This window comes from Paracoccus sp. (in: a-proteobacteria), from assembly GCF_035556475.1.
GTDB lineage: Bacteria > Pseudomonadota > Alphaproteobacteria > Rhodobacterales > Rhodobacteraceae > Paracoccus.
On sequence record NZ_DATMFA010000137.1, the window covers coordinates 1 to 55815 of the forward strand.

Genomic DNA, 55815 nt, shown 5'->3' on the forward strand with positions numbered 1-55815 from the left:
CTTGCCGTGGCTCTTGGGAAAGAAGGGCCTTAGCCGCTCCATCTGCGCCTCGCTCAGCCAGAAAAAATTGCCCATCGGTCAGTTCTCCTTGCGGAGCCTGAAACACGCCAAAGGCACGAAATCAATGGGTCTGGAGCCTAAGACCGAGCTTCTGAACGAGGAGATCTTCGATACCCTGGACGACGCCCGCCGGAAGCTGGCGCTCTGGCGCTACGATTACAACACCGTCAGGCCTCATTCATCGCTCGGGAACCAAACGCCGCTCGTGCGCGCCAGACGATTGAGCAATTTGAGAGCTCCGCTCCCGGCGCGCTTGCCCAAACCGACCAACCCAACTACCAATCCCAAACCCGCAGACTCTCGTTATGAACGAGGGACCACCGGGGGGAGGTCACGAAACCGCCCACGATCACTACCTGGAGATGAAGAGAAGCTGTCGCCCCCTTTGCCGGGGCGTAGATCGCCTTCAGCCGGTAGTCGGCCAACCCTACGTAAAAAAGGATCCGGTTCCATTCCTGGTTCTGAAGCCGCCTGTAAATCCGCCTGTCTTTATGGACAGATGAGTCTGATTTGAATCAGAGCCCTGCTTGAAAACAAAAACGACTTGGATGAAGACTTCCATACCGGCCCGATTCTACGACCGCAATGCAAGTTAAGCCATTGTGTGGAAACCCGTTGGCTGCCGAAAAACGATTGCGGGCCGGGAAGTGTTTTCAATGATTGAGCGATTTGCAGGGGCCGATGAGTTTTCAAAATCTCGAAGCGACCGCGGTGATCCGTCGGAACTCGATTGCCTATATCGAGGAGATATTCACCCTCAACCAAGCGCGCCGGCCATTGGTCATGGTCAATGACGAGGCCGAGGCCCGAAACCTCGCCGGTATCACCATCGACCGCTGCATCACCCCTGCCGACCGGTCGGGCTGGTTCGGTGCCCGCCATCCGCTGATGGATGACGATCTGCCCGCGCAGGTCAGCTATACCTCGGGGACCGAAGGGAAACCCAAGGGCATCCTTCTGACCCATGCCAACATGGCCGACGCAGCCCGGCGGATCATCGACGCGATGCAGATGACGGCCGAGATCCGCGAATATGTCGGTGTCCCGGCGACGTTCAGCTTTGGCATGGGCCGTTACCGCGCGATCAGCGCCGTGGGCGGGCAGGCTTATCTGCCGCCGCGCGGCTTCGACCCGCTGGAGCTTGCCCGGATGCTGGCCGAAGGGCAGGTCAATGCATTTTCCGCGGTGCCGACCCTGTTGCGCATCCTCCTCGACCAGCCGGAGCTGATCGGCGAGGCGGGCAGGAAGCTGCGCTGGATGGAAATCGGCTCGCAGCACATGACCGCAGAGGAAAAGCTGCGCATCCGCGCCATGTTCCCCTATGCGCTGATCGTGCAGCATTACGGCCTGACGGAAGCCTCGCGCAGCACGTTCCTGCAGATCTCGGGCACGCCGGAGAGGTTGCTGCAATCCGTGGGCCGGCCCATCGGGCAAAGCGAAATCCAGATCGGCGCCGACAATCGCATCCGCATCCGCGGGCCGCATGTTGCAGGGTCGCGCATCGACGCAGCGGGGCTGCATGACCTGCAGGACGCGGATGGCTGGTTGCAGACCAATGACCTCGGGCACATGCGGGACGGCTATCTGTTCTTCGACGGTCGGGCCGATGACCTGATCAATTGCGGGGGGGTGAAGGTCTCGCCGGACCAGATCGAGGCGCGCATCCGCCCCGGTCTTGAGGCGGGGACGAGGATTGCCGTCGCGAAGGTGCCCGATGCGCAGCGTGGCGACGGCATTCTGGTCGCGGTCGAGGCAGACCCGGCGGCGGTTGGGCGGGTGAAGGAACTGGCAATCGCCGCGCTTCAGGGCATGGGGGTCGTCGCGGGACAGGCCCTGCATGTCGTTGCGGTGGAGGCCATCCCGGTCACCGGCACCGGCAAGGTTCAGCGGGGCGTTCTGGCACAGCAATTCCTGTCGCATCAGCCCTTCGAACCCGCGAGGCAGAAGGCCCCGGCGGCCGAGATCAACGGCGTGCTTGCCCTGTTCCGGCATGAGTTTCCCGGCCAGGACGTCCGGCCGGAGGATTCCTTCGAGACCCTTGGCGGGGATTCGCTGCACTACATCCAGTTCTCGCTGGCCTTCGAGCAGCGCTTTGGCCAATTGCCGGACAACTGGCCCAGCCTCAGCGCGGCCGAGTTGCAGCAGAGCATCGGCACGGTCGAGCCGACAAGCTGGCGGCGGTTGGAGACGACGACATTGACGCGGGCCTTCTTCATGACCTGCATCGTCGCCCTGCACACGAATGCCTTTGTCTATAGCAAGAATTGGGGCGCAGCCTATTTCCTGATCCTTCTGGCCGGTTATTCGGTCGCCCGCTTCCAACTGCCGGAGATCCTCCGAACCGGCAGCGTCAGGACGCTATGGGGAACCGTGAGATATGTGGCCATACCGACGCTGATCGCGGTCGCCTTCCTGCAGGTGGCAACCCAGCGGTTCGAGGTCTTGCCCCTGCTTCTGGTCTCGAACCACCTGGATCCCGTCAAGCTGAAGGGGTTCATCATGTATTTCGCGGAATTCTACCTGCAATTGCTGGTGCTGGCCGCGATCTTCTTTTCCATCCCGAAGGTGCGGGATGCGTTCAAGGCGCGTCCGATGGTCAGCGCGATCGGATTGCTGCTGACGGTGGCCGCCCTCAATCAGCTGATCGAGTATTTCTGGAACGGAGAATACAACTATCACCGCACACCCTGGAACTATGCCTGGGCCTTTGCTCTGGGCATCGTCCTGGCGACGGCGAAGGAAATGAATACGCGCGTGGCGGCGCTGGCGGTGGCGATCGGGGCGATCCTGCTGAAATGGGGGATGACTTCGGCGGCCTATTACGTCGCGGGCGGTTGCGCGATCGTGCTGTTCGTCGAGGCGATCTCTGTCCCTGTCCCGGTGAAGGTGCTGGTGGCGGAAATAGCCGGGGCGTCGCTTTTCATCTACCTGACCCACTATGTGATGATCTCGGTCGTGAGGAAGGTGTTCGGCGTCGAAAGACCCTGGGTGGCGCTGATTTCCTCGATCGTCGTCGGGGTGGTCATCGCCCGCCTCTATGCCTGGATGGCGCGGAAATTCGTCCTGACCGTCGACAAGCTGCGGCGCGGAGACGGGACGGCCAATCAGCCTTTGTCGACGTCCTGAGACGGGCTACCCCAGTGCGGGGGAGGAGGGGGCCATCGGCCCCCGGCGTCTTTCGGGTCAGCTGCCGCGATAGGTCGAATAGCCGTAAGGCGAGATCAGGAGCGGCACATGGTAGTGGTCCTGCTGGGACATGCCGAAGCGCAGCGGGATCACGTCGAGGAAGCGGGGCTTCGCCGCCCCGTGGCCCTGCATGTCAAGCCAGTCGCCGACGTGAAAGACCAGCTCATATTCTCCGGTCTCGAACTCGGCCTCGGGCAGGATCTGGCTGTCGGTGCGGCCGTCATGGTTGGTGACGGTTTCCTTCAGCAGCTTGCGCTCGGGCAGGCGGTAAAGCTCGACCCGCATGCCTTCGGCGGGTGCGCCATTGGCGGTGTCCAGAACGTGGGTGGTCAGAAAGCCGGCCATCAATGGTCCTTTCAATTGGCAAGACGGATCGTGGCCGCGCGGGCCTGTTCGTTGAGCTTGCGGGTGTCGGCGGTGGCAAGCTGGTATTCGCTGACCACGGCGCGACCCTCGACATAGACGGATTTCGCCCGCATGGGCGCGCAGAAGACAAGGGCCGCGACCGGATCCCATTCGCCGGCCGCCGCCAGCGCGGTCACGTCCCAGAGGACAAGGTCGGCGCGCTTGCCGGGCGCAAGGCTGCCCAGATCGCCGCGGCCGAGCACGCGGGCACCGCCCAGTGTTGCGATCTCCAGCGCCTCGCGCGCGCCCATGGCGGCGGGGCCGTTTTTCAGCCGCGCCATCAGCATGGCCTGCCGCGCCTCGAGGCCCAGATGGCTGCAATCATTCGAGGCCGAGCCGTCGACGCCAAGGCCGACCGGAACGCCCGCATCCCGCATCGCCCGGATCGGCGCGATGCCCGAGGCGAGCCGCGCGTTCGAGCAGGGGCAATGCGCGACCCCGGTGCCGGTGCGGGCGAAAAGGTCAATCTCCTTGTCCGACAGCTTCACGCAATGGGCGTGCCAGACATCGTCTCCGGTCCAGCCGAGGCTTTCGGCATAGTCGCCGGGCAGCATCCCGAAATTCTCCAGCGAATAGGCGATGTCCTCGTCATTCTCGGCCAGATGGGTATGCAGGCGCACGCCCTTTTCGCGGGCGAGGATCGCGGCGTCGCGCATCAGCTCGCGACTGACCGAGAAGGGCGAGCAGGGGGCGAGGCCGACCTGCACCATCGCGCCGGGATTCGGGTCGTGGAAGGCGGCGACAAGGCGCTCGCTGTCCCTGAGGATCGCGGCCTCGTCCTCGACCAGCGCATCGGGGGGCAGGCCGCCCTTGCTTTCGCCGATCGACATGGCGCCGCGCGTGGCGTGGAAACGGATGCCGATTTCCGAGGCGGCCTCGATGCTGTCATCGAGCCGCGCGCCGTTCGGGAACAGGTAAAGATGGTCCGAGGAGCAGGTGCAGCCCGAAAGCGCCAGCTCTGCCAGTCCGATCTGCGCCGAAAGCCGGATGTCGCCCGGCGTCATCCGCGCCCAGATCGGATAGAGAGTTCTGAGCCAGCCGAACAGCGCCGCGTCCTGTGCAGCGGGCACGGCGCGGGTCAAGGTCTGGAACAGGTGATGATGGGTGTTGATCAGGCCGGGGGCCACGACGCAGCCCTTGGCCTCGACGATCTCCGCCCCGTCCGAGGGTAGGTTCGTGCCGATGGCGAGGATCACCCCGCCATCGATCAGCACGTCTCCGCCCGCGATCTCGCGCCGGGTGCCGTCCATGGTGACGACCACCTCGGCCTTGCGGATCAGGGTTCGGGTCATGTTCGGTCCTCTCAGTGGGCTTCGGCGGCGTGACCGGCGGCGCGGATGTCATCCTCGGACGCATGGGGCGCACCGTTGAAATACCAGTTCAGCGCTACGGCCGAAAGCGTCGCCAGCAGGATGCCCGAATGGATCAGCGGGTGCAGCGCATGCGGCATCCACTGGTTGAAGTCGGGCGCGACCATCGGGATCATCGCAAAGCCGAGCGAGATGGCGACGATGAAGAGGTTGTGGCGGTTCCCGGCAAAATCGACATTGGCAAGGATACGGATGCCGGTCGCGGCGACCATCCCGAACATAACAAGGCCCGCGCCGCCCAGAACGGTCGTCGGCAGGCTTTCGACCAGCGCGCCCATCTTGGGGATCAGGCCGAGCACGATCATGATCACGCCCCCCGCCACGCAGACGAAGCGCGAGCGGATGCCGGTCACGCCGACAAGGCCCACGTTCTGGCTGAACGAGGTATAGGGGAAGGTGTTGAACAGCCCGCCAAGGGCGGTCCCCAGACCATCGACGCGCAGACCGGCCGAGAGGGTCTTGGGCGTGATCTTGCGGCCGCAGATCTCGCTCAGCGCAAGGAACATGCCGGTGGATTCGACCATGGTGACGAACATAACCAGCAGCATGGTCGCGATCATCACCGGATCGAACAGCGGCATTCCGAAATGGAAGGGCCGGATCGGGGCGAACCAGGCGGCCTCGGCGATCGCGTCGAAATGCATCATGCCCATCGCCGCAGCCAGAATGCCGCCGCCGATGATCCCGAGCAGCACCGCGATATTCGCGACGAAGCCCTTGCCGAAGCGCGAGAGCAGCAGGATCGCGCCAAGGACGACCAGCCCGATGATGATGTTCTGGGCCGAGGCATAGGCCGGGTTCGGCACCGTCGGCAGCAGCTTGACACCCTCGGGCGCGGTTCCCGCGGCGATGGCGGCGTTCAGCCATTCCTGCTGCGAGGGATCGACCAGCTTCGGCGCGGTCGGGCCGACGGGCAGGCCGAAGATCCAGTTGATCCCGATCGGCATCAGGCTGACGCCGATGGCGAGGATCACGGTCCCGGTGACGACGCTGGGAAAGAAGCGCAGCAACCGGCTGACATAGGGGGCAAGGAAGATCGAGATCAGGCCCGCCGCGATGATCGAGCCGAAGAGCATCCGCGCCCCCTCGGTCCCCGGATTGGCGCTGGCGATCGAGACCATCGGCCCCACGGCGGCAAAGGTCACGCCCATCATCACCGGCAGCTTGATGCCGAACCATTGCGTCGCGCCCATCGACTGGATGATCGACACGATCCCGCAGACGAACAGGTCCGCCGAAATCAGGAAGGCCACGTCCTGCGGCGACAGCTGCAAGGCGCGGCCCACGATCAGGGGAACGGCGATGGCGCCGGCATACATCACCAGCACATGCTGGAAGCCGAGGGTAAAGAGCCGCGGCGCCGGCAGGATTTCCTCGACCGGGTCATGGACCCGGCCGGCATTTTCGATGGACATGTTTCTCCTCCCTAAACTTTATCCATGCTCCGGGGTCAGATTTCGACCTTCTGAGCGAGGCCCTTCTCCTGGGCCAGTCTGACGACGGCACGGGCCACGGCGAGGTCTTGCAGACCCACGCCGGTGCCGTCGAAGATGGTCACTTCCGCATCCCCGCGTCCGGGATCGGTGCCGTTCACCACCGCGCCGATCCGGGTGATCGCCTCCTCTGCGATCAGGCCAGACGCGATGGCGTGCTGGAATTCTCCGATGGTGACGGATTGCGCCACCTCGTCGGTGAATAGGCGGGCGCGGGCGACCAGCGCCGGGTCAAGCTCCTGCTTGCCCTTGGTGTCGGTGCCCATCGCCGCGATATGGGTCGGGCCCTTGACGTGTTCGTCCATGAGCAGGGGGGCAAAGGACGAGGTGATCGAGATGATCACGTCGGCCTCGGCCCCAAGGGTGGGCAGGTCGACCGCCTCGAAGGTCAGGCCCAATTCGGCGGCGGTATCGGCAAGGCGGCCCAGCATCTCGGGATGGGGGTTCCAGCCGATGACCTTCTCGAATTGCGCGGCGCGCGCGGCGGCCCGCATCTGGAAGGCCGATTGATGCCCCGCGCCGATCATGCCCAGCACGCGGGCGCCCTTGGGCGCCAGATAGCGGATCGAAACGGCCGAGGCTGCCGCGGTCCGCAGCGCCGTCAGCAGATTGCCCCCCACCGCAGCGGCGACGCGTCCGGTGTCGGGATCGAACAGGAAAACCGTCGACTGATGGTTGATCAGCCCATGCTGCTGGTTATGCGGCCAGTATCCCCCGGCCTTCAGGCCGAGGGTCTGTGCGGCGCCGTCAAAGCCGCCCTTGAAACCATAGAGCGCGTCCTCATGGCCGATGGCCTCGCGCACCACGGGGAAGTTATAGGCCTTGTCCGAGGCCATCGAGGCAAAGACCGCCTCGATCGCGTCATAGGCCGCTTCGGGGGTCATCAGCCCCGCGATCTCGCGTTCGGGAACGACCAGCATCAGTAGCCTTTCCCGCGCGCGCTGACCGGCCAGACGGTCTCGACCTTGCCGTTCCTGACGCCGACATACCAGTCATGGACGTTGCAGGTCGGATCGCAATGGCCGGGGACGAGGCGCAGCTTCTCGTTCACCTTCAGCACGCCCTGCGGATCGGCGATGACGCCATGCTCGTCCGAGCATTTGACATATTCCACGTCGTCGCGGCCATAGATGAAGGGCAGGCCGCTATCGACCGACTGCGCCTTGAGGCCCGCGTCGCAGATCGCCTTGTCGGCTTTCGCATGGCTCATCACCGAGGTCAGGATGAAAAGCGCGTTTTCCCATTCGCCCTTGTCGATCCGGTGCCCGCCCTCGTCCTTGATGCGGCCGTAATCGGCATCCATGAAGGCATAGGAGCCGCATTGCAGCTCGTTATAGACGCCGGAATTGCTCTCGAAATAATAGCTGCCGGTGCCGCCACCCGAGACGAGTTCGGGCGAGAGGCCCGCTTCCTCCAGCGCGGCCACGGCTTCCTTCACCTGCGCGATGGCGGTGTCGAGCTTGGCCTTGCGGTCGATGAAGCTTTCCATGTGCTGCATCGCGCCCTGATAGGCCTGAATGCCGGTGAATTTCAGGTTCGGGGCGGCATCGACGGCCTTCGCGATCTCGACGACAGCCGGGGCCGTGGTCACGCCACAGCGGCCCGCGCCGCAGTCGATCTCGACAAAGACCTCAAGCTGGGTGCCGTGGCGCTGGGCGGCGGCAGAAAGATCGGCGACATTCGCGACGTCATCGACGCAGACGATGATCCGCGCGCCGTATTTTGGCAGCCTCGCCAGCCGGTCGATCTTGGCCGGGTCGCGCACCTGGTTCGAGACGAGGATGTCCTTGATCCCGCCACGGGCAAAGACCTCGGCCTCGGAGACCTTCTGGCAGCAGACGCCCGCCGCGCCGCCCAAGGATTCCTGCAGCTTCTGCACATCCACCGACTTGTGCATCTTGCCGTGGCTGCGGTGGCGCATGCCATGCGCCTTGGCGTAATCGCCCATCTTCCTGATATTCCGCTCCAGCGCGTCCAGATCGAGGATCAGGCAGGGCGTCTGGATATCCGCCTCGTCCATGCCGGGCAGGGCGGGGATGTCATAGCCGACTTCGAAACCGGCGAAATCCGTCTTGGCATTCATGGCAGGTCCTCAGTTCCAGGGCAGCTTGTCGAGGTCGACATTGCCGCCGGTGATGATGATGCCGACACGCTGGCCGGCGAAGATGTCGCGGTTCTTGATGATGGTGGCCAAGGGCACGGCGCTCGACGGCTCCATCACGATCTTCATGCGCTTCCAGATCAGCTTCATCGCGTCCACGATCTCGTCCTCGGTCGCGGTCAGGATGTCGGTGACGTGATCCTTGACGAAATGCCAGGTCAGCTCCTTCAGCGGCACCTTGAGGCCGTCGGCGACGGTTTCCGGCGCGTCATCGGCGATGATGTGCCCGGCGCGGAAGCTGCGGGCGGCGTCGTCGGCGTTCAGCGGCTCGGCCGCATAGATCCTGACGCCGGGCGCGAGGTTCGAGAGCGTGAGGCAAGTGCCCGACACCATGCCGCCGCCGCCGATGGGCGCAACCACGGCATCCAGCCCCTCGACCTGCTCGATCAGTTCGGCCGAACAGGTGGCCTGACCCGCGATCACGCGCCAGTCGTTATAGGGGTGGACGAACTCCGCCCCCGTCTCGGCCACGACCTCGGCAAAGACCGCTTCGCGAGAACTGGTCGAGGGTTCGCATTCCACCACGCGCCCGCCATAGCCGCGCACGGCGTCCTTCTTGGCCTGCGGCGCGGTCTTCGGCATGACCACGGTGCAGGGGATGCCCCGACGGCCCGCGGCATAGGACAGGCAGGTGCCGTGATTGCCGCTGGAATGGGTTGCGACGCCCTTTGCTGCCTGTTCGTCGGAAAGGCCAAAGACCGCGTTCGACGCGCCGCGCGCCTTGAAGGCGCCGGCCTTTTGCAGGTTCTCGCATTTGAAGAACAGCTCGGCCCCGGTCAGCCCGTTCAGGAAGCTGGAGGTCAGGACCGGCGTGCGGTGGACATGCGGCGCGATGCGCTCGCGCGCCGCGATCATGTCCTCGATGGTCGGGATATACATCGCGTCCTTCATCATGCGGCCTTCTTCAGCGCGGCGACGGTCGAGGCGCGATAGTGTTCCTGCGCGGCGGCGACGCCCGAGCCGAGGCGGACCGGCAGGCCCAGATCGGCCATGACCATCTCTGCGACCGCAAGGCCCGACAGCGCCATGGCGTCGGTCAGGCTGCCCAGATGGCCGATGCGGAAGACCTTGCCCGCAACCTCGCCCAGACCGGTGCCGAAGGCCATGTCATAGGTCTCCAGCGCATGGCTGACGATGCGGTTCGCATCGAAGCCTTCCGGCACGCGGATGGCGCTGACGGTGTCCGAGTAAAGCTCGGGCCGGGTGGCGCAGAGCTTCAGGCCCCAGGCGTCGACCGCGGCGCGGACGCCGCCCGCGATGCGGTGGTGGCGGGCGAAGACGTTCTCCAGCCCTTCCGACAACAGCCGCTCGCAGGAATGGTTCAGCCCGTTGATCAGCCCGACCGGCGGCGTATAGGGATAGCCGTTCCGGGCATAGCCGGTGGCCATGTCGCGGATGTCGAAGAAGGTGCGCGGCAGGGTCGCGGTCTCGACCGCCTCCATCGCGCGGGGCGAGAAGCCGACGATGGCAAGACCGGGGGGCAGCATGAAACCCTTCTGGCTGCCGGTGACGGCGATATCGACGCCCCATTCGTCCATGCGGAAATCCATCGACCCGATCGAGCTGACGCCATCGACATAAAGCAGCGCCGGGTGTCCCGCGGCGTCGAGCGCGCGGCGAATGGCGGCAATGTCGGATTTGACGCCGGTGGCCGTCTCGTTATGGGTGGCGAGGACGACGCGGATCTCGTGCCCCTTGTCGGCGGTCAGGATCTCCTCGAACCGGTCGGCGGGGATGCCTTCGCCCCAGCGCGTCTCGACGTATTGGACGTCCAGCCTGTGGCGCTGGCACATGTCGATCCAGCGATGGCTGAACATGCCGTTCCGCGCCGCCAGCACCTTGTCGCCGGGCGAGAGCGTGTTGGTGATCGCGGTTTCCCAGCCGCCGGTCCCGGTCGAGGGGAACAGGAAGACCTGCGCCCGCGTGGTCTTCAGGACCTGCTTCACACCGTCAAGCGCCGGATGCAGCATCCGGCCGAACACCGGCGAGCGGTGGTCGATGGTGGGCATGTCGACGGCCTTGCGCAATTCCTCGGGGATATTGGTCGGGCCGGGGATGAATATCGGGTTCTGGCTGGTCATGGCGTCCTCCTGCACTTGTTTCCAAGCTACGGGCCGAAGTCCATTCCGGCAATTTTTCTGAAAAACATTTCGCAATGGCGGAAAATAGGTGTATTCCCTCGCCTGATCAGTGGTTTGTGCTTTTTCACTCCGATTTTTCGTTTTTCAACGATTTCGGATAGCTGTCGAAAGGTTTCCTTGAATGTCGACCGAGCCGAGGAAGAGGGGCCGCCCGCGCGGCCGCGCGGCGGGCAGCGATGACAGCGGCGGCGTCAGGGCGCTTGACCGCGCGCTGGATATTCTGGACGCCATCGCGCAGGCCAACGGCCTGACGCTGAGCGAGATTGCGCAACGCCTTGATCTGGCGCCCTCGACCGTTCACCGGGTGCTGGTGACGCTGGCAGCGCGCGGGGTGGTCGAAAGCGACAGCCAGACGCAGGGCTGGCATATCGGCCCGACGGCCTTCCGGCACGGTTCGGCCTTCATGCGCCGCTCGGGGCTGGTCGAACGCGCGCGCCCGGTACTGCGCCGCCTGATGGAGGTTACGGGCGAGACGGCGAATCTGGGCATCCTCAACGGCGATGCGGTCCTGTTCCTGAGCCAGGCCGAGACGCATGAGACGATCCGGGCCTTCTTTCCGCCGGGCACGCGGTCGGCCCTTCATGCCTCGGGGATCGGCAAGGCGCTGCTGGCCCATGCCCGCCCGACCGAGTTGCGGCGGATGATCCACGGGATGAAGCTGGATCGCTTCACGCCCACCACGCTATGCGAGCCCGAGGAGCTGGTCGCCGACCTCTTGCGCATCCGCGCGCGCGGCTATTCCCTCGACAACGAGGAACGCTCGCCCGGGATGCGCTGCATTGCCGCCCCGATCTTTGATCTGGCGGGCGAGGCTGCGGCCGGGATCTCGGTTTCCGGGCCTCTGCACCGGATGAGCGATGCGCGTATCGAGGAAATCGCGCGTGTGGTCATCGCCGCGGGGCGCGAGCTGTCCTTCGGCATGGGGCCGGAGCGTCCGGGCGAATCGTCCTCCTGACACTGGCGTCATGCCAATTAACTGATCAGATTGTGAAAAACTTGAATCACGACTGCCGGTTTCGGGATTCACGGCGCGTTCACGGCGCTTGTCCTAGCTTCGTCCAGCGCCGCGCAGGGCCGGGGCGAAAAGGGACAGGAGCCGCAGATGCAAAGCCAGAGCAGTCACCTCGCCATGACGCATATCAGCCCTGGCGACATTCCCCTGGCCGTTCCGTCCCGCCTGTTCGAGGCCGAGGATCCAGCCGTTGAAGAGCACGAGGGACCGGAGCGGGCCGTCTATGGCGCCTGTTCGGCGGAAACCTATCGCGCCGCGGGTTCGCTTCATGCCGCGCATCGGGATGCGGGCGGGTTCCTTGATGCCGTGGACCGCTTCTCGACCCCGGAATTCTGGCGCCGCGACGCTGCGGTGAAATCATGGATCTATTCGGGCGGGGCCGAGGAGGGGGCGCAGGGGCTGGACGCGGTCCGCGTGTTCTATCATTCCGGCCATGGCTGCATGGAGGAGGACGGCCAGTTCCGCCTGCCGATGGGCGCGTTATGGAACGGGACGAATGCCCAGATCTCGTCGCGGGACATGCGGCTTGGCGCCGACCGGCTGCGCTATCTGTTCTGGTCGGCCAGCGAGTCGCTGCGCCTGCGCGAAGGCCATGCCCCCAGCCGCACATGGGCCGGTGCGAATGCCGGGCTGCGCATGATCTTCGGTTTCGACACCGTCTGCTGGGACAGCGACCGGCACGGACAGGCGTTCTGGGAACATTGGCGAATGGGCAAGAGCTTTTCGCAATCCTGGCTCGACGCGGCCTCGGATGTCTCGACCGACCAGATCGCCTCGGTCTGCGCCATGGCCGCGACCCCGGAGGAGGCGCTGGAGCGGCTCTTCGGCGAACGCCGCTTCTCGGGGGCAAAGGGCGATCCGACCTGGTGGGTCTGGCGCTGGACGCAATCGCTGGCCCAGCATCGCCGCGACCCTGTGACCGAGATCCCCAGCGCCGCCCGTGGCCTGCGCCTGATCCATTGCGACGACGATCCCGAAACCGCCGAGAGCGTGCTGCGGCAACTGGAGATCGACCCCAGGACCGTGCCGCTCGACCGTCCCGGCGGGTTTCGCATCACATCGGGCGGCGTGACCTTCACCCGCTCACCCCGGGGCGAGATCGTGCTGGAATTTGCTCCGCCCTCGCGCGGGAATCGCGGGGCCGTCTCGCTGCACCGGCGGGCGCTTGTCAGCCGCGCTCGCGCCGCGCTGCGCCGTCATGGGTTGCTGGTCAGCGGCCCGGAACTCTGCTTCGACCGGATCCTGCTTTCGATGTCCGCAGGCGTCAGCCTTGGCCGCCGGCCCGACGTCCTGCCGCAGGTCGTGGACGAGTTGACGATCCAGTTCCGCCAATGCTTCGACAGGGTGGCGGTCGTCTCTCCCGGGACGGGCTGGGTCAGGGTGGTCATGCGCGCCGACGGCACCTTGCTGCGGATCGAATCCCGTTTGCGCAGGCTTGCCGGGCGTCAGGACGAGGCCGTCCGCGAGGGTGGATCATCCGAGCAGCCGGATGTGTCGCATCTGCTGGCCCGGCAGTCCGCGCTCTTGCTGCGCGACCTTGCGGCGCGGGGCGCGGCGCCGCTGACGCTGGGGATCCTGCCCGGCCTGACCGAGATCGGCTACGGCATCCGCAGCAATACGGCGCGGCTGATCGCGCGGCAGGGCGTCGAGATCACCTGCGTGCGGGGATTTCGCAAGAGATACTGGATCCAGTCTGACCTGGGTGACTGAGTCCAGTGGCCCGGAGGTGCAAGCAGGCGCCTCCGGGCACAGGTGTGTGGAGTAAATGGTATGACGGAACATAGTCGTGACGAGATCGTCCGCCGGATCGCGGTTTCCGGGACGCTGAAGATGCCCGGAGCGGATCTTGCCGGGCTTGACCTTTCGGGCCTGACGCTGGTGGGGGCGGATCTCAGCTATGCCGACCTGACCGGAACCGACCTTTGCATGGCGCAATTGTCGGGGGCGAGCCTGTGGTCGGCCCATGCGAGCGGCGCGCGCTTTCGCGGTGCGAACATGACGGGGGCAAGCCTTGGCCTTGCCGTGCTGGTCAGCGCCGACCTGCGCGAGACGGTGCTGGACCATGCCGACCTGACCGGTGCGCAACTGACCGGCGCGGACCTGACCGGTTCGGAGATGAGCGGGACATGGCTTGACGCGATCCAGCGGGCATTGGCCATCGGCGCGCCGCCGCTGCGCTATCCCGGCGCGGCCCGTCCGCCCCGCATCCTGTCCGAGGACGGAGCGGCGGCGCCTGTCATCCTGCGCAGCGGCGACCGGATGGAGCTGCGGCTGAACCAGCCCGCGCTCGCCGTTCATATCGACCACGACGCGACCTCGGGCGAGGAGGTGCTGCGCGGCCCCGAGCCCGGCACGATCAGCAACAAGCGCGTGCTGCATTTCCGCGCCGCCGGTCCCGGCCGGGCGCGGCTGGTGATCTCACGCGCGGATGGAAAGCCGGATTTCGAACTCGATGTCAGGGTGTCTGAATGACTCTGCTAGATCCCCGATCTGGTGATCCCCATCAGCCCCGCCATGCGCAGGGTCGAGACCGGGTATTCCGGGTCGGCCATCAGGTCGAGGGTGAAATCCGGCTCGATCAGCCGCAGGCGTCGCAGCGCGTCGGCCGCGCCCGCCTCGTCGCCCCGGTGATAGCGCAGCGCGGCCAGGAAGCGCAGCGACGGGCGGTTGTCGGCGGCGAAGGCATAGGCGGCAGCCGCGCTGTTCTCGGCATCGCCGAACCGTCCCAGCCGGACCTGCACGACCGAACGCCGCATCAGCCAGCAGGCAGGCCCCAGCTCGGCCAGCGCGCCACGGGCACCGCGATCGGCAGCCTCCAGCGCCTCGATGTCGCGGCCAACATCGGTCAGGGCTTGGGACAGGGCGTGGCAGGCCATCTCATTGTCGGGATCGGCGCGGCAGGCGGCCCGCGCGATTTCGAGCGCCCCGATCGCATCCCTGCGCCACGAGGCCGACAGCGAGGCCACGGCGAGGACCACCGGATTGTTCGGGGACAGCTCCCGCGCCTGCGAGGCGAAGGCATCCGCCTCGTCCGAGCAAAGCGCCGGGTCATCGGTCAGCCGCTCGATAATCAGCGTGTTGCGCAGATACGAGCGGAGCGCGAGGCTGACCGCGTTTTCCCGCTCGGGCGGCAGCGAGGCGAGGATTCTGTCCGCCGCCTCCAGCCGGTCGCGGGAATAGCTGAACACGTCCCAGATCGGAAAGGTCATCCAGTTCGGCGAGGCGGTGCGCCGTGCCCGGTCCAGCAGTGCCACGGTGATCTGGGCGACCGAATGGCGCATGGTGGCGGTTTCATCCGCGGCGCGGATGCTGAAGCGCCGCGTCCAGCCGCGCGCCCCGGTGGGAATGTCGCGCATCACCACCATCAGCGTGCAATCCATCCCCGCGCTGTAGCACATGGCGCCGAGCCGGGTGCCAGCGATGGCATTGCCCGCGTCGATCTGGTCCGCAAGCGTCGCGGGGATCATCTCGCAGGCGCGGGAGGCGGCCTCGTTGACCACCATCTCGCCAAGGACATGGGCGCGCGCGTCATTGCTTTCGACCGGATCGAGGGCGACGACATAAAGCGGCTGCACCTGCCCGCCATGCCCCTCATGGCCGTTCATCAGCGCCCGCCTGATCGAGGTGCCGAACTGTCCCTCGCGCTTCTCCTCCGGCTTGCGGTCAAGCGCGGTGGGGCCATAGCCCTCGGGTGTCAGCCGCAGGCGCATGTCGCGCAGCCAGCTCTCGAACTCGGGATCGGCGATGTCGATATCAGCGGCGAATTCGATCGGGGTGCCGCCTGCATCATAAACGGGGGTCAGGTCGATCCTCAGACGCTCGGGGTCGAGGCCGACCCAGCCCACCCCGGTTTGCAGGATGTCCCGATCATCGTTCAGCGTGGTGCGCAATTCGCGCAGCATCTGGCGCAGGCTGTCGGAGCCTTGCTGCTTGTTCCTGTCGCTCCACAGCAGATCCTGCAAACGCGCCCGGTTCATGCGCAGATCCGGGGAGGTGCCCAGAAGCGCGAGGGCTCCACGTGCCTTCTGACTCCGCGGGGTCAGATTTTTCCCGCCGGCCCCGCGCAAGCAGACCGAACCCATGAGACTCAGTACCGTGGTCATGTCGATTCGCGAAATTTGGTCGGACCTGAGGCATATTAACCGAAATAGTGAACTCGAATCGAATAGTTGCTGAAGAGGAGGTTGCAGGCCCGTGGTTCTTATGAACGCCCACAATGCACATAACGCGCATAATGCGCATAATGCACACAACGCGCATGGCGGCGGCTCTTCCTTCTCGGACGAGAGCCTGTCGCTGGCGCTGATCATCGCGCGCGAGGGGATTGCCTTGCCCAAGGCGCCCGCCTCGGCGGTGCCGGCGCCAGAGCCCCTGGCGCCGGTCAAGCGGCTGAAGCGGATCGAGGGCGAGTTCGCCCATGCGATCCTGATGTTCGAGATGCTCGAGACGCTGACCGTGACCCCTGCGCCCGCCGATCTTGCCGACCAGAAGATCAAGCTGATCGGGCATGGCACCGCGGGCAGCAAAAGCCTGCTGACCCTGAGCCTGCCCTCGGCCGCGGATTTCGAGGAGGAGGTGAAGCTCGTCCTCGGCTATGCCGACCTGCGCAGCGAACGGCTGGCAGAGATCAATGTCCAGACCGGCGATCTGGTGTCGTTCTTCCTGGCGCTGCTGCCGCTCAGGGGCGCGCGCGCGCCGATGACCGGGCGGCTGATGTCGCTGGTCATGGACCTCTCGACCTCGGTGGTGCAGCGCATCAAGCTGGGCTTTGCCGCGCCAAGGGCCGAGATGTTCAGCGATCAGGTCCAGCCGATGATCCCTACGCCGCTGCATGGCAGCTTCCCCAGCGGTCACGCGACGCAGGCCTTCGCGCTGGCCATGCTGCTGTCGATCCTGACGCGTGAGGACAGCGCCAGCCCCGCAGCCATCCGACCGGAAAGCCAGCTTTTCCGCATGGCGGCGCGCATCGCGACCAACCGGACCGTCGCCGGCGTGCATTTCCCGGTCGATAGCGCCGCCGGGGCGCTTCTGGGCATTACGCTCGCGCGCTGGCTTGCGGGAAGGGCGGGCGTCGCCTCGGAACCCTGCCCGAAGCTGAAGTTCAAGGGCACGCGCTGGGGGCAGACCGCACCGGGGCATAGCCGCGACTTCTACCTCGCGCGGCTCTGCGAGGTGCTGGAGGGGGATCCCTGCCTCCAGATCGGCGCGCCGGTCGCGCCGCCGGTCTCAGGCCTGATCGCGGGTCTCTGGGCAGAGGCGGAAGCCGAATGGGGACAGCGATGGAGCTAGAGCGTCAGCCGCCCGTCTTCGAACTCGGCCCGGCCGAGGAACATGCAAGGCTTGCCCCCGATGGCTGCGCTATGGTCGATTACGCCCTGAACCCGCCTGAACAGGCACCAGATCACCACCAGCGCGCCCTCAAGGCCGAGCATCCCGGCGCGGCAAAGCTCCGGGCGCTGATCAGATCGGCTTTCGTGCCATGATCGCGGAGGAGACCTTCTTCACCGACCCGGCCGCGCTCGAGGAACTCTGGAGCAAGCTGCCGCTGCTCGCGCCGGGGGATAGCCCCTGCGAAACGGGGATCTGTGGTTGCGACGAGATGCTCTCGCCCGAGGCGCTGCCGGAGGATCCCGACAAGGCGGTGATCGTCGCGGTGATCGACCACGCCATCCCCTTTGCCCATCGCCTGCTGACGACCGGGGCAGGGCATAGCCGCAATGCGAGCATCTGGGTGATGGATGCCCCGCAAACCCTGCTGCGCGACGATATCCCCTTCGGGCAGGAGTTCCGGGGCGCCGAAATCGACCGGCTTCGCGGCATAGGTGGGCCGCACCCGCTGGACGAGGACGGGCTTTATCGCAGGCTTTGCCTGATCGACCCGGCCCGGCCCAGCCATTGGCTGATGCGCGCGGCAAGCCACGGGGCAGGGGTCGCGGGCACCGCTGCCGGGCATGATCCCGGCGATCCGCAGGGCAGGGCCCGGCCTCTGGTCGCGGTGGGCTTGCCGGACTGGGCGCTGGCCGATACCTCGGGCGCGGCGATGCCTCTCCTCATGCAGGCGGCGGTGATCTTCATCATCAGCCGGGCGCGGATGCTGGCGCGCCAGCTTTCGGCACATGCCGGACACGAGGTGCGGCCGCCCGTGGTGGTCAATATCTCCATGGGGATCACCGCCGGGCCGAGGGACGGACATTCCCTGATCGAGCGGATGCAGGACAGTCTCTCCAAGGGGCCGGTGCCGGACTTGGGACAAGTCCATTTCGTCCTGGCCACCGGAAACAGCCGGCAGCAGGAACTGCACGCGGTGCTGGAGCCGGGCCAGCATATCGGCTGGGAGCTTCTGCCCGACGATCTGACCCCAAGCGAGCTTCAGGTCTGGACCGGTCGCCTGCCGCCCGGTTCGCCCCCGATCCGGCTGGCATTGACCCTGCCCAGACGCGGAACGGTCGCCACCGTCTTCGACCCGCCGGTCGGTCCGGGCGCGCAGATCGCGCGGCTCCGCGACGAGAGGGGGCGCGAACTCGCGCGGCTGACATTGCAGGCGGTGGCGCGCGGCTCGACGCTGCGCCAATGCCTCAGCGTGATCGCGCCCCCGACGGTCGCGGAAAGCACCGGCGCAGTCGTCTCACATCCCGGCATCTGGCGGGTCGAGGTCATGCCGCAATCCCCCGGCCCCTGCGAGTTCGTCATCCAGCGCGACGACCGGCTGATCGGCTTTCCCCGTGCCGGGCGGCAGTCTCGGCTGGTCGAGCAGGGCTATGACCCGCGCGACTCCGACGGGCAATGGAAGGCCGCCGATGCCGTTCCTCCGAATGCGCTCATCCGCCGCAACGGTACGCTCAACGCCTATGCCTGGGGTCAGCGTCAGATCCGCTGCGGCGGCACCTTTGACGGCGCGCTGGGCGATCCGGGCTATGGCGGGCTGCTGGCAGGCGGCGCGGCCGGGGACGTGATCGCGGCCTCGGACCTGGGGCCGGGACGGGCAGGGATGCTTGCGCCCGGCAACCGGGGCAGGGCCATGCAGGAGATGGGCGGCACCAGCATCGCGGCCCCCCGGCTGACCCGCTGGCTCGCCGACCTGATGGCCGGCCCGAACCCGCCGCGCACCCGCGCCGAGGTGGTCGCGGCCGCGAGGTCCATGCAGGCGGAGCCCCGCCCCGTTCCCTATGTCGATCCCGTCCTGCCCTGGCGGTATCCGCGCTGACCGGCAAATCCCGGTCCCTGCACAGGCAATCATTGCCTGTGCGGCCCGGCTGCGCTATCGGGGCGCAAAGGAAAGGGAACCGACATGACCGAGCGCAATTCTGGCCTGTCCTATGCCGCTGCCGGAGTGGATATCGATGCGGGCAATGCGCTCGTCGAGCGGATCAAACCTGCCGCGGCGGCCACCCGTCGCTCCGGCGTGATGGAGGGGCTGGGCGGTTTCGGCGCGCTTTTCGACCCGCGCGCAGCGGGCTATCAGGATCCGGTTCTGGTCGCCGCGACCGATGGCGTCGGGACCAAGCTCCGCATCGGCATCGATACGGGCGAGCTTGACGGTCTGGGCATCGACCTCGTCGCCATGTGCGTCAACGACCTCGTCTGTCAGGGGGCCGAGCCGCTCTTCTTCCTCGACTATTTCGCGACCGGCAAACTTGCGATCGAGGAGGCCACGCGTGTCATCAACGGCATCGCCGAGGGCTGCCGCCTTTCGGGCTGCGCGCTCATCGGTGGCGAGACGGCCGAGATGCCGGGCATGTATGGCAAGGGCGATTTCGACCTCGCGGGTTTCGCCGTCGGCGCGATGGAGCGCGGCACGGCCCTGCCGGCGGGCGTCGTTGATGGCGACGTGCTGCTCGGCCTCGCCTCGAACGGCGTCCATTCGAACGGCTTCTCGCTGGTGCGCAAGGTCGCCGAACATGCCGGGCTCGACTGGAATTCCGCCTCGCCCTTCGGCACCGGTACGCTGGGCCAGGCGCTGCTGGTTCCGACCCGGCTCTATGTCAAGCCGGTCTTGGCCGCGATCCGCGCCGGAGGCGTCCATGCCGCGGCCCATATCACCGGCGGCGGCATCACCGAGAACCTGCCGCGCGTCCTCCCCGAAGGACTCGGGGCCGAGATCGACCTCGACAGCTACACCCTGCCGCCGGTCTTCGACTGGCTGGCCGAGGCGGGCGGCATCGCCGAGGCCGAGATGCTCAAGACCTTCAACTCCGGCATCGGCATGATCCTCGCGGTCGCGGCCGACCGTGCCGAGGCGCTGGAGGCCCTGCTCACCGCCGAGGGCGAGACGGTCCACCGACTGGGGCAGGTGACGCCCGGCGCCGGCGTGCGCTATTCCGGCCGGCTGCGGTGAAACGCGTCGCCATCCTGATCTCGGGCGGCGGCTCGAATATGGTGAAGCTGGTCACGTCGATGACCGGCGACCATCCCGCCCGGCCGGTGATCGTTGGCTCGAACGATCCCGAGGCGGGCGGCCTTCTCCGCGCGGCGGAAATGGGCGTCCCGACCTTCGCGGTCGACCATCGCCTCTACAAGGGCGACCGCGCCGCCTTCGAGGCCGCGCTGATCGAACCGCTCCTCGCCGCCCGGCCCGATATCCTCTGCCTCGCGGGCTTCATGCGCATCCTCACCCCGGCCTTCGTCACCCGATTCGAGGGGCGGATGCTCAATATCCATCCCTCGCTCCTGCCGAAATATCCGGGCCTCCACACCCATCAGCGCGCCATCGAGGCCGGAGATGCCGAGGCCGGGGCAAGTGTCCATCTGGTGACGCCCGAACTCGATGCCGGGCCGATCCTCGGTCAGGTCCGCGTCCCGGTGCTGCCGGGCGATGACGCCGAAAGCCTCGCCGCCCGCGTGCTGGCGCAGGAACATCGCCTCTATCCCAAGGTGCTGCGCCGCTTCGCAACCGGCGACCAGAGCATGCTGCAGCTCCACGCGGCATGAAAAAGGGGCCCGAGGGCCCCTTCTTCGTTCCGAAAATACTCCGGGAGTGAAGGGGGCAGCGCCCCCTTCCGCCTACTTCTCCGGCACCAGCCCGCGCGGAGCAAAGCGCAGCACCAGAAGCAGCACCAGACCCATGGCGATAAAGCGCATATGCGGCGCCGATTCCAGCAGATGCTGGCGCAGCGATCCATCCGGCAGCGGCATGGTGACGAGGTTCATCAGCTCCGGCCCCCAGACCTCGGCCTTGATCCACAGGAACCAGATCAGCACCGCGCCCAGCACCGAACCCCAGTTGTTTCCCGAACCGCCGACGATCACCATGACCCAGACGAGGAAGGTATAACGCAGAGGATTGAAGCCGCCGGGGGAAAGCAGCCCGTCCAGCGTCACCATCATCGCGCCCGCAAGCCCGATCACCGCCGAGCCGATGACGAAGATCTGCAGATGCCGGCCCTTGATGTTCTTGCCCATCGCGGCGGCTGCGGTCTCATTGTCGCGGATCGCGCGCATCATCCGGCCCCAGGGCGATTTCAGTGCCATTTCGGCCAGCAGGATCAGGGCCAGCAGCACCAGCCCGAAGAGGCCGGCATACATCAGCTTGACCCAGATCCCCGAGGCGGTCGAGACATCCATGCCCCAGCTTGCGGCCTTGGCGATGAAGCCCGGATCGTTCTGCAAGTCCAGCTCATAGGGGACGGGGCGCGGGATGCCCGACATGTTCTTGACCCCGCGCGCCAGCCATTCCTCGTTGCGCAGGACCGCGACGATGATCTCGCCGATGCCCAGCGTGGCAATGGCGAGATAGTCGGACCTGAGACCCAGCGCGACCTTGCCGATCCCCCATGCGGCGGCGGCGGCAAAAAGCGCGCCGACCGGCCAGGACAGCAGGACCGGCAGGCCCAGCCCGCCGATATTCCCGGCCGAGGCCGAATTGTTGGCCTCGATCGCCATGACTGCCGGGTCGAAGATCATGCGGTAAAGCACGAAACCCAAAATCAGGACCGCGGGCATGGCGATGAAGTTGAAGGGCTCCCTCACACGCTTCCAGACCTGCGTGGCAACGGCCAGCGTGCCAAGGCCGACGACCAGCGCCAACAGCACGCGCGGCCCGCCCGCGGCCCATGCCCCCTGCACCGGCGCGGTCGAGATCACCACCGGACCCAGCGCACCAAGGGCCAGAAAGCCCACGACGCCCGCGTTGAACAGCCCGGCATAGCCCCATTGCATGTTCACCCCAAGCGCCATGACGGCCGAGATCAGCCCCATGTTCAGGATGGCCAGCGCCGAGTTCCAGCTGCCCGAGAACAAGGCGTTCCGCGTCGTGCCCTCCAGCACGAAAAGCGCCACGATCAGCAGGAAGATGACCGGCGCGCGCCAGCGGCTCGAGGCTTCGGCTTGACGAGTATTCGACATGTTCAGCCCCTCCGCTCAGTAGGCTTTGCCGCGGAACAGGCCGGTGGGCCGGAACAGCAGGACAACGATCAGGATGACGAAGCTGACCGCGAACTTGTATTCGGTGGACAGCAATTGCAGCAAACCCTCGGGCTGGAAGCCCAGATAGGTCGCGATCTTCTTCCAGGGATAGGTCACGGCAACCTCCGAGAAGGCGACGATGAACCCGCCCGCGACCGCGCCCAGCGGGCTGCCGAGGCCGCCGACGATGGCCGCCGCAAAGATCGGCAGCAGGATCTGGAAATAGTTGAAGGCCTTGAAGCTCTTGTCCAGGCCGTAAAGCGTCCCCGCCGTGACTGCGAGCGCGGTGGCGATGATCCAGGTCAGGCGCACGATCCGCTCGGGGTCGATGCCGGAGAGCAGCGCCAGATCCTCGTTATCGGCATAGGCGCGCATCGCCTTTCCCGACCGCGAGCGGTTCAGGAAGCGGAAGAGCGCCCAGCAGCAAAGCGCGGTGACGACAAGGGTGATGGCCTGGCTGACGCGGAAGGCAAGCCCTTCGGCCAGCCCGGTCCACGCCTTGAAATCCTGCACATTGATCAGGAACCGCGCGCCATCGTCGAACCGGATCTCGTCGACGCCGACGATCAGACGGGTCAGGCCGTTCATGATGAACATGACCCCGACCGAGGCCATGACGAAGATGATCGGTTCGGACTTCTTCTTGCGATAGAAGCGATAGACCGTGCGATCCGTCCCCAGCACGAAAACCGAAGTCAGCGCGATCCCGATCGGCAGCGCAAGAAGCGCGGTCGGCAGCGGACCGAGGCTGATGCCCAAAGCCTGCAACCCCCAGGTCACGAGGATCACGAGGCCGGTCCCGAAGGCCATCGTGTCGCCATGGGCGAAGTTCGAGAAGCGCAGGATGCCATAGATCAGCGTCACCCCCAGCGCGCCAAGCGCAAGCTGCGCGCCATAGGCGGCGGCGGGGATCACCACGAAGTTGAGGATGGCCACAATGGCGTTCAGAATATCCATCTCAGCCCCCAAGGAACGTGCGGCGAACCTCGGGATCGGCCATCAGGGCCTTGCCAGAGTCGGTATAGCGGTTCGCGCCCTGCACCAGCACATAGCCGATATCGGCGATCTCGAGCGCTTGTCGGGCGTTCTGCTCGACCATCAGGATCGAGATGCCGGTGCGCGCCACCTCGATGATGCGGTCGAAAAGCTCGTCCATGACGATGGGGCTGACGCCCGCCGTGGGTTCATCCAGCATCAGCAGTTGCGGCCGGGTCATCAGCGCGCGGCCGACGGCGACCTGCTGTCGCTGGCCGCCCGACAACTCGCCCGCATTCTGCCTGCGCTTGTCGGCGACGGCGGGGAAGAGGGTGTAGACCTGCTCTATCGTCTCGCGATAGTCGTCCTCGCGGATGAAGGCGCCCATTTCGAGGTTTTCCTCGACCGTCATGGTCGGGAAGATGTTGTGGGTCTGGGGGACAAAGCCCATCCCCTTGTGAACGCGCTCCTGCGGGGTCAGGCGGGTGATATCCTCGCCCCCCAGCGTCACCGCGCCCTCGCGCAGGTTCAGCATCCCGAAGACGGCCTTCATCGCGGTGGATTTGCCGGCGCCGTTCGGTCCGACGATCACGGCGATCTGGCCCTTGTCGACGTTCAGCGTGCAGCCGTTCAGAATGTCGGCCTTGCCATAGCCGCCGCGCATGGCGGTCGCGGAAAGATAGGGTTCGGCCATCAGAGATCCCCCGCCGGCTTGCCGTCGCCGCCCCGACCGGCCTCGGCCCCAAGGCCGGGCTGCGCGCCGTGGCTTTCGCCGAAATTCGCCTCCTCGGCCATCTCGGCCGCGACCTTGTTCTTCAGCCCGGTGCCCAGATAGGCCTCGATCACCGCCTCGTTCTGCATGATGCTGGAGGCATTGCCCTCGGCCAGCACCTTGCCCTGCGCCATGACGATGACCGGGTCGCAAAGGCGGCCGATGAAATCCATGTCATGTTCGATCACGCAGAAAGTGTAGCCGCGCTCCTTGTTGAGGCGTGTGATGGCGTCGCCGATCGTGCCCAGAAGGGTGCGGTTCACGCCAGCGCCGACCTCGTCCAGAAAGACGATCTTGGCGTCAACCATCATCGTGCGGCCCAGCTCGAGAAGCTTCTTCTGCCCGCCCGAGAGGTTCCCGGCCTTTTCATCGGCGACATGGGAAATCGTCAGGAACTCAAGAACCTCGTCCGCCTTCTTGCGAAGGGCACGTTCCTCCTCGCGGATACGGCCACGCCGCAGCCAGGCATTGACCAGCGTTTCGCCGGTCTGGGCGCCCGGAACCATCATCAGGTTCTCACGCACCGTCATCGAGGAAAACTCATGCGCAAGCTGGAAGGTCCGCAACAGGCCCTTGTGGAACAGCTGATGCGGCGCAAGCCCGCTGATATCCTCGCCATCCATGACGACACGGCCGGATGTCGGTGGAAGAACACCCGCGATGACATTGAACAGAGTGGATTTTCCCGCACCGTTCGGGCCGATCAGCCCGGTAATCGAACCGGTCTCGATCGTCAGGCTGGCGCCGTCCACGGCACGAAACCCTCCAAAATGTCGGTGCAGGTCATGGACCTGAATCATGTATACTCCCCAGACTTCGCGCTTTTGCGAAGAACACCCGTTAATGGGTTGTTATATTTAGGAAAAGGCCCGGAAAAATCCGGGCCCCCGAAGCGTTCTGCCGATCCCTCAGCGATAGCCGATGACGTTCAGCTTGCCGCCCTTGAAATCGACCTCGCGGTAGACGCCGGCGCTTTCGCCGGGTTCGACCAGTTCGACCGAGGTTGCGCCGACATAATCGACATCTTGCCCGGCGGCAATCAATTCCAGCCCCTTCGCCAGTTCGCCGGGGAGGATCTTCTCGCCCGGAGCATTGGCGACTTCCATCACCTTGTCCTTATAGACCTTGGGATCCGAGGATTTGGCCGCCTGCATGGCCAGCAGGATCAGCGCCACGGAATCATAGGATTCGCCCGCATAGGCCGAGGTGCCGTCAAAGCCTGCGGCCGTTGCCAGCGCGGCGAACTTGTCATGGCCCTCGCCCTCGGCCGAGGGGTTCTGGCCGAACGAGGTCTCAAGCTGGGAGCCGAATTTCTCGACCAGCGTGTTGTTGACCATGCCGTCGGGCAGCACGAAGGTCGAGAAGGCCCCGGTGTCGAGCGACCCCTGGATCACGCCCGAGCCGCCCTGATCGGCATAGCCCGCGACGACCAGCGCGTCGCCACCGGCTGCGGCCAGCGCCGCGACCTCGGCCGAATAGTCGGCCTTGCCGTCGTCATGCGCGGCGACGATGGTGACGGTGCCACCCTTTTCCTTGTAGGAATTGGCGAAGCTGTCCGCGAGGCCCTTGCCATAGTCGTTGTTGGTATAGGTGATCGCGACGCTCTTGATGCCTTTTTCCAGCACGATGCCGGCCATGACTTCGCCCTGACGCGCATCCGAGGGCGCGGTGCGGAAGAAGAAGCCCTTGTCGTCGATCGTCGACAGCGCCGGCGAGGTCGCCGAGGGAGAGATCATCACCACGCCATTCGGCACGCCGACCTTTTCGAGCGAGGCGATGGTCTCGCCCGAGCACATGCCGCCCATGATGCCCTTGACGCCCTCGGCCGTGACCAGACGCTCGACCGCGGCGACCGAGGCGGCGGCATCGACGCAGGTATTGTCGGCGACGACGGGGGTGATTTTCGAGCCGTCCAGCAGTTTCCCGCTGTCCGTGACCTCTTTCATGGCAAGCTCGGCGCCCTTCTGCATGGCCGGGGAAATGGATTCCAGCGGACCGGTCAGCCCCAGCGAAATCCCCAGCTTGATATCCTCGGCACCCGCCGCGCCGGCGAACATTGCGCCGGCCACGCTGGCCAGAAGAAGTTTTTTCATTGTCAGTCTCCCTGAGTGGAACATTGTCCTGCCCGGCAGGCTATAAGCGCCCCGGTGAAAAAGAAAGTGGCTGAAAGGGCAATTCAGGGGCTGTCCGACCCCGCGTCACGACGCCGCCGCGCCGCGCTGGCGATAGGGGGTGCCGCCATAGACCGCGCGGTAGCATTTCGAGAAATGCGAGGCCGAGCCGAAGCCGCAGGCCAGCGCGATCTCGATGACGCTCATCTCCGTTTGCATCAACAGGTTGCGCGCGCGTTCCAGCCGCAACTCCATGTAATAGCGCTTGGGCGAGCGGCCCAGATAGCGGGCAAAAAGCCGTTCAAGCTGGCGAGGCGACATGTCGGCATCCGTCGCGAGGCGCGCCGGGCTGATCGGATCCTCGATATTCGCCTCCATCCGGGCGATGACCTGCGCAAGGCGCGGGTGGCGCGCGCCGATCCGGGTCGGGATGGACAGGCGCTGGTGGTCGTCCTCGGAGCGGATCGAGGTGTGGATCATCTGGTCGGCGACACGGTTCGCAAGCTCGCTGCCATGGTCGCGCGCGATCTGGCGCAGCATCAGGTCTATGGCAGCGGTGCCGCCCGCGGCGGTCATGCGCGAGGCATCCTCGACAAAGACGGTGCGAATCAGGGTCACATCAGGAAATTCCTCGGCGAATCCGTCCTGATTTTCCCAGTGGATCGTGGCGCGCCGGCCCTCCAGCAGACCGGCCTCGGCCAGAACCCAGGCGCCGGTGCAAAGCGCGCCCATCCGCGCGCCGCGCCGCGCCTCGCGCCTGAGCCAGCCAAGGACCGGCCGGGTCGCGGCGCGGGCGATATCGACCCCGCCGCAGACGAGAATCGTGTCGCTGCGCAGCGTTTCGCAAAGCCCGCCGTCCAGCTTGACGCGCGTTCCGTTCGAACATGCGGCGAATTCGCCATTCTCGCCGATCACCCGCCATTCATAGAGCGGACGGCCCGACAGCCGGTTCGCAAGCCGCAACGGCTCGATCGCGGCTGCGAAGGAAATCAGGGTAAAACGCTCAAGAAGCAGGAAAAAATACCGCTGAGGGCGGGCAACTTCCTGACCGCGGGCGAGAGGGAGGGCTGGAACGGGTTCTGGCATGGTCGCGCGCGATGAAGTTCCCTGCAGATCATCAGTCCCCGCAGGCGCGCGCAAGGCTTTTCCTTGATCCGGCGAAGCTCTATATCGCAGTCACCGTTTCCAGGAGGACAGGTCAATGGCATATGAGAAATCCAGTTCCGCAACCCAGGCTTGGGACAAGCGCGGCTGGCGCGCCTATCCGCGCATCCAGATGCCCGACTATCCTGACACCGGCGCATTGCAGGCGGTCGAGGCGCAGCTTGCGAAATTTCCGCCTCTGGTCTTTGCCGGAGAGGCGCGACGGCTGAAATCGGCGCTGGCCGAAGTGGGCGCGGGACAGGCCTTCCTGCTGCAAGGTGGCGATTGCGCCGAGAGCTTCTCGGAATTTTCGGCCGACAATATTCGCGACACGTTCAAGGTCATGCTGCAAATGGCGATCGTGCTGACCTGGGGGGCACAGCTTCCCGTGGTCAAGGTCGGCCGCATGGCGGGCCAGTTCGCGAAACCGCGTTCGGCCCCGACCGAGGTGGTGGCGGGGACCGAGCTGCCCAGCTATCGCGGCGATATCATCAACGGCTTCGACTTCACGACCGAGGCGCGCATTCCCGATCCGCAGCGGATGCTGGCCGCCTATACCCAGGCGGCCGCGTCCCTGAACCTGCTGCGCGCCTTCTCGACCGGCGGCTATGCCGACATGCATCGCGTGCAAAGCTGGATCAGCGACTTCACGGGTGGCGAGGAAGCCGCGCGCTATCGCGACATCGCCGACCGGATCAGCGACGCCATGGCCTTCATGGCAGCGGCGGGCGTGACCTCGGAAACCGCGCATGGCCTCGGCACGGTCGATTTCTACACCAGCCACGAAGCCTTGCTGCTGGAATATGAGGAGGCGCTGGCGCGCATCGACTCGACCACCGGGGTTCCGGTCGCGGGTTCGGGCCACATGATCTGGATCGGCGACCGCACGCGCCAGATTGACGGGGCCCATGTCGAGTTCGCGCGCGGCGTGCAGAACCCGATCGGGCTGAAATGCGGGCCGTCGATCTCGGACAGCGACCTCAAGACCCTGATCTGGAAGCTGAACCCGCAGAACGAGCCGGGCCGCCTGACCCTGATCGCGCGCTTTGGCGCCGGTGCGGTGGGCGACCATCTGCCGCGCCTGATCAAGGCGGTCGAGGCCGAGGGCGCGAATGTCGTCTGGTCCTGCGATCCGATGCATGGCAACACGATCAAGTCGGCCTCGGGCTACAAGACCCGGCCCTTCGACTCGGTCCTGCGCGAGGTGCGTGAGTTCTTTGCCGTCCACCGCGCCGAAGGCACCATCCCCGGCGGCGTGCATTTCGAGATGACCGGCCAGGACGTCACCGAATGCACCGGCGGCGTGCGCGCGGTGACGGACGAGGATCTGTCCAGCCGCTATCACACGGCCTGCGATCCGCGCCTGAACGCCAGCCAGTCGCTGGAGCTTGCCTTCCTCGTCGCCGAGGAATTGCGCAATCGCCGCGTCAATGGCGCGAAGCAGGCCAAGGCAAGCTGAGACGGAAAGGCGGGGCAACCCGCCTTTTTCATTGGGCGCCCATCCGCGCGCCTTAACGGTCGCGGGATCTGTCGCTGACGATGCGGAACAGCGCCCGCCGCTGTTCCGGCGTGTCCTCTGCCGGGGTGTCGCTCCGGCCGGTGGCTTTCCGCCAGCGCCCCGCCCGCGCCGGATCCGGCGATGCCGAGGGCTCGATGATGGGGCCGCCGGGATGGATCGGGCTGAGCCTTTCCTCGGCAAGGTCGAAGCGGCGCGGGGCTTGCCCGATCTCGCCCTCCGACACGAAGCAGCCGAGGGCGCGGGTCACGTCGCCCAGATCCGAACGCAGCGGCAGCAGCAGGAGCCGCCCTTGCAAAGCCGGACGGGCATAGCCCGCCGGCGAGGAGAGGCCGAGTTCCGCGATCTGCGGCCCGCGAAAGACGCTTTCCAGCACATCCGAAAACCGCCCGCGCGAGCTTGTGTTCAAGAGCGCGCAAATAGGCATCCCCCGCACCTCCATCCCCATCAGGTCGATGAGGTGGCGCCCCGCCAGCCGGAAGCGCGCCGCACCCGGCGCAATGCGTTCGAGGATGAAGGCATGGTCCAGCGCGGCACGGATGCCGCGCGGCTGAACATCGCTGCGGGCCGGAACATTTCCATTGATGCGAAGGCTTTCCCAATGGTCGCGCAGCGCGTGCAGGATATGCGATGGCTGGGCAGCCTCGAAATCGGTGATCTGCAACAACGTGCCCCCGCCCTTCGCAGGCAAGGGGGAAGCCTTATCCCGATCAGCATCGGGCCCGGAGTATTCGGACATATCTAACTAACCCAACATGAACTCAAACAACCATACGAGGTGAAATCTAGCCCAGCCGCCGGGTTTCTCCGAGGGGATTCTTGCCGATTGGTTAAGGCTGTGGCCCGGCGGACAGGGGCTTGACCATCCCCGCCGCCCTGCGCCATTCAGGCGCCTAAAATGACGTGCGGATGAAGACAAGGAGAACGCAGGACATGGAGCGCAGCGGACTTCTGGTCATCCTTTCCTCGCCCTCGGGCGCAGGCAAGTCGACGCTGGCCCGGCGGCTGATGGAGTGGGATCCGACCTTGCGCTTTTCGGTCTCGGCGACGACGCGAAAGCCCCGCCCCGGAGAGGTCGAGGGCGAGCATTATTATTTCCGCGAGCGCGAGGCCTTTCAGGCCATGGTGCGCGGCGGCGACATGCTGGAACATGCCGAGGTTTTCGGAAACCTCTACGGCACCCCGCGCCAGCCGGTCGAGGAGGCGATGCGCGCCGGCCGCGACACGCTTTTCGACGTGGACTGGCAGGGCGGGCAGCAGATCCGGGCTTCGGCGCTGGGGGCGCATGTCATCTCGATCTTCGTGCTGCCGCCCAGCCTTGAGGAGCTGGAGCGGCGGCTCGTCTCGCGCCAGCAGGACGCGCCCGAGGTGATTGCGGCGCGGATGCAGAAAAGCCGGGACGAGATCAGCCATTGGGCGGAATATGATTATGTCATCGTCAACGAGCATATCGAGCAGAGCACCGAGGCGCTGAAGACCATCCTGACCGCAGAGCGTCTGCGGCGGGGTCGCCAGACCGGCCTTGGCCGCTTCGTGCGCAACCTGATGGAGGAGGAAGGCCGATGATCTGGGAACTGGACGGGATCACCCCGCAACTGGCCGGGGATGCCTGGGTCGCACCGGATGCGCAGCTGATCGGCAAGGTCGTGCTGGAGGAGGGGGCGAGCGTCTGGTTCGGCGCGGTCCTGCGTGGCGACAACGAGGAGATCCGCGTCGGCCGCAACTCGAACCTGCAGGAACTGACGGTCTGTCACACCGATATCGGCTTTCCGCTGACCATCGGCGCGAATTGCACCATCGGCCACCGCGCCATGCTGCATGGCTGCACCATCGAGGATGGCGCGCTGATCGGCATGGGGGCCATTATCTTGAACGGTGCGCGGATCGGCGCGGGCTCGCTGATCGGCGCCGGCGCATTGATCGCCGAGGGCAAGGTGATCCCGCCCGGCTCGCTGGTCATGGGGGCGCCCGGCAAGATCATCCGCGAACTGGATGACGAGGCGCGCGCCGGGCTGCTGAAATCGGCCGAGGGCTATCGCCGGAACGCGGCGCGGTTTCGCGCGGGGCTGAAGCCGGTGGCGCGGGGATGACGCCCGCCTCATCGGGCGATCTGCTGGCGGCGGTTCCGGTTCCGATGCTGCTGGTCGATGCGCAGGCACGGCTGGTCGGCGCGAATGACGCGGCCGAGGCGCTGCTGGGGCCAATCCCCTCGGCGCGGCCCTTCGTCACCGTCTTGCGCCATCCCGAGATCAATACGGCGCTGGAGTCCGTCCTGGCCGGTGGCGACAAGGCCCGGCTGAACGCGACGGTCAAGACCCGCGAGGGGGCCGTCTTTTGCGAGGTGACGGTGACGCCCCTGCAACTCTCGGGCAGGCGCAGCGCCGCCATCGTGATCGAAGACCGCTCGCGCGATGAAGAGACCGAGCAGATGCGGCGCGATTTCGTCGCCAATGTCAGCCACGAGTTGCGCACGCCCCTGACCGCGCTGATGGGCTTCATCGAGACGCTGCGCGGCCCGGCCCGCAATGATCCGGGCGCCCGCGACCGCTTCCTCGACATCATGGAGCGTGAGGCGGGGCGGATGAACCGGCTGATCGGCGAGCTTTTGTCGCTGAGCCGCGTCGAGCAGGACGAGCGCCGGCGCCCGCGTGAGCGGGTGGACCTCGCGGCGCTGCTGGGATCGGTGGTGACGACGCTTTCCCCCTCGGCCGAGGCCGCCGGGGTCAGGATCGAGCAGCATGGCGTCGAAGGCCCGGCGCTGCTGCCCGGCGACCCCGACCAGCTTGTGCAGGTCTTCCACAACCTGATCGAGAATGCGGTGAAATATGGCGGCTCTGGCGGGCTGGTCAGCGTGACGCTGGAACACCTCGCGCATGAGCCGGTGCTGCGCGGCCCTGCCTGGCAGGTCACCGTCGCCGATCGCGGCGAGGGGATCGACGCCCGGCACCTGCCGCGCCTGACCGAGCGGTTTTACCGCGTCGACACCCACCGCTCGCGCGAGCAAGGGGGGACCGGGCTGGGGCTTGCCATCGTCAAGCATATCGTGAACCGGCATCGCGGCCGGTTGCGCATCGAAAGCACGCGCGGCGAGGGCAGCCGATTCATCACCATCTTGCCTGAGGATGCGGGAACGCTGTGACGGATTGCCGGGCGGGGCGGGGTGCTGCCCCGCCCGCTGCCGCGATCACTCGGCGGCGTGGCCGGTGATCGTCGAGGTTTCGGAATCGACCTTCATGCGGAAGCCGCGCTCGAGCTGGTCGAAGGGCGCGACCGGATAATCGCCCGAGAAGCAGGCGTCGCAATATTGCGGCGAGGTGCGGTTGCGTCCCTTGACCTCGCCCACGGCGCGATAAAGCCCGTCGAGCGAGACGAAGGCGAGGCTGTCGACACCGATCCATTCGCGCATTTCCTCGACCGTCATCTGGGCGGCCAGCAGCTTTTCGCGGTCCGGCGTATCGACGCCGTAGAAACAGGGCCAGGCGGTCGGCGGAGAGGCGATGCGGAAATGCACCTCGGCCGCGCCGGCATCAAGGATCATGTCCTTGATCTTGCGGGAGGTCGTCCCGCGCACCACCGAATCGTCAACCAGCACCACGCGCTTGCCCCGGACCAGCGCCCGGTTCACGTTCAGCTTCAGCCGCACGCCCATATTGCGGATCTGCTCGGTCGGCTCGATGAAGGTCCGGCCCATATACTGGTTGCGGATGATCCCCATGCCGAAGGGAATGCCGCTCTCATGGGCGAAACCGATCGCCGCGGGGGTGCCGCTGTCGGGGACGCCGCACACGAGATCGGCCTCGATCGGGGCCTCGCGGGCCAGTTCCACGCCGATCTGGCGGCGGGTCTCATAGACCGAACGCCCGCCAATGATCGAATCCGGGCGCGAGAAATAGACATGCTCGAAGATGCAGAAACGGCCGGTGGACGGGCCGAAGGGGCGCGAGCTTTCGACCTCGCCCTGCGAGATCACGACCATCTCGCCGGGATCAATCTCGCGGATGAACTCCGCCCCGATGATGTCGAGGGCGCAGGTCTCGGACGAGAGGACGAAGCCGTCATCGCCGATCTTGCCGAGGACCAGCGGGCGCACGCCCAGCGGGTCGCGGACGCCGATCAGCTTGGTGCGGGTCATGGCGATGACGCTGAACGCGCCCTCGACCCGGCGCAGCGCGTCCTTCATCCGCTCGGGGATGTTGCGCTGGATCGAACGCGCCATCAGGTGGATGATGCATTCGCTGTCGCTCGAGGACTGGAAGATCGAGCCGCGCTCGATCAACTCGCGCCGCAGGGCCATGGCGTTGGTGATGTTGCCGTTATGGGCGATGGCGCAGCCGCCCATGGCGAATTCGCCGAAGAAGGGCTGCACGTCGCGGATCGCGGTCGCGGCCTTGGTGCCGGCGGTCGAATAGCGGACGTGACCGATGGCGAGCGAGCCGGGCAGCGTCTCCATCAGGCTTTGCTTGGTGAAATTGTCGCGCACATAGCCGAAGCGATGGGCGCTGTTGAAACCTTGCTCGGCATCGTGCGAGACGATCCCGCCGGCTTCCTGGCCCCGGTGCTGCAACGCGTGCAGTCCCAGGGCGACGAAATTCGCCGCATCCGCGACGCCGATCACGCCGAAAACGCCGCATTCCTCATGCAGGCGATCGTGATCGAAGGGATGGGCGAGGAATGGCTGCATCATCACCGACTCATGTGGCTAAAGGGGAGGGCTTCCATGTGGCGCTTGGCGGCAACATAGTGATTGATACCGATGAAGTCACGCCCCGCCGGGCTGACGGGGCGCATTTATGTCATCAATTATTCATGCCCGCAGGCGTCAGTTCGCCGGGGTGGGGGTTGCGGCAGGGGCCGGAGCGGGGGTCGCGGTGTCGGGCGTTACGGTGGTCGAGGCCATGCAGCCGCGGACCAGTTGTTCATAGCGCGAGACCACCCAGCCCGGCGCGTCCTGCGGGATCTGCTCGTCCATCTGGTCGGTCATCCGCTGGAAGACCTGGGCCGATCGCGAGTTGTCGACGACCGCGACCGGCTGTGTCGACATCACCCGGTCATAGACGATGAAGGCCACCGCGACGAGGAGGATGCCGCGCGCGACGCCAAAGAGGAAGCCCATGCCCTGATCGACCCCGCCAAGCGCCGAACGCTGGACGACGGAGGAGAAGAGCGGCGTGATGATCGAGAAGAGCACCAGGGCCAGCGCGAAGACCGCGGCGAAGCCCGCGATCGTCGAAAGCTCGCAGCTGTCGGCCAGGAACTTGTTCAGCCCCGGCACCTGCGCCACCATCGGGCGCACCGTCGGCGCGAAGATGAAGGCCAGAACGGCGGCGCCGATCCAGCCGAGGATTGCCAGCGATTCGCGCACGAAACCCCGGGCATAGGCCAGGATCGCCGAGAGGATGATCACGACCGCAACGATGCCGTCGATGATGGTGAAACCGTCCATGTCACGCCCTTTTGCGGTTATCCGCGCGATTGAAAGGCAAGCTCATCCTGCACCGAATGTCTCGCCCACGAAGCCTGTCAGATCGGGAATGCGGTCGATCCGCATTCCGGCCACACCTTCGACCTTGGTGGCCGTTGGCAGGATTGCCCGTGAAAAACCAAGTTTCTGCGCCTCTTTCAACCTGTTTTCGGTTTGCGCCACGGGTCGGAGCGCGCCCGAGAGGCTGATTTCGCCGAAAACCACGGCCTCAGGCGGCAGCGCGATGTCCTCGCGCGCGCTGAGAAGCGCTGCCGCGATGGCGAGGTCGGCGGCGGGTTCGCTGACGCGCATCCCCCCGGCAACGTTGAGAAAAACGTCAAGCCCGGCAAAGGGGATGCCGCAGCGCGCCTCCAGCACCGCAAGGATGGTCGAGACCCGCCCGGAATCGAGGCCGACCACGGTGCGGCGGGGACTTGCCAGTGTCGAAGGTGCAACAAGCGCCTGAACTTCTGTCAGCACGGGACGCGTGCCCTCGATCCCGGCATAGACCGCCGATCCGGCACTGGGTTGGCCGCGCTCGGACAGGAACAGGGCCGAGGGGTTCGCGACTTCGGCGAGGCCGCCGCCGGTCATCTCGAAAACCCCGATCTCGTCCGCGGGGCCGAAGCGGTTCTTGTGGGCGCGCAGGATGCGGAACTGGTGGCCGCGCTCGCCCTCGAAATAGAGGACGGTGTCGACCATGTGCTCGACCACGCGGGGACCGGCGATCTGGCCCTCCTTGGTGACATGGCCGACAAGGATGACCGAGGTGCCGCGGCGCTTGGCGAAGGTCACCAGCTCATGCGCGCTGGCGCGGACCTGCGCGACGGAACCGGGCGCCGCCTCGATCTGATCGGACCAGAGGGTCTGGATCGAATCGAGGATCGCGACATCGGGGCGTTCGGCGTCGAGTGTGGTCAGGATGTCGCGCAGCGCGGTATCGGCGCCGAGCCGCACCGGCGCGTCGCCAAGCCCCAGTCTTTGCGCCCGCAGGCGGACCTGCGCGCTCGCCTCCTCGCCCGAGATATAGATGGCCTGCTGGCCCGAGCGCGCGAAGGCGGCGGCGGCCTGCAGGAGCAGCGTCGATTTCCCGATGCCGGGATCGCCGCCGACGAGGATGGCCGAGCCGGGCACCAGCCCGCCGCCCAGCACCCGGTCAAATTCGGCGATGCCCGAGCAGGCGCGGGGTGGAGGCGCTTCCATCGTGGCGAGGCCGGAAAGCGGGATGGCCTTGCCCTTGAGCGTGCCGAGGCCGCGACCCGGTCCCTGAGAGAGGGGGGCTTCCTCGACGATGGTGTTCCATTCGCCGCAGGCCTCGCAGCGGCCGGACCATTTCCGGTGGCTGGCGCCGCAGGCGGTGCAGGTGAATGCGGTGACGGGTTTGGCCATGTCGTCCTATCCGCAGTTTGGCCCGGACGCGCGCCGTGCCGGGGCTTGCCGCGGTTTGAAGCGTCGCATGGGTATTTGGGAAACGGTGAAACCGGGCAAGGTCAGTTGATCCCGAGGCCCGCGCGCATCAGGACGCGCCTGACAGGGCCGGCCGCATAGAGCGAGCCAAGAGCTGCCGCCCTTAGGTCGCGGAGCGGCGGTGCCGAGATCATGCTGGCCCGGTTCAGCGCGTCGATGCCGAGGAGGCGCGCCATCGCCTCGGGCCGGCGGCGGCGGTTGTAGATTTCGAGCGAGGTGCGGCTGCCCGGATCGCCTGCCGAAAGCTCGACCAGCGCGGCGAGGTCGGCGAGGCTCATGTTCAGGCCCTGCGCGCCGATCGGCGGCACGACATGCGCCGCCTCGGCGATCAAGGCGGTCCTGAGGCTGCAGAAGCTGTCGGCGATCTGGCTGATGATCGGCCATTCCGTCAGGCGCGTCTCCTGCGTCAGATGTCCCAGAACGCCTGCCGAACGCCGGTTCAGCTCGACCCCGAATTCCTCGGGCGAGAGGGCGCGCAGGCGGGCGATTTCGGGGCCGCGCTCCATCCAGACCACGGCGGAGGAGGGTTTGCCGTCGCGCGCGGGCAGCGGGACCAGCGTGAAGGGTCCGCCTGAGCGATGCACCTCGGTCGAGACATTCTCATGCGGGAGGGTGTGGGTCACCGCGAAGGCCAGCGCCTTCTGGCCATAGCGCAGCGTGCGCGTCCCGATCCCGAGGGCCTGACGCACGGGCGAGTTCCGGCCGTCCGCCCCGACCACCAGCCGCGCGCGGTGGCGGCTGCCGTCGCTGAGGCCGACCAGCGCCTCGCGGTCGCGCGCCAGCAGGTTGCGGGTTCCGGTGCCGGACAGGAAGCGGACATTCTGCAACTCGGCCAATCGGGCGGCGATCTCGCGCCGCAGCAGCCAGTTCGGGAGGTTCCAGCCGAAGGGCTGGTCGGAGAGTTCGGAGGAATCGAAATCGCGCGTGAGCCGCGCCTGCGCGGTCTTTCCGCCCGCGTCGATGATGCGCATGATCCGCAGGGGCGTCGCATGGGGGGCGAGCCGGTCCCATACGCCCGCCGCCTTCAGGACTGCGATCGACGGTTGCAGGAAGGCGGTGCTTCTGAGGTCCGAGCCTTCGGCGGATTCCTCGGTCACGGGGGGGGCGGGGTCCACGCAGGTGACGATGTGACCGGCGCTGCCGAAGGCCGCGGCCGCGATCAGGCCCGCGATGCCGCCGCCCGAGACGAGGATGTCGCAATCCTCGGTCCTCGCGCTCTGAACGATCGGCGTGGCCGAGGCGGTTTTGCGTGTTCCGGCCATTGGTCAGATCCTGTGCGGTTTCGTCGGGGTCATGCCTGATCCTTCGCGCGATACCGTCCCGCCGCAAGCCCGCGCAGAAACTCGGCCAGATCCATCGTCTGATGCTGGACATGCGGCCCGTGCGGGTGATCGGCGGCAAGCTCGTCCGGGCCGTCGCGGCCGGTCCCGACCAGCACCGTCCGCATCCCCAGCCGGTGCGGCACGGCGAGGTTTCTCGGGTCATCCTCGAACATGGCGGCCGAGGCGGGGGCGAAGCCCGAGGCCGTGATGACGGCGTCATAGGCGGCGGGATCGGGCTTTGGCAGGAAATTCGTGCTGTCGATGCCATGCACCTCGTCAAAGACCGTCAGGCCGCGATGGCCGAGGACGCGCGCGGCATATTCGGTATCGGCATTGGTATGGACGATCTTGCGGCCGGGCAGGTCGGTGATCAGCGCCGCAAGCTCCGGGTCGGGGATCAGGTGCGAGAAGTCGATGTCATGGACCTCGCGCAGATAGGGCAGGGGATCAATTGCGTGATGCGCCATCAGCCCGGCCAGCGTCGTGCCATGCTGGCGCCAATACTGGTTGCGCAGCGCATTCGCCCGGGCCTCGTCCACCCTGAGTTCGCGCATCACATAGGCCGTCATGCGCCTTTCGATCTGGTCGAACAGACGCATTTCCGGCGCGTAGAGGGTGTTATCCAGATCGAAGATCCAGGTGGTCACGTGATCAAAATCCATGACCTCTGCCTAAGCCGGTGGCAGGGCGCTTGCAATCCCGTGCAGGACGACGGATCGTGCGGCACATGAAAGACGCCTATTCCCTGATCCTCTCTGCCATCGACAACGGCATCTATCGCCCCGGCGACCGGCTGGTCGAATCGGAGCTGGCCGAGCGTTTCGGCGTCTCGCGCACCCCGGTCCGCGAGGCGCTGCAACGGCTGGAAACCCAGTCGATGCTGAAGCGTGACGGGCGCAGCCTGATCGTGGCGACACTGGACCACAACCAGCTGGCCGAGCTTTATACCGTGCGGACCGAGCTGGAGGCGCTTGCCGCGCGCCTTGCCGCGCGCCACGCCACCCCCGAGGAGATCCGCGTCCTTGCCGGCATGGTCGAGGAGGATCACCACATCCTCGGCGACCCGCGGGCGCTGTCGCGGGCGAACCGGCGTTTTCACCACCAGATCCACCTGGCCTCGCATAACCGCTATCTGGTCCAGCAGCTTGATATCGTCCATCGCAGCATGGCGCTGATGGCGCGCACGACTCTGGCCGCCAAGGGGCGCGACACCGTGACGCTGGACGAGCATCAGGAGATCGTCGACGCCATCACCGCCCGCGACGGAGAGCGGGCCGAGGCGGCCTTGCGCCGGCATATCTCGATGGCCTTCGAGACGCGGCTGAAGGAAGAGGCGCGGCTTGCCAGCGAAAGCGCGCTCGACGAATGATGCGGGTGATCCGCACCGCCTCGGATCTGGAGGACGGGGCGGCCCATCTCGCGCGGGTCTGCCCGGTCTGGGCGCGCGTCCTGCCCGAACTCGGTCCCCTGCCGTTGCGGCGTTGGGAGGAGGGCTTCGGCTCGATCCGCGACGCCATCGTCTCGCAGCAGATCTCGACGCGGGCGGCGGATGCCATCCTTCTGCGGATGGCCGCGGCAGGGCTGACGGATGAGGCGGGCATTGCCGCCGCCGATGACGAGGTGATGCGGGCGGCCGGTCTCTCGCGGCCAAAGATCCGCTATCTGCGCGGCATCGCCACGGCAGGTGTCGACTGGCAGGGTCTGCGCGATCTGTCCGACGAGGCAGCTATCGCGGCCCTGACCGCCTTGCCCGGAATCGGGCGCTGGACTGCCGAGATCTATCTGAAATTCGCCCTCGGCCGGGCGGATGTCTTTGCTGCGGGCGATCTGGCGCTGGCCGAGGCGGCACGCCTGCTTTACGCCTTGCCCGAACGGCCCGGCCCCGCCGCGCTGACCGCGCTGGCCGAGCCGTGGCGACCGTGGCGCGCGGTTGCGGCACGCGCCCTCTGGGCCTATTACCGGGTGGCCAAGGACCGCGAGGGGAACAGATGACGCGTCAGTTGAAATCGAAACGCAAGGGGCCCGCCAAGGCGGACTCGATCGTGGTGTTCCTGCACGGCTATGGCGCCGATGGCGCCGATCTGCTGGGACTTGCCGATCCGCTTGGACCGCATCTGCCGGGCACCGCCTTCTATGCCCCCGACGCCTCCGAGCGCTGCCGCAACAATCCGATGGGCTATCAGTGGTTCCCGATCCCGTGGATGGACGGATCGAGCATAGAGGAGGCGCGTGCCTCGGCCGAGCAATCCTTTGCCGACATCAATGCCTTCCTCGACCGGGTGCTGGAGGAGGAGGGTGTCCCCGCCTCGAAACTGGCTCTGGTCGGTTTCTCGCAAGGGACGATGATGGCCTTGGAGGTCGCGCCCCGGCGCGAGGAGGAGCTGGCCTGCGTGGTCGGTTTCTCGGGCCGGCTGATCAATCCCGATACCGTGGGCGAGGGGCTCAGGACCCGTCCGCCCGTCCTGCTGCTGCATGGCGATCAGGACAATGTCGTGCCGTTCGACAGCATGGCCGTCGCGGCGGATGCGCTTGGCAAGGCCGGGTTCGAGGTCGAAACCCATGTGATGAAGAACACGCCGCACGGCATTTCGCCGGACGGGCTGTCGATGGCGCTGAACTTCCTCAGGCAGCGGTTTGCCGTCAGGTCATAGCAGGGGGTGCGGAATCGCACTTGAAACCCGGAAGGCAGCAGTTACGTTGAGATCAGGTAAAGGGGAGATTTCGCAATGGACCTTATCCTGATGGCGTCGCTTGCATTGGTTCCGGCCAGCCTCTGGGCGCTGAGCCTGCGCAAGCCGGTATCGCAGAAGGTCGCGGCAAGGTCGCGTCGCTGAAAGCATTGCTGCGCTGATCCGGTCACGGTTCAGCGCCAGATCGCGGGATCCGCGATCTCGATCGAGTTGAGGGCCGGGTCGCGGAAGTAGATCGACCTGCCGCCCTGCGGCCAGATGAAGTCGGCCTCGATCTCCACCCCGGCATTTTCCAGATGCTTGCGCCACGCCTCGATCTGATCGGGGGATGCGCTCATGCAGAAATGCCCCGGACCCGTCGCACCATGCGGAGGGACCGGCAACCGCGCATCCGGGCGGGGCGGGATGCGGGTCGCCCGCGCGTCGAATATCAACAGGATCTGGGCGCCGCAGCGAAAGAAGACATGGCGACCGGGATGGCGCGCGATTTCCTCAAGCCCGATCACCTTGCCCCAGAATTCCGCCGCGCGGTCGAGGTCATCCACATAAAGCGCGGATTCCAGCGTTCCGTTGAGGGCAGGCGGTCTTGTCATGGGAAACATGCTGGCACGGGACGGGCAGCATTGCCAGCACGCCGCGCCATTGCCGGGTCGATGTCACGCCGATGTCACGCATCGCGAGTAATCCGTGCTCAGGACATATATTCAGGGGCTTGTCAGGGCGCGGTCGCGATATATAGTCGGCCTCACGACGATCCGACAAGTTTCTGGCAGGCGAGGCAAAGGGCCGATGCTGGACGACCATGGCGACTTTCGAACCCAATTCGTGCGCGAGCCTTCAAGCCTGCGCCACCACCCGGCACTGGTGCTGAACGCGGATTTCCGTCCTCTCAGCTACTACCCCCTGTCACTCTGGCCCTGGCAGGAGGCGATTAAGGCGGTTTTCCTCGATCGGGTGCAGATCATCGCGGAATATGACGAAGTCGTCCGAAGCCAACGGGAGGCGATACGCATCCCCTCGGTTGTCGTGCTGAAAGATTTCATAAAACCCCAGAAGCGCGTGGCATTCACGCGCTTCAATCTTTTTCTGCGGGACGAATTCTGCTGCCAGTATTGCGGCGCCAAGGGCGAACTGACCTTCGACCATGTCGTCCCGCGTTCACGCGGGGGGGTGACGAGCTGGGAGAATGTGGTTGCCGCCTGCTCGCCCTGCAATCTGAAGAAGGCGAACAAGTCCCTGCGGAACTCCGGCATGCGGCTGCGGCGCACCCCGGCCCGTCCCTCGCCCGAGGAGATGCATGCCGTCGGCCGCCGCTTCCCGCCGAACTACCTGCATGAGAGCTGGATGGATTTTCTCTATTGGGATGCCGAGCTGATCTCGGGCTGACCTTCTCGCAAATGTCAGATGCGCGGCATCCTTCCCCGTGATCTTCCGGTCAGGGGGTGCCAAGGGCGCGGGTGCGCCTGCCTCTAGTGGTCCTCGCGCGTCGCCAGATGTGCGATTGCGGCGGCCATCAGCGCGATCAGTGCCAGTGCGAATAGCGGCACGCCGACGGCGCTTGCGGCCCATATGGTCAGGCCCGCGGCCAGGATCACGGCAAAAATCAGGATCAGAAAATGCGGCAACGGCATGTCGTCCTCCAATATTCCCAATATGAGCGCAGGAGACCGGAAGCGAAAGCCCGTTCTGGATGAAAGATTCGACATCGACATTCTCCCACCTTTTCGATGTTCTTGAAATGTTCTCATCTATGCGATACGCTGGCCGGATGACCCTGCCACCCAGACAGCCCGAGGAAATCCTGCGCGCCCGCGGCGCCGATACAAGGCCGGACGGGCGATTCGAGCCTTATCAGCGGGTGAGGGAGGGTGACGGTTGGGATCTGCCGGTCGAGGAAGTGCTGTTGCGGACCGAGGTGGCGATGGAAAATGCGCGCTCGATCATCACCCGCAACACTTCGCCGGATATCAGCTTCGACCGCTCGGTCAATCCTTATCGCGGTTGTGAACATGGCTGCATCTATTGCTTCGCGCGGCCCAGCCACGCCTATCTGGGCCTGTCGCCCGGCCTTGATTTCGAGACCAAGATAACCGCCAAACCGAACGCGCCCGAGCTTCTCGCGGCCGAGATCGGGCGGCGCGGGTATGCGGTGGCGCCGATCGCTTTCGGCACCAATACCGACCCCTATCAACCGGCCGAGGCGAAGCTGGGCATCATGCGGCGCTGCATCGAGGTGCTGTTGGCATGGAACCACCCGATGCAGCTTGTGACGCGCGGCGCAACCGTGATGCGCGATACCGACCTGCTGGGAGAGATGGCGTCGCGGCGGCTGGTGGCGGCGGGCGTTTCGGTCACCACGCTCGACGCCCGGCTTGCGCGCGAGCTTGAGCCGCGGGCCCCGACCCCCGCCACCCGCCTCAGGATGATCGAGAGTCTTGCCCGCGCCGGCGTGCCGGTCCGCGTCATGGCCGCGCCGATGATCCCGGTCCTGAACGAGCATGAGATGGAGAAGATCCTCGAGGCTGGCCGCGATGCCGGGGCAAGTTCGGCCGCGATGATTCCCGTCCGCCTGCCGCTGGAGGTGGCGCCGCTTTTCCGCGACTGGCTGGAACGGCATCGCCCGGGGATGGCCGGGCATGTCATGTCCCGCATCCAGGCGATGCGGGGCGGGCGCGACAACGATCCGCGCTTTGGCGCACGGATGCGGGGCGAGGGGGTCGAGGCCCAGCTTCTGCATCAGCGCTACAAGCTCGCCAAGCGGCGTCTCGGGCTTGACCGGCCAAGCCCGATCCTCGATTGCAGCCAGTTCGCGCCGCCGCCCAGGGCGGGCGACCAGCTTTCGCTGTTCTAGCGGTCGGGCATCAGCGCCGCGAGGCGCGAGGAAATCGCCTCGCTGGTCGGGCGCGGTCCGCCGGGGCGCAGGGTCAGCGCGTCATGCATCGCTGCAAGATGCGCGGGCGTCGTGCCGCAACAGCCGCCGATGATCCGCACCCCCATGTCGCGGGCAAGGACGGCGAACTCGGCCATGACCTCGGGCGTCGCGTCATAGATCAGCCCGCCATCCTGATAGCGCGGCACTCCGGCATTTGGCTTGGCGATCAGCGGCCGCTCGGACCCGGCGGCGGAAAAACCCGAGATCGCGAGCAACAGCTCGGCGGGGCCGGTGCCGCAATTCGCGCCATAGGCCACGGGCGGATAGGGCAGGCGGTCGACCAGCGTGGCAAGCTGCGGCGGGCTGACGCCCATCATGCTGCGCCCGCCGGGCTCGAAACTCATCATCCCGCACCAGGGCAGGCCGACCGCTTGCGCGGCGCGGGCGGCGGCGCGCATCTCCTCGACGGCGCTCACCGTCTCGATCCAGAGGATGTCGACCCCGCCCGCCTTCAGCGCCTCGGCCTGTTCGGTAAAAAGCCGCGCCGCCTCGGCCTCGGTCAGGCGGCCGATCGGGGCCATGATTTCCCCGGTCGGGCCGATCGAACCGGCGACGATGACCGGGCGGCCGCTTTCCGCGACCGCTTCCCGCGCGAGCCGGGCGGCGGCCATGTTGATCGACGCCACGCGATCCTCGGCCCCGGCCAGCCGCAACCGGCTGGCATTGGCACCAAAGCTGTTCGTCAGGATCAGGTCCGCGCCCGCGGCGATCATCTGGCGATGCAGCTCGCGTACCTTGTCGGGCTGCGTCTCGCACCACAGGTCGGGCGCGTCGCCGGCGGCAAGGCCCATATTGTAAAGATTGGTCCCGGTCGCGCCATCGGCCAGAAGCCAGGGGCGCGCACCGAGCAGCCGGGACAAGAGGTCCGTCATTGCCCTATCCGTTCTCGCACGGGATCAATGCTAGCACGTCCCATGCGGAAATGTTTGATTTTCCTTGCGCCTCAGCGCGAGCGGATCATCCCCATGATCTCCTTGGTGCGCTCGACGATCGGCTGCGCGATGGCCGCCGCCTGATCCGAGCCGCGCCCGAGGATGCGGTCGATCTCGGCCGGGTCGGCCATGAACTGCGTCATCCGCGCGGTGATCGGGGCCATCGTCTCGACCGCGACCTCGGCGAGGGCGGGCTTGAACGTGCCGAAGCCCTGGCCTTCGAAGCGCGAGAGCACCGCCTCGCCCGTCTCGCCGGTCATCGCGGCGAAGATGTTGACGAGGTTGCGCGCCTCGGGCCGGTCCTTCAGTTCCGCCATGGTGGCGGGAAGCGGATCGGCATCGGTCCGCGCCTTGCGGATCTTCTGTGCGATGGCGTCGGCATCGTCGGTCAGGTTGATGCGGGCGGCATCCGAGGGATCGGATTTCGACATCTTCTTGGAACCGTCGCGCAAGCTCATCACGCGGGTCGCGGTGCCCTCGATCAGCGGCTCGACGATCGGGAAGAACTCGGTCTTGTAGTCATGGTTGAACTTCGCGGCGATGTCGCGGGTCAGTTCCAGATGCTGCTTCTGATCCTCGCCCACCGGAACGGCGGTGGCGTGATAGGCCATGATGTCGGCCGCCATCAGCGAGGGATAGGCGAGCAGGCCGAGGCTGGAATTCTCGCTGTTCTTGCCCGCCTTGTCCTTGAACTGGGTCATCCGATACATCCAGCCGACGCGCGCGATGGTATTGAACAACCACGCAAGTTCCGCATGCTGGGCGACCTGGCTCTGGTTGAACAGGATCGACACTTCGGGATCGACGCCCGAGGCCATGAAGGCTGCCGCGACTTCGCGGGTATTGTGTCTAAGCTTCTCGGGCTCTTGCCAGACGGTGATCGCGTGCAGGTCGACGACGCAATAGATCGTCTCGGCCCCCTTGCCCTGATAGTCGGCGAAGCGTTTCAGCGCACCCAGATAATTCCCCAGTGTCAGCCCGCCCGAGGGCTGGATGCCGGAGAAGATGCGCTTGGCGAAGCTCGTGGTCATGGCACTACCTGCTTGGAAAATCCCGGTGGCTGGCTTACCCCTTGGCCGTCCCGGGCGCAACTGCCCGGGCAAAGCGATGAGGAAGACGATGCGAGCCGGTTACGACGAATCCCCGCTGAACCCCGTTCCCGCCGTGGTCTGGGCGCTGGTCCTGCCGATGATCGCCTGCGAGGCGGTCTTCGGCCTCGGGCAGATCGGGCTTGCCGGCGGCGGCGGGCCGGGCGCGGGGCTGGCCATGCGGCAGGTCGCGGTCGAGCGGACTGCCTATATCCCCGAACTGGTCCTGCAGCTTTGGCAGATGCGGGTGTTCATCCTCGACCAGAGCTGGCGGATCCTGACCTATCCCTTCGTCCATATGTCGCTGATGCATGCGGTCTTTGTGATCGTGTTCTGCCTCGCGCTTGGCAACCTCGTCGCAAGCCAGTTTCGCGCCTGGGCGGTGGTCGCGCTGTTCTTCGGCTCGGCCGTCGGGGGGGCGCTGGTCTATACGCTGGCCGCGGGGCTTCTGCCACAGATCCGCTTTCAGCCGCTGATCGGCGGCTATCCGGCGGTCTATGGGCTGGTCGGCGCCTTCACCTTCCTGCTCTGGATCCGGCTCGGGCAGGAGAACGCGAACCGGATGCGGGCCTTCACGCTGATCGGGATGCTCCTCGCCTTCCAGCTGGTCTTTGCCATCCTGTTCCAGAGCGGCAATACCACATGGCTGGCAGAGATCGCCGGCTTCTGCACCGGCTTTCTTCTGTCATTCGTCCTGATCCCCGGCGGGATGGCGCGGGTGATGCGTCAGATCCGTCAACGCTGACGCCGGAACCCGGCGCGCAGGTCCGAGGGCCGGAATGCGCCCAGCAGCATCGCGGCGATACCGTAAGCCGCGACGCCCGAGGCGACCAGCACCAGCAGCGCCATATAGCGCGTTCCGGGTTGATAGAGCCTGTCGCCAAGGCCGGCCATGACACCCCAGGTCGCCACGCCCATCACTGCTGAGGCGAGGACGATGCGGGGCAGGCGGTGGCGCAGGCGGTCGTCGATCTCGGCCGCCTCGCCATAGGCGCGGGTGCCGCGCCAAAGCTGGGCGGCCATGATCCATCCGGCGATGGTCGTGCCCCATGCCGCCGCCGAGAAACCGATCAGCGGCGCAAGCCCCAGCGCGACGATCACGTTGACCACCATCGACCAGATCGCGAAGCGGAACGGGCTGCGCGTATCCTCGCGGGCGAAATAAAGCGGTTGCAACACCTTTTGCAGCACAAAGGCCGGCAGGCCGAGGCCGTAGATCGCAAGCGCGAGCGCCGTCGGCCCGACATCCGCCTCGAGGAAAGCGCCGCGCTTGAACAGGACCGAGATCAGCGGATAGCTGGCGATGACCAGCGCGACGGCGGCGGGCACGGTCAGGAACAGCGCGAACTCGGCCGCGCGGTTATAGGCATGGCGTCCGCCGCCGGCATCGCCCGCCTTCAGGCGGCGCGAGATGTCGGGCAGCAGCACGATGCCGATGGCGATGCCGACGACGCCCAGTGGCAGTTGATAAAGCCGGTCGGCATTGGTCAGCCATGCAATCGCGCCGTCATAGAACGACCCGACCTGACGCCCGACCAGCAGGTTGATCTGGACGACGCCGCCCGCCAGCACGGCGGGCGCGGCCACGGCCAGCAGCCGGCGCATGTCGGGCGACAGCCGCGGCCGGCGCAGGCGCAGGGGAAAGCCCATGCGCTTCGCCGCCCACCAGACGCAGAGAAGCTGCGCGATGCCCGAGATCGGCGTCGACCATGCCATCGCAAGGCCCATGTCCCAGCCGTTCCGGTCGGCAAGCAGCATGGCCGCGATCAGGATGAAGTTCATCAACACCGGCGCGGCCGCCGCCGCCATGAACCGCCCGCCCGCGTTCAGCAGCCCCGAGAGCAGCGCCGTCAGCGAGATGAACAGGATATAGGGAAAGCAGATCCGCCCATAGATCACCGCAAGGTCGAAGCGCTCGTCGCCCACAAAGCCCGCCGCCATGGCAAGGACCAGCCAGGGCATCGCCAGATGCGCGATCACCGAGACGACCAGCACGACCGAGAAGAGGCCCGAAAACGCCTCCTCCGCGAAGCCGCGCGGGTTGTCGTTGGCCTCGAGCCGCTTGGCGAACATCGGCACGAAGGCGGTGTTGAACGCGCCCTCGGCAAAGAAGCGGCGGAACATGTTGGGCAGGGTGAAAGCCACCAGATAGGCCTGCGCCACGGGGCCGGTCCCCAGATAGGCCGCGATCATCACGTCGCGGATGAAGCCCACCAGCCGGCTTGCCAGGGTCCAGGCCCCGACCGAGAGGAAGCCCCGGATAAGTCTGATCGGTTGCATATGTTCTTCCGTGATCTCAGAACGAGCCGCCAAGCGGTCGCTCGGCCTTTTCGGCGCGCTCGGCCCCGTCCTTGATCGCCTGTTGCAGCTTCTTGCTGAGGGAATCCCGCTTTGGCTGTTGGTGCAGCTTCAGCCCGAACATATCCTTGACATAGAAGGTGTCGACGACCTGCGCACCGAAGGTCGCGATCACCGCGCTGGCGATCTGGATATGGTTCTCGGCCAGCGTGCGGGTCAGGTCGTAAAGCAGGCCGGGCCGGTCGCGGGTATCGACCTCGACCACGGTGTAGACGTCCGAGGCCTCGTTGTCGAAGGTGATATGGGTCGGAAAGCGGAAGGCGCTGTCGCGCTTCCTGGGCTTGTCGCGCCCGGCAAGGGCCTCGCGCGGGACGACCTCGCCCTTCAGCGTCCGCTCGATCATCTTGCGCAGGCGGGGCAGGCGCTCGGCCGCATAGGGATGGCCGTCGCTGTCCTGCATCCAGAAGACGGCGGTGGCGAAGCCATCTTTGGTCGTATAGGTGCGCGCATCGACGATATTCGCCCCGACCAGCGCGATGGCGCCTGCCAGCCGCGAGAAGATGCCGGGGTGATCCACCAGCACGAAGGCCGCCCGCGTGGCGTCCCGGTCAACGTCCGGGTGCAGGTCGATGCGGATCTCGTCATCGCCAAGCTCTTGCAGCAACTCGGCAAAGACGAACTGCGTTTCGGTCGGAAGGCTGGGCCAGTAGTTCTCGTAATGGCGGCCAAGCTCAGACTTGATCACCCGCGGCTCCCACCCTTTGGCCGTGAGAAGGTGGCGCAGCGATTGCTTGGCCTCGCCGATGCGACGGTCGCGGTTCAGCTCCTCGAGGCCGTTCTTCAGCGCCCGCTCGGTCTCGCCGTGCAGCTTGCGCAGCAAGACGGCCTTCCAGTTGTTCCATGTGCCGGGGCCGACGCCGCGAATGTCGCAGACGGTCAGCACGGTCAGCAGATCGAGCCGCCTGACGGTCTTCACGATCTTGGCGAAGTCCCGCAGCGTGCGGGGGTCGGCGATGTCGCGCTTTTGCGCCACGTCCGACATCAGCAGGTGATTGCGGATCAGCCATTCGATCGTCTCGATCTCGTCCTGGTCGAGGCCGAAGCGCGTGCAGATGCGCCGCGCCAGCCGTGCGCCGAGGATCGAGTGGTCCTCGGCCCGGCCCTTGCCGATATCGTGCAGCAGCACGGCCAGATAGATCACGCGGCGATTGATCTTGCCCTTCATGATCCGGCTGACGGTCGGCAGGTCCGCGACCTCGTCGCCCCGCTCGATCGAGGAAAGGGCCGCAACGCATTGGATCAGATGCTCGTCCACCGTGTAATGGTGATAGACGTTGAACTGCATCATCGCGACGACCGGCGCGAATTCGGGAATGAAGGCGGCGAGGACGCCAAGCTCGTTCATTCGGCGCAGCGAGCGTTCGGGATTGCCGTGCTTCAGCAGCAGGTCAAGGAAGATGCGCACCGCCTCGGGATCCTGACGCATGCGATCGTCGATCAGGTCCAGATTGGCCGCGACGGCCCGCATCGCGTCGGGATGCAGCAGATAGCTGGTCCGCAGCGCCTCCTCGAACAGGCGCAGGATGTTCAGCGGGTCGGACAGGAACTGCTTCTCGTCGGCATAGTTCAGGCGGCCGCGATCCAGCTTGAAGCCGGGCTTCAGCCGCTTGCGGCGGGTGAAAAGCCCGTTCATCAGCGGCGCCTTGTAGAGGTGACGTGCCTCCAGCGCGACAAGGAACACCCGGGTCAGCTCGCCCACGCGGGTCGCATGGGTGAAATATTCCTGCATGAAGATCTCGACCGCGCGGCGTCCGCCCTGGTCGCGATAGCCCATGGAGCGCGCGACCTCGACCTGCATGTCGAAGGTCAGCTGGTCGCTCGGCCTGCCGGTCAGCAGATGCAGATGGCAGCGCACCGCCCAGAGGAAATCCTCGGCCTGCCAGAAGGTCAGATGCTCCTCCTTGGTGAAGAAGCCCAGATCGACCAGCTCGACCGCCCGGTCGACGCGGTGGATGTATTTCGCCATCCAGTAGAGCGTCTGCAGGTCGCGCAGCCCGCCCTTGCCCTCCTTCACATTCGGTTCGAGGACATAGCGCTGCCCGCCCTGCCGGCGATGGCGCTCGGACCGCTCGGCCAGCTTCGCCTCGATGAATTCGGGGACGGAATTGTCGAAAAGCTCGCTCCAGAGCCGGTCGCGCAGCACCTCGGCCGAGCCGGCATAGCCGCAGACCAGCCGGTGTTCGAGGAGACTGGTGCGGATGGTGATGTCACCCTGACCCAGTCGAAGGCAATCGTCGATCGAACGGGTCGACTGCCCGATCTTCAGCTTGAGATCCCAGAGCATGTAGAGCATGGATTCGACCACGCTCTCGGCCCAACCGCTGATCTTCCACGGCGTCAGGAACAGCAGGTCCACATCGGATTGCGGCGCCATCTCGGCCCGGCCATAGCCGCCGATCGCCAGCACCGAGAGGCGCTCGGCATCGGTCGGGTTTTTCTGCGGATGCAGGATCGTCGTCGCGACATGGTGGATCGCATTGACCGTCGCGTCGGTGAGGCTCGCGATGGCACGCACCGTCTCGCGCGCGGCGCGGGGATGGGACTGGAAGCCCGCGACGATGTCCGCCATGGCATCCGCCCGTGCCTTGGTCAGGACCGCGACGGTCCGGCTGCGGATCTCGCGCGGGCCTTCGGCGCCCTCGAGCGCCGCCTCCAGATAGGGCAGGAAGCTTTCAGGCGAGAACAACGAATGTGCCCCGGGCAATGCCGGGGCGCTTTGGGGCAGGGGTTGGGCCGGAAGGTTGGTCAAGTTCAGAACCCTGCTCCGCCGAAGCTGCGGGGCGCGGGATCGAGGATCTCGACCTGCCCGCCACGGATGGTGGCGACCGATAGCGCGCGCTCGTTCGTGCCGTCGCGGCGCAGGCGGAACGCCCCGGTGATGCCCTGGAAGCCCGCATTCTGGGTCAGGCCCGCAGTGGTCAGCGCATTGCGCTTGCCGGCACGGACAAGGGCCGAGATCGCGGCGACACCGTCATAGGCCAGCGAGCCAAGCTCATGCGGGGCCTCGCCATAGGCGGCGCGGTAGCGCTGGTCGAACTGGCCCTTGAGCCGGGTGTCGGGCAGCGCGAACCAGCCGCCCTGGATGCCCTTCAGCCCTAGCCGAGAGCTGGGCTGGTCCCAGCGGGTCAGCCCCATCATCTGCACGGTGGAGGAGGTGACCCCGGCATTTGCAAGCGCGTCGGTCAGGTAGGGCAGGACCGCGCCATGGTTCGCCGTCATGAAGATCGCGTCGACATTACCCGAACTTGCGGCCTGCGCGACGTTCGGCACCACGCCGTCGATGCCCTGCTGCGACACCGGATGGGTCGCTAGGCCGGCGAGCGTCCCGCGATTGCGCTGGATCGCCTGCTGGATCGCCTGCGAGCCGACCTGACCCGCGGCATCGTCCTCGGCCACGACAAGGAAGCGGCGCTTGCCATTACGGACCGAATATCTGACCAGCCGGTTGGCGACGTTCGAGAAGGTATTGCCCAGAACGAAGACGTTCCCGCCGGCAATATCGGCATTGTTCGAGAAGGAGAGGACGTTGATCCCGCGCGGCGCCATCGCCACGCCGACTGCATTGGCGGAATCGGCGAAAAGCGGGCCGAGGATGATCTTCGCCCCCTCATCCACCGCCTTGTTCGCCTGGGCCACGGATTGCGAGGGATCCGAGCCCGCCTCATAGACCCTGAGGTCGATGGTCGCGCCCTGCGCGTCGCGCGCCGCCATCGCGGCCGAGTTCCTCAGCGAACGGGCGAGCCAGTCCATGTCGGCGCTGCCGGTTCCGCCGGGCACCAGCAGGGCCACCGGCACCGGCTGCGACGGGTCGATCCCCGGCCCGGTCGAAGGCCCGGACAGCCCCATCTCGATCGGCTGGCAGGCGGCAAGCACGAGGGCCGAGGCCAGTGCGGCGATGCGGGCCAGGGGGCGGGGCAGAACGAAGCTGCCGCGGCGCATGGACGTGACGGTCATTGCTTGATTCCCTGTTGCTGCGGGCTGAGGACTTAACGAGCGCAGGTTATTGGCATATCGGGGGGTTGGCAACTTGCGCCGCCCCCGGCGGACAACCACGAAAGGAACAGCGGATGGCTGAGAGCGGACATTCGGAAGGGGCGGCGCCGCGCCCGGTCCCACTCACCGTGTCGCGTGAGGCGCCGGAGGCTGCGCTCTACCTTGTGGCGACCCCGATCGGCAATGCGCGGGACATCACCCTGCGGGCGCTCGACCTGCTGAACACCGCCGATATCCTCGCGGCAGAGGATACGCGGAACCTGCGCCATCTGATGGATATCCACGGGATCGCGCTGCGAGGAAGGCGCATGATCGCCTATCACGACCACAATGCGGACCGGGCGCGGCCCGGCATCCTCAGCGCGCTGGAGGCAGGGCAGTCGGTCGCCTATGCCTCGGATGCGGGCACGCCCTTGGTGGCGGATCCGGGCTACCGGCTGGCGCGGGATGTCGCCGAGGCCGGCTATAAGGTGCGGGCGCTGCCGGGGGCCTCTGCCGCGCTGGCCGGGCTCAGCGTCTCGGGCCTGCCGAGCGACAGGTTCCTGTTCGTGGGCTTTCCCCCGGCCGCGGCAGGCGCGCGCCGGCGCTGGATCGCAAGCTGGTCCGATATTCAGGCCACGGTCATCGCCTTCGAGAGCCCGAGGCGCGTTAAGCAATTGTTGGAAAACCTGTGCGAGATTGAGGCGAATCGTCCTACGGTGATCTGCCGGGAACTGACCAAGAGGTTCGAGGAGGTGATGCGCGGCACGGCGGCGGAACTGCTGGACAGGATCCCTGATGAGGGGTTGCGGGGCGAGGTCGTCGTCCTTTTCGGTCATCCAGAGGAAAAGCCGCTGGAGGAGGCGGATTTGCGGCGGGCATTGCAGGAGATGCTGGCCACCATGTCGGTCAAGGAAGCGGCCAGCGCGGCCGCCGCAAGGTTCGGTGTGCCGCGGCGCGAGGTCTATGCACTCGCGCTCGCATTGCAGCAGGAGGGGTGATGAGGGAACAGGTTTCGGGAAAGACAAATCGCAGCGCGAGGGGCAAGGCCGCCTTTGCTTCAGGCAGAATGGGGGAAGATTCGGTCTGCCGCGATTATCTGGAGCGCGGCTATGCGCTTGTCGCGTCGCGCTGGCGCGGCCGTCAGGGAGAGATTGATCTCATCCTGCAGCGCGAGCAGGAATTCGTGTTCGTCGAGGTGAAGACCTCCTCGCATTTCGACAGCGCGGCCGAAAGGATTGACCGGCGCCAGATGGACAGGATCTGCCGCGCCGCCATGGAGTTCTGTGGCGGTCTTGCCACCGGCCTTCTGACGCTGATGCGCTTTGACGCTGCTTTCGTGGACCGGGTCGGCCGGGTCGATATCGTGGAGAACGCCTTCGGTATGGCCTGAGCGGCGAGGCTTGCATTGGGACTGCGGGCAGGCGACAACTTCGCCCATAATTGCCGGAGTCGTAAGCATGAGCCTATATGTCGCCCTTCAGATGGACCCGATCGAGCATGTTTCGATTTCCGCCGACAGCACCTTTCGACTGGGGCTCGAGGCCGAGGCGCGGGGGCATCGCCTGTTCCAGTACACGCCCGACAAGCTGAGCTATGTCGAGGGGCGGCTTGTTGCCAAGGGGCGTCCGGTGACCTTGCGGCGCGAGCAGGGAAACCACGTGACCTTTGGCGACTGGGCAGAAGTCGATCTGAGCGATTTCGACGTCATCTGGTTGCGCCAGGATCCCCCTTTCGACATGGGCTATATCACCAATACGCATCTCCTCGACCGGGTTCATCCTGAGAGCCTTGTCGTCAATGACCCCTTCTGGGTGCGCAACTGCCCGGAGAAGCTGCTGGTCCTGGATTTCCCGGATCTGACGCCCCCGACCCTGATTACCCGCGACCTCGCCCAGATCCGCGCTTTCCGCGAAAGGCATGGCGATATCATTGTGAAGCCGCTCTATGGCAATGGCGGGGCGGGGATATTTCATCTTCATCCCAAGGATCCGAACCTCTCCTCACTGGTCGAGACTTTCTCGGGCATCAACCGCGAGCCGATCATTGCGCAGAAATACCTGCCAGCCGTGGTCAAGGGTGACAAGCGCATCATCCTTGTCGACGGCGAACCCGTGGGCGCGATCAACCGCGTTCCCGCAGCGGGCGAGGCGCGGTCGAACATGCATGTCGGCGGCCGCCCGGAAAAGATCGGCCTTACCGATCGCGAGCGTGAGATCTGCGCCGCGATCGGACCCGTCCTGCGCGAGAAGGGGTTGATCTTTACCGGCATCGACGTGATTGACGGCTGGCTGACCGAGATCAATGTGACTTCGCCTACCGGCATCCAGGAGTTGGAGCGTTTCGACGGTGTCAATGCTGCGGCCCTGATCTGGGACGCCATCGAGCGGCGGCTGGAGGTCCGGGATCGCGCCTGAGAAGCCCGGCCAGCTGCCGGTTCATCCGGCACCACGGGGCGTGGGTTGCTTAAATGAGGGCCATGTGGCCACACACTAGTGGTTCGCGCGATTCTCTGCGCCGGCGATCGTTGGATCGAGCGGGGGCTTAGGGCTTGTCGGCTAGCCGGGTATCTGCGGCGGCAAAAGCGCGCGCCAGTCATCATTGTTGGTCCGGCGACACATCCGTCTCAACGAGTTCGGAGAGGCGCCGACGCGGTGGGATCTGAACGCCCTCAGCACCTCGCCCCGATGGTCATCGCTTAATGCTCCGCGCGTCAGCTGTCAGTCTGAGCGGGCGAAGGTCACGCGGTAGGACAGCGCCTCGGCCAGATGCGGGAATCGCACCTGCGGTGAGAGGTCGAGATCGGCGATGGTGCGCGCGGCGCGCAGGATCCGGTGATAGCCGCGTGGGGTCATGCCGAAATGCTCGGCCGCGCGGGCAAGCAGGCTGCGGCATTCCTCGTCCAGCGGCGCGATCTCGTCAAGGAGGCGGCCCGAGGCATCGGCATTCACCCGGGCGCGGGGATGTTCGGCAAAGCGCCTCGCCTGGACCTCGCGTGCAGCGGCGACACGCGCGGCGACCGCCGCCGAGGATTCGCCGCCGCCCGGCAGTTGCATATCCTCGAGCGAGATCTGCGGCACCTCCATCCGCATGTCGAACCGGTCCATCATCGGACCCGACACGCGGCTCATGTAATCCGTCCCGCAGATCGGCGCGCGCGAGCAGGCCTGCGCAGCATCGGCGAGGTTGCCGCATCGGCAGGGATTGGCTGCGGCGATCAGCAGGAAGCGGGCCGGATAGCGGACATGGGCATTGGCGCGGGAGACATGGATTTCTCCGGTTTCGATCGGTTCGCGCAGCGCATCGATCACCCGGCGCTCGAACTCGGGCAGTTCATCGAGGAAGAGGACGCCGTTATGGGCAAGGCTGACCTGGCCGGGGCCGGCATTGCGACCGCCGCCCACGATCGCCGCCATCGAGGCCGTGTGATGGGGTTGGCAGAAAGGCGCATCGCGCGAGATGCCCCCCTCCCTGAGAAGGCCCGCGACGGAATGGACCGTCGAAGTCTCCAGCGCCTCCTGCGGGGTCAGGGGGGGCAGGATACCGGGGATCCGCCGGGCCAGCATCGTCTTGGTCGCGCCGGGCGGGCCGACCATCAGCAGGTGGTGACGCCCCGCTGCCGCGATCTCGATGGCGCGGCGGGCGCGTTCCTGGCCCTTCACCTCGGACAGATCCTCGGCAAACTCGCGGTTCCGCGCCTCTCCCGGCCGGGCGGGCATCAGGGGGGTGCGGTCGCTCAGATGGTCGATGGCCTCGCGCAGCGTCCGCGGACCGAAGACCGAGACCGCGCCGACCCATGCGCCCTCGGGCGCGCAGGAGGCAGGGACCATCATGTCGAACCCCTCCTCGGCCGCGGCCATGGCCGCCGGAAGCGCCCCGGCCACTGCGGACAGGCGCCCATCGAGGGCCAGTTCACCCAAGGACAGCACCCGGCCGAGCGATTCGGCCGGAACGATCTCCAGCGCGGCAAGGACGGCCAGCGCGATGGGCAGATCGAAATGCGACCCCTCCTTGGGAAGGTCGGCCGGCGACATGTTGACGGTGATCCGGCGCGAGGGCAGGGCGATCGAAAGCGCCGCAAAGGCCGCGCGAACCCTTTCGCGCGCCTCGCTGACCGATTTGTCGGGCAGGCCCACGACGCTGAAGCCGGGAAGACCGGGCGCGACGGAGCATTGAACCTCGACCAGGCGGCCCTCGACCCCCTCGAACGCCACCGTCTGGGCAATTGCGACCATGCTCGTCCCTGTCCGGCCTTCCCCGGTGACGAATAGGGGCTATGACTTAACCAAAGGTTAACGCCAGTTTCCTTGCCGCATCGGCTCTTGCGCCTTATGTCACGGGCGGGATCCATTTCTGAGGGGCAACCATGTTGGGCAGCCGCGTCTTGCTGATCGTTGGAGGTGGCATCGCCGCCTTCAAGATACCTGAACTGATCCGGCATCTGCGGCGTGAGGGCATCGCGGTGGTTCCGGTCCTGACCGAAGCCGGGGCCGAGTTCGTGACTCCGCTGACCTTGTCGGCGCTGGCCGAGTCGCCCTGTCACACCGAGCTTTTCGATCTGACCCGTGAATCCGAGATGGGACATATCCAGCTTTCCCGCAACGCCGATCTGGTCGTGGTCGCTCCGGCGACCGCCAACCTGATGGCGCGCATGGCGGGCGGGCTGGCCAATGACCTTGCCTCGACGCTGCTGCTCGCGACCGACAAGCCGGTGCTGATCGCCCCGGCGATGAATGTGCGGATGTGGGAACATGCGGCGACCCGGCGCAACCGCGACACGCTGGAGCGGGACGGCATCCGTTTCGTCGGCCCGGTCGAGGGGGACATGGCTTGCGGCGAATATGGTC

General features: G+C 66.3%; 51 protein-coding genes and 1 pseudogene (1 of these 52 only partly in view). 24 read left to right on the plus strand and 28 right to left on the minus strand.

The genetic code is table 11. The features are described 5' to 3' along the window. Positions 1 to 139: 139 nt before the first annotated feature. Both VNQ78_RS18935 and VNQ78_RS18940 read left to right on the plus strand, forming a co-directional pair. A pseudogene (locus VNQ78_RS18935) lies at positions 140 to 369 on the plus strand (integrase core domain-containing protein); the annotation flags it as partial. 372 nt (positions 370 to 741) lie between these two features. Beyond that, a complete protein-coding gene (locus tag VNQ78_RS18940) occupies positions 742 to 3186 on the plus strand; it encodes an AMP-binding protein (RefSeq protein ID WP_325692728.1) in 2445 nt (814 codons plus the stop codon). A gap of 57 nt (positions 3187 to 3243) precedes the next feature. Here VNQ78_RS18940 and uraH read toward each other — a convergent pair whose 3' ends face one another. Genes uraH through bhcA form a run of 7 tightly spaced genes read right to left on the minus strand, consistent with a single transcriptional unit; the run spans position 3244 to position 10756 of the window. Next, complete coding sequence (uraH, locus tag VNQ78_RS18945) at positions 3244 to 3591, minus strand: hydroxyisourate hydrolase (RefSeq protein ID WP_325692730.1); 348 nt, start codon at positions 3589 to 3591, stop codon at positions 3244 to 3246. A gap of 11 nt (positions 3592 to 3602) precedes the next feature. After that, positions 3603 to 4943 carry an 8-oxoguanine deaminase gene (locus VNQ78_RS18950; protein ID WP_325692732.1) on the minus strand — a complete coding sequence of 447 codons (1341 nt, stop codon included), beginning with the start codon at positions 4941 to 4943 and terminating at the stop codon, positions 3603 to 3605. An 11-nt stretch (positions 4944 to 4954) separates the two neighbouring features. Beyond that, entirely contained in the window at positions 4955 to 6436 is a 1482-nt protein-coding gene (locus tag VNQ78_RS18955) for a nucleobase:cation symporter-2 family protein (protein WP_325692734.1), read from the minus strand. A gap of 35 nt (positions 6437 to 6471) precedes the next feature. After that, complete coding sequence (bhcD, locus tag VNQ78_RS18960; RefSeq protein WP_325692736.1) at positions 6472 to 7434, minus strand: iminosuccinate reductase BhcD; 963 nt, start codon at positions 7432 to 7434, stop codon at positions 6472 to 6474. Further along, on the minus strand, positions 7434 to 8597 hold the full coding sequence (gene bhcC, locus VNQ78_RS18965) for a 3-hydroxy-D-aspartate aldolase BhcC (RefSeq protein WP_325692738.1): 1164 nt from the start codon (positions 8595 to 8597) through the stop codon (positions 7434 to 7436). The genes bhcD and bhcC overlap by 1 nt, the downstream gene beginning before the upstream one ends. 9 nt (positions 8598 to 8606) lie before the next feature. After that, positions 8607 to 9566, minus strand: coding sequence for a beta-hydroxyaspartate dehydratase BhcB (bhcB, locus tag VNQ78_RS18970; RefSeq protein WP_325692922.1), 960 nt, complete (start codon positions 9564 to 9566; stop codon positions 8607 to 8609). Beyond that, positions 9566 to 10756 carry an L-aspartate--glyoxylate aminotransferase BhcA gene (bhcA, locus tag VNQ78_RS18975; RefSeq protein WP_325692740.1) on the minus strand — a complete coding sequence of 397 codons (1191 nt, stop codon included), beginning with the start codon at positions 10754 to 10756 and terminating at the stop codon, positions 9566 to 9568. Before bhcA ends, bhcB begins: the two co-directional genes overlap by 1 nt. 181 nt (positions 10757 to 10937) lie before the next feature. On the opposite strand from bhcA, the gene bhcR reads away from it, so the two are divergent. The 3 genes from bhcR to VNQ78_RS18990 all read left to right on the plus strand — a co-directional run bounded on the left by bhcR (position 10938) and on the right by VNQ78_RS18990 (position 14300). Next, positions 10938 to 11771 (plus strand): HTH-type transcriptional regulator BhcR, encoded by an 834-nt coding sequence (gene bhcR, locus VNQ78_RS18980; protein ID WP_325692742.1) that lies wholly within the window; start codon positions 10938 to 10940, stop codon positions 11769 to 11771. A gap of 147 nt (positions 11772 to 11918) precedes the next feature. Beyond that, the gene (locus VNQ78_RS18985; protein ID WP_325692744.1) at positions 11919 to 13538 is read left to right on the plus strand and encodes a DUF6345 domain-containing protein; all 1620 of its coding nucleotides are present in this window, start codon (positions 11919 to 11921) and stop codon (positions 13536 to 13538) included. Positions 13539 to 13598: 60 nt separating this feature from the next. Further along, positions 13599 to 14300 (plus strand): pentapeptide repeat-containing protein, encoded by a 702-nt coding sequence (locus VNQ78_RS18990; RefSeq protein ID WP_325692746.1) that lies wholly within the window; start codon positions 13599 to 13601, stop codon positions 14298 to 14300. Between the two features lie 5 nt (positions 14301 to 14305). On the opposite strand, the gene VNQ78_RS18995 is transcribed toward VNQ78_RS18990, so the two are convergent. Next, positions 14306 to 15805 carry an SARP family transcriptional regulator gene (locus VNQ78_RS18995; RefSeq protein WP_325692748.1) on the minus strand — a complete coding sequence of 500 codons (1500 nt, stop codon included), beginning with the start codon at positions 15803 to 15805 and terminating at the stop codon, positions 14306 to 14308. Positions 15806 to 16031: 226 nt separating this feature from the next. On the opposite strand from VNQ78_RS18995, the gene VNQ78_RS19000 reads away from it, so the two are divergent. From VNQ78_RS19000 to purN, 5 genes are all read left to right on the plus strand, one after another. Further along, complete coding sequence (locus tag VNQ78_RS19000) at positions 16032 to 17117, plus strand: phosphatase PAP2 family protein (RefSeq protein WP_325692925.1); 1086 nt, start codon at positions 16032 to 16034, stop codon at positions 17115 to 17117. Then, positions 17096 to 17311 carry a hypothetical protein gene (locus VNQ78_RS19005; protein WP_325692750.1) on the plus strand — a complete coding sequence of 72 codons (216 nt, stop codon included), beginning with the start codon at positions 17096 to 17098 and terminating at the stop codon, positions 17309 to 17311. Before VNQ78_RS19000 ends, VNQ78_RS19005 begins: the two co-directional genes overlap by 22 nt. Further along, on the plus strand, positions 17308 to 19032 hold the full coding sequence (locus VNQ78_RS19010; RefSeq protein ID WP_325692752.1) for a hypothetical protein: 1725 nt from the start codon (positions 17308 to 17310) through the stop codon (positions 19030 to 19032). Before VNQ78_RS19005 ends, VNQ78_RS19010 begins: the two co-directional genes overlap by 4 nt. 84 nt (positions 19033 to 19116) lie before the next feature. Beyond that, the gene (gene purM, locus VNQ78_RS19015) at positions 19117 to 20163 is read left to right on the plus strand and encodes a phosphoribosylformylglycinamidine cyclo-ligase (RefSeq protein ID WP_325692754.1); all 1047 of its coding nucleotides are present in this window, start codon (positions 19117 to 19119) and stop codon (positions 20161 to 20163) included. Continuing rightward, positions 20160 to 20756, plus strand: coding sequence for a phosphoribosylglycinamide formyltransferase (purN, locus tag VNQ78_RS19020; RefSeq protein WP_325692755.1), 597 nt, complete (start codon positions 20160 to 20162; stop codon positions 20754 to 20756). Before purM ends, purN begins: the two co-directional genes overlap by 4 nt. Before the next feature lie 72 nt (positions 20757 to 20828). Here the strand turns inward: purN and VNQ78_RS19025 are convergent, their stop codons facing one another. The 6 genes from VNQ78_RS19025 to VNQ78_RS19050 all read right to left on the minus strand — a co-directional run bounded on the left by VNQ78_RS19025 (position 20829) and on the right by VNQ78_RS19050 (position 27173). Further along, positions 20829 to 22169 carry a branched-chain amino acid ABC transporter permease gene (locus VNQ78_RS19025; RefSeq protein ID WP_325692757.1) on the minus strand — a complete coding sequence of 447 codons (1341 nt, stop codon included), beginning with the start codon at positions 22167 to 22169 and terminating at the stop codon, positions 20829 to 20831. Between the two features lie 15 nt (positions 22170 to 22184). Further along, entirely contained in the window at positions 22185 to 23186 is a 1002-nt protein-coding gene (locus tag VNQ78_RS19030; protein WP_325692759.1) for a branched-chain amino acid ABC transporter permease, read from the minus strand. Position 23187: 1 nt separating this feature from the next. Next, positions 23188 to 23898, minus strand: coding sequence for an ABC transporter ATP-binding protein (locus tag VNQ78_RS19035; protein ID WP_325692762.1), 711 nt, complete (start codon positions 23896 to 23898; stop codon positions 23188 to 23190). Next, complete coding sequence (locus VNQ78_RS19040) at positions 23898 to 24776, minus strand: ABC transporter ATP-binding protein (protein ID WP_325692766.1); 879 nt, start codon at positions 24774 to 24776, stop codon at positions 23898 to 23900. Before VNQ78_RS19040 ends, VNQ78_RS19035 begins: the two co-directional genes overlap by 1 nt. A gap of 108 nt (positions 24777 to 24884) precedes the next feature. Beyond that, positions 24885 to 26069 carry an ABC transporter substrate-binding protein gene (locus VNQ78_RS19045; RefSeq protein ID WP_325692769.1) on the minus strand — a complete coding sequence of 395 codons (1185 nt, stop codon included), beginning with the start codon at positions 26067 to 26069 and terminating at the stop codon, positions 24885 to 24887. 105 nt (positions 26070 to 26174) lie between these two features. Continuing rightward, entirely contained in the window at positions 26175 to 27173 is a 999-nt protein-coding gene (locus VNQ78_RS19050; RefSeq protein WP_325692772.1) for a GlxA family transcriptional regulator, read from the minus strand. A 115-nt stretch (positions 27174 to 27288) separates the two neighbouring features. Between VNQ78_RS19050 and VNQ78_RS19055 the strand changes: the two genes are divergently transcribed. After that, complete coding sequence (locus tag VNQ78_RS19055; protein ID WP_325692775.1) at positions 27289 to 28689, plus strand: class II 3-deoxy-7-phosphoheptulonate synthase; 1401 nt, start codon at positions 27289 to 27291, stop codon at positions 28687 to 28689. A gap of 52 nt (positions 28690 to 28741) precedes the next feature. Here VNQ78_RS19055 and VNQ78_RS19060 read toward each other — a convergent pair whose 3' ends face one another. Beyond that, positions 28742 to 29410: a PAS domain-containing protein gene (locus VNQ78_RS19060; protein WP_325692778.1), complete on the minus strand. Its 669-nt coding sequence runs from the start codon at positions 29408 to 29410 to the stop codon at positions 28742 to 28744. 269 nt (positions 29411 to 29679) lie between these two features. On the opposite strand from VNQ78_RS19060, the gene gmk reads away from it, so the two are divergent. The 3 genes from gmk to VNQ78_RS19075 are packed head-to-tail and all read left to right on the plus strand — an operon-like array spanning position 29680 to position 31885. Continuing rightward, complete coding sequence (gene gmk, locus VNQ78_RS19065; protein ID WP_325692781.1) at positions 29680 to 30312, plus strand: guanylate kinase; 633 nt, start codon at positions 29680 to 29682, stop codon at positions 30310 to 30312. Further along, on the plus strand, positions 30309 to 30836 hold the full coding sequence (locus VNQ78_RS19070; protein ID WP_325692784.1) for a gamma carbonic anhydrase family protein: 528 nt from the start codon (positions 30309 to 30311) through the stop codon (positions 30834 to 30836). The genes gmk and VNQ78_RS19070 overlap by 4 nt, the downstream gene beginning before the upstream one ends. Next, a complete protein-coding gene (locus VNQ78_RS19075) occupies positions 30833 to 31885 on the plus strand; it encodes a sensor histidine kinase (RefSeq protein ID WP_325692787.1) in 1053 nt (350 codons plus the stop codon). The genes VNQ78_RS19070 and VNQ78_RS19075 overlap by 4 nt, the downstream gene beginning before the upstream one ends. A gap of 45 nt (positions 31886 to 31930) precedes the next feature. On the opposite strand, the gene purF is transcribed toward VNQ78_RS19075, so the two are convergent. The 5 genes from purF to VNQ78_RS19100 all read right to left on the minus strand — a co-directional run bounded on the left by purF (position 31931) and on the right by VNQ78_RS19100 (position 37658). Next, positions 31931 to 33427: an amidophosphoribosyltransferase gene (gene purF, locus VNQ78_RS19080; protein WP_325692927.1), complete on the minus strand. Its 1497-nt coding sequence runs from the start codon at positions 33425 to 33427 to the stop codon at positions 31931 to 31933. A 138-nt stretch (positions 33428 to 33565) separates the two neighbouring features. Beyond that, a complete protein-coding gene (locus tag VNQ78_RS19085; RefSeq protein WP_325692790.1) occupies positions 33566 to 34189 on the minus strand; it encodes a CvpA family protein in 624 nt (207 codons plus the stop codon). A gap of 42 nt (positions 34190 to 34231) precedes the next feature. Next, on the minus strand, positions 34232 to 35596 hold the full coding sequence (gene radA / locus VNQ78_RS19090) for a DNA repair protein RadA (RefSeq protein ID WP_325692793.1): 1365 nt from the start codon (positions 35594 to 35596) through the stop codon (positions 34232 to 34234). Between the two features lie 101 nt (positions 35597 to 35697). Next, on the minus strand, positions 35698 to 36936 hold the full coding sequence (locus VNQ78_RS19095; protein WP_325692796.1) for a UbiH/UbiF family hydroxylase: 1239 nt from the start codon (positions 36934 to 36936) through the stop codon (positions 35698 to 35700). Positions 36937 to 36965: 29 nt separating this feature from the next. Next, complete coding sequence (locus VNQ78_RS19100; RefSeq protein ID WP_325692799.1) at positions 36966 to 37658, minus strand: pyrimidine 5'-nucleotidase; 693 nt, start codon at positions 37656 to 37658, stop codon at positions 36966 to 36968. Positions 37659 to 37723: 65 nt separating this feature from the next. Between VNQ78_RS19100 and VNQ78_RS19105 the strand changes: the two genes are divergently transcribed. Genes VNQ78_RS19105 through VNQ78_RS19115 form a run of 3 tightly spaced genes read left to right on the plus strand, consistent with a single transcriptional unit; the run spans position 37724 to position 39647 of the window. After that, positions 37724 to 38365, plus strand: a complete 642-nt coding sequence (locus tag VNQ78_RS19105) for a GntR family transcriptional regulator (protein ID WP_325692930.1) — start codon at positions 37724 to 37726, stop codon at positions 38363 to 38365. Then, a complete protein-coding gene (locus VNQ78_RS19110; RefSeq protein WP_325692802.1) occupies positions 38365 to 38988 on the plus strand; it encodes a DNA-3-methyladenine glycosylase 2 family protein in 624 nt (207 codons plus the stop codon). The genes VNQ78_RS19105 and VNQ78_RS19110 overlap by 1 nt, the downstream gene beginning before the upstream one ends. Continuing rightward, complete coding sequence (locus tag VNQ78_RS19115; RefSeq protein ID WP_325692804.1) at positions 38985 to 39647, plus strand: alpha/beta hydrolase; 663 nt, start codon at positions 38985 to 38987, stop codon at positions 39645 to 39647. Before VNQ78_RS19110 ends, VNQ78_RS19115 begins: the two co-directional genes overlap by 4 nt. Positions 39648 to 39859: 212 nt before the next feature. Here VNQ78_RS19115 and VNQ78_RS19120 read toward each other — a convergent pair whose 3' ends face one another. Continuing rightward, positions 39860 to 40279: a VOC family protein gene (locus tag VNQ78_RS19120; RefSeq protein ID WP_325692807.1), complete on the minus strand. Its 420-nt coding sequence runs from the start codon at positions 40277 to 40279 to the stop codon at positions 39860 to 39862. Between the two features lie 196 nt (positions 40280 to 40475). Between VNQ78_RS19120 and VNQ78_RS19125 the strand changes: the two genes are divergently transcribed. After that, positions 40476 to 41072 carry an HNH endonuclease gene (locus VNQ78_RS19125; RefSeq protein WP_325692810.1) on the plus strand — a complete coding sequence of 199 codons (597 nt, stop codon included), beginning with the start codon at positions 40476 to 40478 and terminating at the stop codon, positions 41070 to 41072. Positions 41073 to 41155: 83 nt separating this feature from the next. Here the strand turns inward: VNQ78_RS19125 and VNQ78_RS19130 are convergent, their stop codons facing one another. After that, positions 41156 to 41317 (minus strand): hypothetical protein, encoded by a 162-nt coding sequence (locus VNQ78_RS19130; RefSeq protein ID WP_325692813.1) that lies wholly within the window; start codon positions 41315 to 41317, stop codon positions 41156 to 41158. Between the two features lie 137 nt (positions 41318 to 41454). On the opposite strand from VNQ78_RS19130, the gene VNQ78_RS19135 reads away from it, so the two are divergent. After that, positions 41455 to 42537, plus strand: coding sequence for a PA0069 family radical SAM protein (locus tag VNQ78_RS19135; protein ID WP_325692817.1), 1083 nt, complete (start codon positions 41455 to 41457; stop codon positions 42535 to 42537). Here VNQ78_RS19135 and bmt read toward each other — a convergent pair. Next, positions 42534 to 43490, minus strand: a complete 957-nt coding sequence (bmt, locus tag VNQ78_RS19140) for a betaine--homocysteine S-methyltransferase (protein ID WP_325692820.1) — start codon at positions 43488 to 43490, stop codon at positions 42534 to 42536. The two genes, VNQ78_RS19135 and bmt, sit on opposite strands and share 4 nt — an antisense overlap. Positions 43491 to 43561: 71 nt before the next feature. Continuing rightward, the gene (gene trpS, locus VNQ78_RS19145; protein WP_325692823.1) at positions 43562 to 44581 is read right to left on the minus strand and encodes a tryptophan--tRNA ligase; all 1020 of its coding nucleotides are present in this window, start codon (positions 44579 to 44581) and stop codon (positions 43562 to 43564) included. Positions 44582 to 44669: 88 nt separating this feature from the next. Here trpS and VNQ78_RS19150 point away from each other — a divergent pair, with 88 nt between their 5' ends. Then, positions 44670 to 45383, plus strand: coding sequence for a rhomboid family intramembrane serine protease (locus VNQ78_RS19150; RefSeq protein ID WP_325692826.1), 714 nt, complete (start codon positions 44670 to 44672; stop codon positions 45381 to 45383). Here the strand turns inward: VNQ78_RS19150 and murJ are convergent. The 3 genes from murJ to VNQ78_RS19165 are packed head-to-tail and all read right to left on the minus strand — an operon-like array spanning position 45374 to position 50950. Further along, positions 45374 to 46918, minus strand: a complete 1545-nt coding sequence (gene murJ, locus VNQ78_RS19155; RefSeq protein ID WP_325692829.1) for a murein biosynthesis integral membrane protein MurJ — start codon at positions 46916 to 46918, stop codon at positions 45374 to 45376. The genes VNQ78_RS19150 and murJ overlap by 10 nt on opposite strands. 16 nt (positions 46919 to 46934) lie before the next feature. Continuing rightward, positions 46935 to 49745 carry a [protein-PII] uridylyltransferase gene (locus tag VNQ78_RS19160; protein WP_325692832.1) on the minus strand — a complete coding sequence of 937 codons (2811 nt, stop codon included), beginning with the start codon at positions 49743 to 49745 and terminating at the stop codon, positions 46935 to 46937. A 2-nt stretch (positions 49746 to 49747) separates the two neighbouring features. After that, positions 49748 to 50950 carry a penicillin-binding protein activator gene (locus VNQ78_RS19165; protein ID WP_325692835.1) on the minus strand — a complete coding sequence of 401 codons (1203 nt, stop codon included), beginning with the start codon at positions 50948 to 50950 and terminating at the stop codon, positions 49748 to 49750. Between the two features lie 113 nt (positions 50951 to 51063). Here VNQ78_RS19165 and rsmI point away from each other — a divergent pair, with 113 nt between their 5' ends. From rsmI to gshB, 3 genes are all read left to right on the plus strand, one after another. Continuing rightward, positions 51064 to 51969, plus strand: a complete 906-nt coding sequence (gene rsmI, locus VNQ78_RS19170) for a 16S rRNA (cytidine(1402)-2'-O)-methyltransferase (RefSeq protein WP_325692837.1) — start codon at positions 51064 to 51066, stop codon at positions 51967 to 51969. Then, the gene (locus VNQ78_RS19175) at positions 51969 to 52361 is read left to right on the plus strand and encodes a YraN family protein (RefSeq protein WP_325692839.1); all 393 of its coding nucleotides are present in this window, start codon (positions 51969 to 51971) and stop codon (positions 52359 to 52361) included. The genes rsmI and VNQ78_RS19175 overlap by 1 nt, the downstream gene beginning before the upstream one ends. Positions 52362 to 52428: 67 nt before the next feature. Continuing rightward, a complete protein-coding gene (gene gshB, locus VNQ78_RS19180; protein WP_325692841.1) occupies positions 52429 to 53385 on the plus strand; it encodes a glutathione synthase in 957 nt (318 codons plus the stop codon). 303 nt (positions 53386 to 53688) lie between these two features. Here the strand turns inward: gshB and VNQ78_RS19185 are convergent, their stop codons facing one another. After that, positions 53689 to 55203 (minus strand): YifB family Mg chelatase-like AAA ATPase, encoded by a 1515-nt coding sequence (locus tag VNQ78_RS19185; protein ID WP_325692843.1) that lies wholly within the window; start codon positions 55201 to 55203, stop codon positions 53689 to 53691. A gap of 131 nt (positions 55204 to 55334) precedes the next feature. Between VNQ78_RS19185 and coaBC the strand changes: the two genes are divergently transcribed. Further along, positions 55335 to 55815 carry the beginning of a bifunctional phosphopantothenoylcysteine decarboxylase/phosphopantothenate--cysteine ligase CoaBC gene (gene coaBC / locus VNQ78_RS19190; RefSeq protein ID WP_325692846.1) on the plus strand. Its footprint extends 797 nt past the window's final position, so only the first 481 of its 1278 coding nucleotides appear in the window; the start codon lies at positions 55335 to 55337; the stop codon falls past the right edge of the window.

What these genes read in the sequence shown, in the direction of transcription:
- VNQ78_RS18940 (WP_325692728.1), top strand. Translation starts at nt 742, where the DNA reads ATGAGTTTTCAAAATCTCGAAGCGACCGCGGTGATCCGTCGGAACTCG.
- uraH (WP_325692730.1), bottom strand. Translation starts at nt 3,591, where the DNA reads ATGGCCGGCTTTCTGACCACCCACGTTCTGGACACCGCCAATGGCGCA.
- VNQ78_RS18950 (WP_325692732.1), bottom strand. Translation starts at nt 4,943, where the DNA reads ATGACCCGAACCCTGATCCGCAAGGCCGAGGTGGTCGTCACCATGGAC.
- VNQ78_RS18955 (WP_325692734.1), bottom strand. Translation starts at nt 6,436, where the DNA reads ATGTCCATCGAAAATGCCGGCCGGGTCCATGACCCGGTCGAGGAAATC.
- bhcD (WP_325692736.1), bottom strand. Translation starts at nt 7,434, where the DNA reads ATGCTGGTCGTTCCCGAACGCGAGATCGCGGGGCTGATGACCCCCGAA.
- bhcC (WP_325692738.1), bottom strand. Translation starts at nt 8,597, where the DNA reads ATGAATGCCAAGACGGATTTCGCCGGTTTCGAAGTCGGCTATGACATC.
- bhcB (WP_325692922.1), bottom strand. Translation starts at nt 9,566, where the DNA reads ATGAAGGACGCGATGTATATCCCGACCATCGAGGACATGATCGCGGCG.
- bhcA (WP_325692740.1), bottom strand. Translation starts at nt 10,756, where the DNA reads ATGACCAGCCAGAACCCGATATTCATCCCCGGCCCGACCAATATCCCC.
- bhcR (WP_325692742.1), top strand. Translation starts at nt 10,938, where the DNA reads ATGTCGACCGAGCCGAGGAAGAGGGGCCGCCCGCGCGGCCGCGCGGCG.
- VNQ78_RS18985 (WP_325692744.1), top strand. Translation starts at nt 11,919, where the DNA reads ATGCAAAGCCAGAGCAGTCACCTCGCCATGACGCATATCAGCCCTGGC.
- VNQ78_RS18990 (WP_325692746.1), top strand. Translation starts at nt 13,599, where the DNA reads ATGACGGAACATAGTCGTGACGAGATCGTCCGCCGGATCGCGGTTTCC.
- VNQ78_RS18995 (WP_325692748.1), bottom strand. Translation starts at nt 15,805, where the DNA reads ATGAACCGGGCGCGTTTGCAGGATCTGCTGTGGAGCGACAGGAACAAG.
- VNQ78_RS19000 (WP_325692925.1), top strand. Translation starts at nt 16,032, where the DNA reads ATGAACGCCCACAATGCACATAACGCGCATAATGCGCATAATGCACAC.
- VNQ78_RS19005 (WP_325692750.1), top strand. Translation starts at nt 17,096, where the DNA reads ATGGGGACAGCGATGGAGCTAGAGCGTCAGCCGCCCGTCTTCGAACTC.
- VNQ78_RS19010 (WP_325692752.1), top strand. Translation starts at nt 17,308, where the DNA reads ATGATCGCGGAGGAGACCTTCTTCACCGACCCGGCCGCGCTCGAGGAA.
- purM (WP_325692754.1), top strand. Translation starts at nt 19,117, where the DNA reads ATGACCGAGCGCAATTCTGGCCTGTCCTATGCCGCTGCCGGAGTGGAT.
- VNQ78_RS19025 (WP_325692757.1), bottom strand. Translation starts at nt 22,169, where the DNA reads ATGTCGAATACTCGTCAAGCCGAAGCCTCGAGCCGCTGGCGCGCGCCG.
- VNQ78_RS19030 (WP_325692759.1), bottom strand. Translation starts at nt 23,186, where the DNA reads ATGGATATTCTGAACGCCATTGTGGCCATCCTCAACTTCGTGGTGATC.
- VNQ78_RS19035 (WP_325692762.1), bottom strand. Translation starts at nt 23,898, where the DNA reads ATGGCCGAACCCTATCTTTCCGCGACCGCCATGCGCGGCGGCTATGGC.
- VNQ78_RS19040 (WP_325692766.1), bottom strand. Translation starts at nt 24,776, where the DNA reads ATGATTCAGGTCCATGACCTGCACCGACATTTTGGAGGGTTTCGTGCC.
- VNQ78_RS19045 (WP_325692769.1), bottom strand. Translation starts at nt 26,069, where the DNA reads ATGAAAAAACTTCTTCTGGCCAGCGTGGCCGGCGCAATGTTCGCCGGC.
- VNQ78_RS19050 (WP_325692772.1), bottom strand. Translation starts at nt 27,173, where the DNA reads ATGCCAGAACCCGTTCCAGCCCTCCCTCTCGCCCGCGGTCAGGAAGTT.
- VNQ78_RS19055 (WP_325692775.1), top strand. Translation starts at nt 27,289, where the DNA reads ATGGCATATGAGAAATCCAGTTCCGCAACCCAGGCTTGGGACAAGCGC.
- gmk (WP_325692781.1), top strand. Translation starts at nt 29,680, where the DNA reads ATGGAGCGCAGCGGACTTCTGGTCATCCTTTCCTCGCCCTCGGGCGCA.
- VNQ78_RS19070 (WP_325692784.1), top strand. Translation starts at nt 30,309, where the DNA reads ATGATCTGGGAACTGGACGGGATCACCCCGCAACTGGCCGGGGATGCC.
- VNQ78_RS19075 (WP_325692787.1), top strand. Translation starts at nt 30,833, where the DNA reads ATGACGCCCGCCTCATCGGGCGATCTGCTGGCGGCGGTTCCGGTTCCG.
- purF (WP_325692927.1), bottom strand. Translation starts at nt 33,427, where the DNA reads ATGCAGCCATTCCTCGCCCATCCCTTCGATCACGATCGCCTGCATGAG.
- VNQ78_RS19085 (WP_325692790.1), bottom strand. Translation starts at nt 34,189, where the DNA reads ATGGACGGTTTCACCATCATCGACGGCATCGTTGCGGTCGTGATCATC.
- radA (WP_325692793.1), bottom strand. Translation starts at nt 35,596, where the DNA reads ATGGCCAAACCCGTCACCGCATTCACCTGCACCGCCTGCGGCGCCAGC.
- VNQ78_RS19095 (WP_325692796.1), bottom strand. Translation starts at nt 36,936, where the DNA reads ATGGCCGGAACACGCAAAACCGCCTCGGCCACGCCGATCGTTCAGAGC.
- VNQ78_RS19100 (WP_325692799.1), bottom strand. Translation starts at nt 37,658, where the DNA reads ATGGATTTTGATCACGTGACCACCTGGATCTTCGATCTGGATAACACC.
- VNQ78_RS19105 (WP_325692930.1), top strand. Translation starts at nt 37,724, where the DNA reads ATGAAAGACGCCTATTCCCTGATCCTCTCTGCCATCGACAACGGCATC.
- VNQ78_RS19110 (WP_325692802.1), top strand. Translation starts at nt 38,365, where the DNA reads ATGCGGGTGATCCGCACCGCCTCGGATCTGGAGGACGGGGCGGCCCAT.
- VNQ78_RS19115 (WP_325692804.1), top strand. Translation starts at nt 38,985, where the DNA reads ATGACGCGTCAGTTGAAATCGAAACGCAAGGGGCCCGCCAAGGCGGAC.
- VNQ78_RS19120 (WP_325692807.1), bottom strand. Translation starts at nt 40,279, where the DNA reads ATGACAAGACCGCCTGCCCTCAACGGAACGCTGGAATCCGCGCTTTAT.
- VNQ78_RS19125 (WP_325692810.1), top strand. Translation starts at nt 40,476, where the DNA reads ATGCTGGACGACCATGGCGACTTTCGAACCCAATTCGTGCGCGAGCCT.
- VNQ78_RS19130 (WP_325692813.1), bottom strand. Translation starts at nt 41,317, where the DNA reads ATGCCGTTGCCGCATTTTCTGATCCTGATTTTTGCCGTGATCCTGGCC.
- VNQ78_RS19135 (WP_325692817.1), top strand. Translation starts at nt 41,455, where the DNA reads ATGACCCTGCCACCCAGACAGCCCGAGGAAATCCTGCGCGCCCGCGGC.
- bmt (WP_325692820.1), bottom strand. Translation starts at nt 43,490, where the DNA reads ATGACGGACCTCTTGTCCCGGCTGCTCGGTGCGCGCCCCTGGCTTCTG.
- trpS (WP_325692823.1), bottom strand. Translation starts at nt 44,581, where the DNA reads ATGACCACGAGCTTCGCCAAGCGCATCTTCTCCGGCATCCAGCCCTCG.
- VNQ78_RS19150 (WP_325692826.1), top strand. Translation starts at nt 44,670, where the DNA reads ATGCGAGCCGGTTACGACGAATCCCCGCTGAACCCCGTTCCCGCCGTG.
- murJ (WP_325692829.1), bottom strand. Translation starts at nt 46,918, where the DNA reads ATGCAACCGATCAGACTTATCCGGGGCTTCCTCTCGGTCGGGGCCTGG.
- VNQ78_RS19165 (WP_325692835.1), bottom strand. Translation starts at nt 50,950, where the DNA reads ATGACCGTCACGTCCATGCGCCGCGGCAGCTTCGTTCTGCCCCGCCCC.
- rsmI (WP_325692837.1), top strand. Translation starts at nt 51,064, where the DNA reads ATGGCTGAGAGCGGACATTCGGAAGGGGCGGCGCCGCGCCCGGTCCCA.
- VNQ78_RS19175 (WP_325692839.1), top strand. Translation starts at nt 51,969, where the DNA reads ATGAGGGAACAGGTTTCGGGAAAGACAAATCGCAGCGCGAGGGGCAAG.
- gshB (WP_325692841.1), top strand. Translation starts at nt 52,429, where the DNA reads ATGAGCCTATATGTCGCCCTTCAGATGGACCCGATCGAGCATGTTTCG.
- VNQ78_RS19185 (WP_325692843.1), bottom strand. Translation starts at nt 55,203, where the DNA reads ATGGTCGCAATTGCCCAGACGGTGGCGTTCGAGGGGGTCGAGGGCCGC.